Raw genomic sequence first — 57,671 nt, forward strand, 5'->3', positions numbered from 1 at the left:
GACCCAGGTCTCGACGCCCTCGACCACCGGAAGGACCACCGGCGGACCACCGACACCCGCACGACGCGCAGACGGACGTCACGAGAGACAGGCAGGGCGATCGTGAGCAAGATCTTCCACCCGGACTCACCGCTCCTGCGGTTCCTGGACAAGGTCGCGGACGTGATGATCCTCAACCTCGTCTTCATCGCGACGGCGCTCCCCGTGGTCACGCTCGGCGCCGCGCTCACCGCCCTGAACTACACCGCCATGAAGATCGTGTCCGGCGAGAGCACGTCGGTGGCGGGTGACTACCTCAGGTCGTTCCGGACGAACTTCAAGCAGGCGACCCTCCTGGGGCTCGCCGTAGTCGGCCTCGCCCTGGTCCTCGCGGCCTGGTACGTGGTCGTCGACAACCTCGACGTCCCGTTCGTCGTGCGGATCGTCCTGCTGGTGGTGCTCTACCTCGTCGCGTTCCGGTTCGTGCTGGCGACCCTGTACGTCTTCCCCTACAACGCGAGGTTCGAGAACACCGTCCTGGAGGTGCTGAACAACTCGCGTCTGATGTCGCTCCGGCACCTCTTCGGCTCCCTGGCCGTCGCCGCGGTCACCGCGCTTCCCGTCGTCGTCACCGTCTTCTACCCGGCGGTGGCGGTGTACGGGCTGCTCTGGTTCCTCATCGGGTTCGCGGGGGTCGCCGTCGTGAACGCGGTCCTGTTCACGAGGATCTTCAGCACGTACATCACCGAGCCCAGCACCGGGTCCAGCACCGGACCCACCATCGAACCCCCAGAGAGCGAAGGTACGAGATGACGACGCAGACGGACACGCCCGCGCAGCGGGGTGCGGTCGGGCTGCGCCCCTCCGGGCTCGTGCTCGACGGCGCGGAGCAGGTGCACCTGTGTGCCTCGTTGTTCTACTTCAGGGTGCCGCGCGAGGCCTGGGCGGACCGCCTGGCCAAGGTGGCGGCGTCCGGCTACACGCTCGTGGACGTCTACGTCCCGTGGAACTTCCACGAGACCGCGCCCGGCAGGTGGGACTTCACCGGACGTCGCGACGTCGGCGAGTTCCTCGACCTGGCCCGCGACGCCGGGCTCGGCGTCATCGCGCGGCCCGGACCGTACATCTGCTCCGAGTGGGACGGCGGCGCGCTGCCCGCGTGGCTGACCCTCGAGGACGGCCTGGCGCTGCGGCAGGCCGAGCCGCGCTACCTGCGGCACGTCGAGGCCTGGTTCGACCAGGTGATGCCGCTGCTCGCGGCCCGGCAGCGCGACCGGGGCGGCGCCGTCGTCGCGATCCAGGTGGAGAACGAGCTCGACTTCTTCGACACCGCCGACCGGCCCGAGTACCTGGCCCGGCTGCACGGCCTGACGCTCGGCCACGGCATCACCGTGCCCGTCGTCGCCTGTGCCGGACAGGGCGACCTCGCGGGAGCCACCGGGGGAGTCGACGGCATCACGCCCGCGTTCAACTTCTACCCGGACGACCGCTCGCCGTTCGTCGAGGCCGAGGCGCGGCAGTACGCCGACCTCGTCGCGGGCCGCGGCGAGCCGCTGCTGGTCATGGAGACCAACCGCAGGCACGCGACGCTGCGCCGGCTGCTGGTCAGCGGCGCGAAGGTCATCGCGCCCTACCTCCAGGCCTCCGGTTTCGACTTCGGCTACACGCCCTCGGTGGGCAACTGGGGCGACCCGGGTGGGTTCATGTCCCACGACTACGACTTCGGCGGGTACCTCGACCCGGTCGGCGCGCCCCGCCCCGAGATGGCCGAGGCCCGCGTCCTCGCGCGCGTGCTGCGCACCCTCGGGCCCGCGCTCGCGCGGTCGACCACGGCGTCCGCCGACGGCGCCTTCCGCGTCGACGTCGCCACCAGCGCCTCGCCGTCCAGGCTGGTGCTCGACGGCGGGGGTGAGCTGACCGGCATCCCCAACCTGACCGACGACGCCGGGACCGCCGCGTTCCCGGCGTGGTTCGGCGGACCGGAGGTGGTGGTGCCGCTGCCCGCCGCGTCGTGCCTGCTGGTGCTGCGGGACCTGCCGCTGGACCGGTTCGGGCTGCCCGGGACCCTGCGTCTGGCGACCGCCGACCTCGTCGGCGCGGGCCCGGACGGGATAGAGCTGGCGACGGCGGGTGCGAGCGTCGTCGTGCTGGAGGTCTCGGGCGGGCGGCCGGTGCTGGTCGAGCTGGACGCACCCGCGCCCGCCGCTCCGGTCCGGGCGCGGATCGAGGCAGAGACCGACGGCGTGGCGTGGGCGGTCGTCGTGCGCCACCCCGTGGACGTGGACGGCAACGTGGATGCGGACGTGGACGCGCCGTCGGACGACGGAGCCGCCGCGGCGTCGGACGGCAAGGCCGCCGCGGCGGAGGCGACGGCCGAGCACCCGCCGCTCACGGCCCTGACCGGGCTCGGCCTCGCCGCCCGCACCGGACGCACCACGCGGTACGAGGACGCGCCGTCGTCGGAGGACGTGGGCGTTTACCGGGGGCGTACGCACTACTCGACAGGCCTCGACGGCGCGGACGAGCTGCTGGTCGAGGGCGCGTCGGACATCGTCGACCTCGCGCTCGACGGGGTGGCGCTGCCCACCGTCGCGGGCTTCGGGGCCACCTTCCTGCTGCCGGTGGCCGGGGCGGGACGCCTCGACGCGACGGTCGAGACCTGGGGGCACGCGAACTTCGACGACGTCCGCCTCCCGGCGCTGCGGCTGGGATCGCTGCGCGGGCTCGGCAGGGTGTGGTCCGTGGTCGGCCGGTCCGACGTGTCCGCGCTGTGGCGGGTCAGCGCCACGGGCGGCTGGCCGGGCGAGCCGGCGCCGCTGCGCACGCTCGGCGGGTGGAGCAGCACCCGGGTCGGGGAGCCGACGACCTACTCGCGCGACCTCGATGTCGACGGTGCGCACCACCACGCGTTGCGCCTGGCCGGGGTCGCGGGTTCGGTCCAGGTGACCGTGGACGGCGTGACGCACACCGTGACGGAGGACGATCCCTGGCTGCACCTGGTCCCCGGTGCGGGAAGCGCGGTAGCGATCACCGTGCCGCACCGGCCGGGAGCCGGACTGGCCGCCGAGCTGTTCCGGCTGGAGCCGGTCACCGGCTGGGACGTGGAGGCCCAGCCCGACGAGGCGATCCTCGACCTGTCACGTGCCGACGCCGCTGGAGAGACGGTCGCGCTGCCGCTGGAGCTCGCACCCGGCGAGGAGCGATGGCTCGAGGCGGCGGTGCCGCCGGGCGGGCTCTCGCTCGGGTTCGAGGGCACCCAGGTGCGGGTCAGTGCGTTCGCCGGCGGGGAGCTGCTGGGCCGGGTGTGGCTCGACGACCCCGCCCGGCCGCGGTTCACGGGCGGCGACGCCGGCCGGCTGTGGCTGCCTTCCGCGTGGAACGACGGGACGGTCCGGCTCCTGGTCCGTGGCACGCGCGGGGTCGAGGCCCCGCTGCTCGGGGGAGTGCGCCTCACCGCGACCCCAGGTTGAGCGCGGTGTACCGCCGAGCCGGAGGGCCTGGTCCGCGAGGCCGGGCACGCCTGCCCCCGGTCCGGCACCGGCCGGACACCCCGGCGGCAAGGTAGACCCGGTGGGAGGGTGCCAGGTTTCCTGATCTGTGTTCGCCTCAGCCCTGCCAGGTTCAGACAGGCTGAACAATTCAGCCCAGCCCGCATATCCGGTGCTCAGCCGGATACGGTTCAGCCCAGCCGGCACCCACCACCTGGGTAGGCCTTGCCCGCCGCGCCCGCAGCCCGCCGTGCCCGCATGCGGGGTTGACCCTGACGCAGGGTCAACCCCGCATCCTCATCGCATGAACAGTCGCATGAACACACGAACGGACATCGGAACGAGTCCCGGAGCCGGCGCGGGGGCACCCGCGATCCGCGTGCGCGGGCTGCAGAAGTCGTACAAGGACCTGCAGGTGCTCAAGGGCGTCGACCTCGAGGTCGCGCGCGGCAGCATCTTCGCCCTGCTCGGCTCCAACGGCGCGGGCAAGACCACGGCCATCAAGATCCTGTCCACCCTGCTCAAGGCCGACGGCGGCACCGCGAGCGTGCACGGGTACGACGTCGCCACACAGGCCGCCGAGGTGCGCGAGTCGATCAGCCTGACCGGTCAGTTCGCCGCCGTCGACGAGATCCTCACCGGCCGGGAGAACCTCGTCCTGGTCGCCAGGCTGCGCCACATCGCAGATCCGGGGAAGATCGCCGACGACCTGCTCGCCCGCTTCTCCCTGACCGAGGCCGGCAGCCGCAGGGCCGCCACCTACTCCGGCGGCATGCGCCGCCGCCTCGACATCGCGATGAGCCTGATCGGCGACCCGTCGGTCATCTTCCTCGACGAGCCGACGACGGGCCTCGACCCCGAGGCCCGCGTCGAGGTGTGGCGCACCGTCAAGAGGCTGGCCGACGGCGGAACGACGGTCCTGCTCACGACCCAGCACCTCGACGAGGCCGAGCAGCTCGCCGACCGGATAGCGATCCTGCACCAGGGCCGCATCATCGTCGACGGCACCCTCGCCGAGCTCAAGGCGCTGCTGCCGCCCGCCGAGGTCGAGTACGTCGAGAAGCAGCCAACCCTCGAGGACGTCTTCTTCGCCATAGTCGGCGGCGACAAGAGCAGCGAGGACCAGCGATGACCAACCACTTCCTCAGCGACACCCGCGCCCTGACCGGACGCTCCCTCACCCACATCACGCGCAGCATGGACACGATCATCACCACCGCCGTCACCCCGATCGCGATGATGCTGATGTTCGTCTACGTCTTCGGCGGCGCGATCGAGACCGGCACGGACAACTACGTCGACTACCTGTTGCCCGGCATCCTGCTGATCACCGTCGCCTCCGGTATCGCCTACACCGCGTTCCGGCTGTTCATGGACATGCAGGGCGGCATCTTCGAGCGGTTCCAGTCCATGCCCATCGCCCGGTCGTCGGTCCTGTGGGCGCACGTGCTCACGTCGCTGGTCGCGAACCTCGTCTCGATCGCCGTCGTCGTGCTGGTCGCTCTCCTGATGGGCTTCCGCTCCGGCGCGGGCCTTCCGGCCTGGCTGGCCGTTGCAGGCATCCTTGTCCTCTTCACGCTCGCGCTGACCTGGCTCGCGGTCATCCCCGGGCTCACCGCGAAGTCCGTCGACGGCGCGAGCGCGTTCTCGTACCCGCTGATCTTCCTGCCGTTCCTCAGCTCGGCCTTCGTGCCGACCGAGACCATGCCCGGTCCGCTGCGCTGGTTCGCCGAGAACCAGCCGGTCACCTCGATCGTCGACACGATCCGTGCCCTCCTGGCCCAGCAGCCGGTCGGCACCGACATCTGGGTCGCGCTGGGCTGGTGCGTCGGCATCCTCGTGGTCACGTACTTCTTCGCGATGGCCGCCTACCGCCGCAAGATCTCGTAGGGCACGCTGAACAGCATGCTGACGATCGGCCAGGTGGCGTCGTACGCCGGGGTGACGGTGCGCGCGGTGCGGCACTATCACCAGATCGGGCTGCTTCCGGAGCCGGAGCGGGACCGCTCCGGCTACCGGTCGTACGACGCCGCCACGCTGGTCCGGCTGATCCGCATCCGCACCCTCGCCGAGGCCGGCGTACCCCTGGCGAGGGTGCAGATGCTGCTGGACGCCACCCCCGAGGAGTTCGCCCGCGCCGTCGAGGAGATCGACCGGGGGCTGCGCGCCGAGATGCGGCGGCTGCGGGAGAACCGCAGGCGGATCGCGAGGCTGGCGGCGGGAGAGAGCCTGGCGCTCCCGCAGAGCGTCCTCGACTATCTCGACCGGCTGCGTGGCCTCGGGGTCGACGAGCAGTACATAGTGCTCGAGCGGGACGCCTGGATCATGATGGCCGCCCGCATACCGGACGAGATCGACGCCGTGATGGCCATGAAGCACAGGGAGCTGGACGACCCCGACGCGGTGCGGCTCTACACGCTGATCACCGAGGCCCTCCACTGGCCGGCCGACGACTCCCGGATCGTCGAGATCGTCGACGTCATGGAGCGGCTCGCCCGCCGGGCCGTTGAGGCCGGCGAGGTGGTCGGGTCCGACGACGACGGCCTCGACCAGCCGTTCGTGGACCTGCTGGACGCGCTGCCGGCCGAGTCACCGGGCGGCAGGCGGATCATCGAGCTCCTGGAGGAGCGTGGTTGGAAGGGCTGGACGCGGATCGAACGGGTGCCGCCGAGGTAGCCCGTGGCAGAATCGCCCGGTGCAGATCGGGATGATCGGGCCGCTCGAGCTCCGGCTGGACGACGGCGTCCTCGCCGATGTGCCGGGCTCGCGGCTGCGGGCGCTGCTTGTCGCCCTTGCGCTCGACGCCGGCCGCACGGTCCACAAGGCGACGCTCGTCGACTGGATCTGGGGCGAGCAGCCGCCGTCCGACGCGACGAACGCCCTGCAGCGCCTGGTCTCCCGGCTGCGGAAGGTGCTGCCGGACGGCTCGGTCGAGGGGCAGCCGAGCGGCTACCGCCTGCTGGTGGAGCCCGACGCCGTCGACGCGCTGCGGTTCGAGCGGCTCGTGGACACCGCGCGCGCCGCCGACGGTCCACGGCGGGTGCAGCTCTTGCGCGAGGCGCTGCGGCTGTGGCGCGGGAAGGCCATGCAGGACGTCGGCCTGGAGGGCAGCGCGGCGTTCGACGCGGCGGTCACCCGGCTCGAAGGGCTGCACCTGACGGCCAGGGAGGACCGGTTCGACGCGGAGATCGCCCTCGGCCACGGCGCCGACCTGGTCCCGGAGCTGACGGACCTGGTCGCAGCCCACCCGCTGCGCGAACGGCTCGTCGCCGCCCTGATGCGGGGGCTCGCCGCCGCCGGCCGCGACACGGACGCGCTGCTCGTCTACGAGCGCACGCGAGCGGCCCTCGCCGACGGGCTCGGCGTCGACCCCTCGCCGGAGCTGTCCGGGCTCCACGTCGCGTTGCTGCGCGGCGAGGTCGGACGGCGGGACGAGCGTCCCAAGACCAACCTTCGCGCCGAGCTGACCAGCTACGTCGGCAAGGACGCCGATGTCGCGGCGGTCCGCGCCATGGTCGGCGAGCACCGGCTGACCACGCTGACCGGGCCGGGCGGTGCGGGGAAGACCAGGCTCGCCACGGAGGCCGCCCGCACGCTGGTCGACGACCTGCCGGACGGCGTCTGGCTGGTGGAGCTTGCGGTCATCGGCATCGACGGCGACGTCGCGCAGGCGGCGCTCGCCGCCCTCGGCCTGCGGGACACGCTGCTCGGCGAGGCGACGGAGACGGAACCGGCCGAACGGCTCGTCGCCGCGCTCCGCGAGCGGGAGATGGTCCTGGTCCTGGACAACTGCGAGCACGTGGTCGAGCAGGCGGCGGCGTTCGCCCACCGCCTCCTCGGCGAGTGCCGGCGGCTGCGGATCCTGGCGACGAGCAGGGAGCCGCTCGGCATCACCGGTGAGGCACTGTGGCCGGTCCTGCCGCTCGGCCTGCCGTCGCCGGACGCCGACCTCGACGAGGTCGCCGCGGCGCCGGCCGTCCGCCTGCTGCGGGAACGAGCGAGCGCCGCGCGCCAGGACCTCGCTGCCGACGCGTCCACGCTGTCGACGATGGCCCGCATCTGCCGGGCCCTGGACGGGATGCCGCTGGCGATCGAGCTGGCGGCGACCCGGCTGCGCACCCTGTCCGTCGAGCAGCTGGCAGACCGGCTCGATGACCGGTTCCGGCTGCTGACGGGCGGCAGCCGCACCGCGCTGCCGCGCCACCGGACGCTTCGCGCGATGGTCGACTGGAGCTGGGAGCTGCTGACGGACGCCGAGCGGACGGTCCTGCGCAGGCTGTCGGTCTTCGCCGGCGGGGCGAGCCTGGACGCGGCCGAACGGGTCTGCGCCGACATCGCCGAACAGGGGGAGGTGCTGGATCTGCTCACCGCGCTGACCGAGAAGTCGCTGCTGGTCGCCGACGCCGATGCCGGCGGCAGCCCGCGCTACCGGATGCTCGGCACCATCAAGGAGTACGCCGCCGGGCGTCTGGCGGAGGCGGGGGAGGCCGACCTGGCCCGCCGGACGCACCTCGCCTGTTTCACGGAGCTCGCCGAGGCCGCCGAGCCGCGCCTTCGCCGGGCCGAACAGCTGACCTGGCTTGCCACGCTCGCCGCAGAACACGACAACATCAGCGCCGCGATGCGCGGTGCGCTCGCGGCCGGTGACGCGCCCGCCGCGATGCGCCTCGCGGCCGGCGCCGGCTGGTACTGGTGGCTCGGCGGGCACAAGACCGAGGGCCTGGAGCTGATCACCGCTGCCGCCGAGCTGCTCGGCACCGGCACCGGCGCCGGCGCCGTCGAGGGGGCAGTCGAGCGTGAGGGAACGGTCGAGCGCGAGGTCGGCGACGAGACCCGGGCCGCCGTGTACGCGCTCATCGTGATGTTCGCCAGCTCCGGGCGGGCCGCGGACGAGCGTCAGGCGGCGGACTGGATCCACCGGGCGTACGAGCTCAGCCGGCGCGAGGGGCCCCACAGCCCGCTGCTCGGGCTGGTCGGACCCCTGGAGCACATGCTCCAGGGGTCCGATCCCCTGCGCGCGTGGGAGTCCGTGCTGGACAACGAGGACCCCTGGGCGCGCGCCCTGGCCAGGCTGCAGCTCGGCAAGATGCGGGTCATGCTCGGCCACGCCGGGCGGGACGCCGACGCGCACCTCGAGCGGGCGCTGACCGAGTTCCGGGCGCTGGGGGAGCGGTTCGGGATCTCCTTCGCCCTGACGGAGCTCGCGGATCGCATCACCACCCGCGGGGAGTTCGCTACGGCGGCCGAGTACTACGAGCAGGCGACGGCGGCCGTGGCCGAGGTCGGGGCGGTCGAGGACGTCATCCGGATGCGGTCGCAGCAGGCACGGCTGTACTGGCTGCTCGGCGACGGGGACGCGAGTTCGACCACGATGGCGGAGGCGGACCGGCTCGTGGAGCGGGTCACGTGGCCGGACGCGCTGGCGGAGGTGGCGCTGGCGAAGGCTGAGCTCGCGCGCTGGGGCGGCGACGCCGAGGAGGCCCGCCGGCAGCTCGGCCTCGCGACGACCTCGCTGGGCGACAAGGCGGCGAACATCGACTCGGTGCTGCACCACCAGCTCGGCTACCTCGCCGACGATCTCGACGAGGTGCGTGAGCACCGCGCCGCGGCCTGCCGGGCGGCGGCCGAAGCGGGGTACGCGCCCATGATCGCGCAGGTGCTCGTCGGGGTCGCGGACCTGGCGCTGCGCAGCGACCGGCACGAGCAGGCCGCGCGGCTGCTCGCGGCGAGCACCGGCGTGCGCGGGCTGGCCGACCGTTCCGACCCTGACCTGGCCCGGATCGAGGAGGCAACGCGGAGCCGCCTCGGCGACGCCGGGTTCGCCGAGGCGGCTGCGGAGGGCACGGGGACGAGCTGGGATCAGCTTGTCGCGGTCACGCTCGCCTCGTGAGGGTGGACGGCGCCCCGGCCCGCAGCGGGTGCCGGCTACATGAGACCCATCGACAGGGCGACGAGGCCGCCGGTGGTCGCGAGGAGCGCCGACCCGGGGTGCATCCAGATCGATGCCCGGATGTCGTGCTTGCGCCAGACGAACCAGACCCCGGGAAGCAGGAAGACGATCTTTGACAGGACGGTCCAGGGCGCCCAGAAGTGGTACACCGAGAACAGGACCGTGTTGAACAGCGGCGCCCACCTGCCGAGCTGGGGCAGGCGGGGCAGCAGGAACCCGCGGAAGTAGTACTCCTCGATGAGCGGCAGCGTGAAGCCGGTGAACGGGAGGCAGATCGCCAGGGTGGTGATCAGCAGCTGCTGGGAGTACCCGTCGAGGTAGGTGGTGGCGGAGGCGCCGGCGCCGTCGTACTGGATCCACGTGAAGGCCGCGTCGTAGACGACGTTGTCCAACGGGACGAGCGAGAACGACACCACGGTCATGTAGATCAGGAGGCCGATGCCGATCAGGGTGATCTTGCCGCGCGAGAACGGCTTGTCCAGGTAGTGCAGCACCCCGCGCAGCGAGTAGCGGCCCGTGCGCCGACGGCCAAGCCACAGCAGGCCGAAGTGGACCGGGAAGAGCACGACGGTCAGGGCGATGGCCCAGGCGAGGAAGGGCGGGTAGCCGATCGCCCGGGTGAACGGTGCGGCGATGAAGGCGTAGACGGCGACGATCAGCGCGCCGGGGACGAGGTGGAGCGCGATCGACAGCGGCACGGAGTGCCGGTCTGCGAGCAGCCGCTCGACCAGTCGGTTGGTTGGTGTGCGTTCCGCCTCGGCGGTGAAGCTCTGTGTGTTGTCCATGCCGGAGATGTTTGCCCGACCCGCGGACACGGCCCTGACACGGCGCTGACACGGCTGCCGTCACCGCCCCTGAGCCGAAGTTGAAATCGATAATGGTTATCACTACTGTCGCGGCGTGACGACACGCGCACCCGCCTCCGTGGCGCCGGCCTCGGGCAGCCCGCCAGGTGCCGCGTACTCGCTCCGACGTCGCCTCGACCGGCGGACCGGCTGGTCCTGCGCGGTCCTCGCCGTCGCGCTGCTGACCCTCGTGGTCGTCTCCGGCTCGGTCGGCTCGGTGGACGTGAGCCTGACCGAGGCGGCCCAGATCACCACCGGACACCTGCTCCCCGGCATGCCGTGGATGTCCGACGGAACCCTGACCCCGCTGCAGGACCAGGCCGTATGGCAGTTCCGGCTGCCGCGGACGCTGCTGGCGGGGCTGGCCGGCGCGGGCCTGGCGCTCGCCGGTGCCCTGATGCAGGTCACCGTCCGCAACCCGCTGGCAGAGCCGTACATCCTCGGGGTGTCCTCTGGTGCCAGCGTGGGTGCCGTACTCGTGATCGTCTTCGGCACGGGCGTGCTGGGCGGGCTCTCGCTGAACGTCGCGGCGTTCGTCGGCGCGCTGGCGGCGTGCGCCTGCGTGGCGGTCATGGCGCGCAAGGGCGGCGAGCTGTTGCCGACCCGGATGATCCTCGCGGGCGTGGCCCTCGGCACGCTGTTCAGTGCGGTGACGAGCTACCTGACGATCTCGACGGACGCGCAGAACGTCGTCAGCATCATGTTCTTCCTGCTGGGCAGCGTGTCGGCGGCGACGATGCAGAGCCTGATCGGGCCGGCCGTCGCCCTCGTGGTCGCCTGGCTCCTCGCCGCCGGGACGGCACGCTCGCTCAACGCCCTGATGACGGGCGACGAGTCGGCGACGTCGCTGGGCGTGGACGCGACCCGGCTGCGCGGGCTGCTCCTCGTCGTGGCCTCGCTGCTGACGGGCACCGTCGTATCGGTGGCGGGCGGCATCGGCTTCGTCGGCCTCGTGATCCCGCACGTCGCACGCATCGTGGTGGGCGCGGACCACCGGCGGATGCTGCCGGTCACCGTGCTGGCGGGCGCGGTGTTCCTGATGATCGCGGACCTCCTGGCGCGCACGGTGGCGATGCCCACCGAGATCCCGCTCGGCATCCTGACGGCCTTCGTCGGGGCGCCGTTCTTTCTCTGGCTGATGCGCCGTGACGGCGCCGACCGAGCGGGGTTCGGGCGGTGAAGGCAGAGATGAGGGTCGAGTTCGACGACGTCACGGTGGTGCTCGGCGGGACCGAGGTGGTGCACGGCGCCTCGCTGACCGTCGAGCCAGGGACCGTGGTCGGCCTGGTCGGCCCCAACGGCAGCGGCAAGTCGTCGCTGCTCCGCACGCTCTACCGCGCCGTCCGGCCGAGCCGAGGCACCGTGCGGGTCGGCGGCGCCGACGTGCGCAGCCTCTCCGGGCGGCAGCACGCGCGGCAGGTCGCCGTGATGCTGCAGGACTCGCACACGGACTTCGACCTCAGCGTGCACGAGGTGGTGCTCCTCGGCCGGGCCCCGCACCACGCCTCCTTCGGGAGGGACACCGCCGAGGACCACCGGATCGCCGACGACGCCATGCGGCGCACCGGGATCGACGACCTCGCCGGGCGCATGGTGGGGACCCTGTCCGGCGGCCAGCGGCAGCGGGTCATGCTCGCACGCGCCCTGACGCAGCAGAGCCCGGTCCTCGTGCTCGACGAGCCGAGCAACCACCTCGACATCAGGCATCAGCTCGAGCTGATGAGCACGGTGCGCGGGCTCGGCCGCACGGTGATCGCCGCGCTCCACGACCTGAATCTCGCGGCGCAGTACTGCGACCGCGTGGTGGTGCTCGACGCCGGGACCGTCGTCGCCGACGGGCCACCGGCCACGACCTTCACCCCGGAGCTGATCCACGCCGTCTTCGGCGTCCGCGCGCGTCTGCTCGAGGACGGGCGCGACCGCGTCCTCGCGTTCCGGCAGCCCCACCCCGACTCCGCCGAGGACCGGGCCGCCCTGGTCCGAGGACCCGTCCACACCGAAAGCGAGATCTCGCCATGACCCGTCACCCCAGGCGCGCGGCCACCACCGGCGCCGTCGCCTCCCTTGCTGCCGCCACCCTGCTCCTGTCCGCCTGCGGGACCGGCGTCACCCCCGCGGCAGGGGACGCGGACAGCGCGGAACCGGTCACGGTGAGCAACTGCGGCCGGGACGTCGTGGTCGACGGCGCGCCGGAGGCCGTGGTGGGGATGCACCCCTCCCAGACCGAGCTGCTGCTGCGCCTGGGCCTGGCCGACCGCCTGGCCGGACAGGCCCAGGCCACCAAGCAGGCGCTGCCCGACGACGTCGCCTCCCTCGCCGCGGACGTCCCGGTGATCGGTGGCGACACACCGCCCGGCCGCGAGGACCTCCTGGCCGTGCAGCCCGACTTCGTCTACTCGCCGACCACCTACGAGTTCACCGCCGAGCAGGGCTTCGCGAGCATCGAGCAGCTCGAGGACGCCGGCGCCGCCGTCTACGTCGCGACCGGCGGATGCGCGGACCGCCGGATGACCGGCGAGGTCACCGACCTCTTCACCGACCTGGAGGACCTCGGCACGATCTTCGGCGTCGAGGACGCCGCCGCCGACCTGATCGCCGAGAGCCAGGCCGACCTGGACGAGATCGCCGCCGCCGTGGCGGACGTCGACAGGCTGCGGGTCGCGCAGGTGTACGTCGACGGGACCTCGCTCTCCGCGATCGGGGCCGGCGTCGAGTACGACATCCTGCGGCTGGCCGGGTCGGACAACGTCTACACACCCGACCAGCCCGCCTTCGCCGACTTCTTCGCCGCCGAGATCACCCCCGAGTCGCTGGCCGCCGAGGCACCCGAGGCACTCGTCTTCTCGGTGTCGGACGCCGAGCACGAGGCCGCGGCCCGCGAGTACCTCACCAGCACGTTCCCCGACATGCCAGCGGTGCGGGAGGACAGGCTGATCGCCATCTCGGCCGCCGACGTGTTCCCCGGCACGCTCGGTAACGTCGCGGCGGTCCGCCAGATCGCGGAGGCGCTCTACCCCCAGGAGCTCTGACCGGTGATCCACCGCAGGCTCCTGCAGCTCGCCGGGGCCGTGCGGGGTGCGATCCTCGCCCTGGCCGCCGTCGGCCTGGTGCTGTCCGCCCTGCACGTGGCCTTCGCCGTCCTCGTCGGCCTGGTCGTCGCGGCGCTCGTTCGTGACGCCGGCGCCGTCGGGGCCGGCGACGTCGGCGGACCGCTGACGGCGCTGGCCGCGGTCGCGCTCGTCCGCGCGGTGGTGATCTGGGCGCGGGAGTCACTGACCACCCGCGTCGGCGTGTCGGTGCGCCTCCGGCTGCGGAGCCGCCTGCTGGACCAGGTCGCCGCGGTCCCCGAGGCCGGACGCCGGGCCGGGCGGACCGCCGCGACGGTGATCGACGGCGTCGACGGGCTGGACGCCTACTACACGCGCTACCTGCCGCAGCTCGTCGTCGTGCTCCTGGTCCCGGCGGCGATCGTCGTCGTCGTGGCGGCGCTCGCACCGGCGGCGGGCGCCGCCCTCGCGATCGCCGCCGCCGTCGCGGTGCTCGCCCCGCGGCTGTGGGACGCCCGCCTGCTGCGCAACGGGCGCGACCGGTGGGACGCCTTCGCGCGGCTCTCCGGCGACTACGTCGAGGCGCTGCAGTCGATCCCGCTGCTGCGCAGCTTCGGCGCCGCTGAGCGGGTCGGGGCGGAGCTCGACGAGCGTGCGGAGAACCTGCGCGCGCGGACCATGTCCCAGCTTCGGATGTCGCTGGTCGAGAGCGCGCTGAGCGGCCTGGCCGTGCACGTCGGTGTGGTCGCCGCGGTGCTCGCCGCCCTCGCCGCGGTGGTCACCGGCAGTGCGACGGCGACCACCGCCGTGCTCGTGCTGATGCTCGCCCGCGAGTGCTTCCGACCGGTGTCGGAGCTCGGCCAGTACTGGCACGCCGGCTACCAGGGGCTCACCGCCGTCGACGGGCTCGACGCTCTCCTGTCCGCCGAGCCGGCGGTGCGCGGAGAGGGTGCGCGTACCGCACCCGCGCCGGACGGGGCGGCGGTGGAGCTCAGCGACGTCACCTACCGGTACCCCGGCACCGGGACGGGGGTGAGCGGGATCGACCTCCGGATCGAGCCGGGGGAGACCGTGGCCGTCCTCGGGCCGTCGGGAGCGGGCAAGAGCACGCTCGCCCGGCTGCTCGAACGCGGCGCCGACCCGGACCAGGGCGCCGTCCGCGTCGACGGGACGGACCTGCGCGACTACACCCTGAGCGCGCTGCGCCGGAGCGTCGTCGTCGTGCCGCAGGACCCCGTGCTGTTCGCCTGGAGCGTGCGCGAGAACCTGCGCCTCTACCGGCCCGACGCCGACGACGCCGAGGTCCGGGCCGCCGCGGCAGCCGCCGACGCCCACGACCTGATCAGCGCCCTGCCCGAGGGCTACGACACGGTGCTCACCGAGGACGGGCAGCAGCTCTCCGGCGGGCAGCGGCAGCGGATCGCGATCGCCCGCGCCCTGCTCGCCCGCGCCCCGGTGCTCGTGCTGGACGAGGTCACCTCGGCGCTCGACGCCGACACCGAACGCCGCGTCGTCGAGGGCATCTTCGACCACGCCACCGAGCGCACGACCATCGTCGTCGCGCACCGGCTCAGCGCGGCCGAACGGTGCACCCGCTGGGTCCGCATCGAACGAGGACGAGTCACCGCGAGCGGTGAAGGACCACCGACGAAGCTCGCCCGAGCGGCAGGAGCACCACGATGACGCCCGTCCTGCGGCTCCTGCCCGTCATCGCCGTCCGCTGGCGGCTGTTCGTCGAGACCGTCGTGTGGAGCATCGTCACGCAGGCCGCCGTGCTGACCGTCGCCCTCGGGCTGGCCCTCGTGGTCGGGCAGGTGGCGGCGGGCGCGCCCGTCTCGCTGCCCGTTGTCACGGTCGTCCTGGTCGCCGTCGCGGTCCTGGCGGCCGCGGCCGCCACCCGGGAGTCCTGGGTCTCCCACGGGCTCGCCTACGCGCTCATCGGCGTCCTGCGCGGCCGGGTCTTCGCGGCGCTCCGGCGGGCGCTGCCGTCCCGGCGGCAGTACCACCGCACGGGCGAGCTCGTGACCACCGTGATGGGGGACATCGAGACGCTCGAATGGCTGTACGCCCACACCGTCGCCCAGACGCTCAGCGCGGCGCTGATCCTGTCGGTCAGTACCGTCGTGTCGGTCGCGATCACCCCGCTGCTCCTGCTGGTCTGGCTGCCGCTGCTCGTCGTCGGCGTGGTCGTGCCCCTGGTCACCGCCCGGCTCGCACGCCGCAACGCCCAGGCGCTGTCGGACGGCGCGGCGCGGGTCCGCTCCGAGCTGCTCGACACGATCCGCGGTATCCGCGAGCTGACCGGCGCCGACGCGCTGGGCGCACAGCTCGGGCGCATCACCGACGACACCCGCGCCCACGGCCGCGTCCAGCAGCGCGAGGCGACCCGGCTCGGCGTCGAGCGTGGTATCGCCGACGCCGTGTTCGCCCTCGCGGCGGTCGGGGCCATCGCCGTCGCCCTGCGGGCGGGCGATGGTATCGAGGCAGCCGCGATCCCGCTCGCGGTCACCGTCGCGGTGGCGGGGCTCGGCCCGGCCGCGCAGATCGCCGAGCTGCTGCGCAACGTGGGCACCCTGCGGGAGTCCGCCGCCCGGATCCTCCGCGCGCTGGACGCCGCCCCCGCTATCGGTCCCGCCGGCGCGGCTCCGGTGGCCGAGCGCCCCGGCGAGGCCGGCCTCGTCCTCGACGGCGTCGGCTTCGCCTACGACGAGACCCGGCCGGTGCTCGACCGGTTCGACCTGCACGTGCGCCCGGGCGAGATCGTCGCGCTGACCGGACCGTCGGGGGCGGGCAAGACGACCGCCGCCAGGCTCGCCCTCCGGCTCTGGGACCCGGACGACGGCAGCATCCGCATCGACGGCGTCGACCTGCGCGCGATGCCGGAGGACCGGCTGCGCGAGCTGGTCGCCGTCGTCCCGCAGTCGTCCCAGCTCCTGCACGGGACCATCCGGAGCAACCTGGTCCTCGGCCGGCCGGACGCCCCGGCAGCAGACGTCCTGCGCGCCGCGAAGGCCGCGGGGCTCGACGATCCTGGCGTCGGTCTGCCGCTCGGGCTGGACACGCCGGTCGGTGAGCACGGCACGGGCCTGTCCGGGGGGCAGCGGGCCCGCGTCGCGATCGCCAGGGCGCTCCTGCGCGAGCCGCGGGTCCTCGTGCTCGACGAGGCGACCGCCTCCCTGGACCACGAGGCGGACACGGCGATCCTCGACCTGCTGAACCGTTCGCGTGACCGTGCGGTCCTGCTCGTCGCGCACCGGCCGGCCACCATCGCGCGGGCCGACCGCCAGGTCGCGCTGCGCGCGTGGTCTTCGGCGGCGCGCGTCTGACCCTTACGTCGGCCGGGCCGCGGCTACGTCAGGCGCGAGCTGGACGGTCAGGCCCGCGATGGTGTTCTCGACGACGAACCGGTAGTACGCCTCGCGTCGGCGGTCGGCGTCGGGGCCGCCCTCGGCGAACGGACGCATGAGCGAGCCGGTGAGCACGGCGACGCCCGGACTCGACGCGCCGGCGGCCTGGAACTCGCTCATCATCGTCGCGTGGTCGCGCGGGCCGTCGACCTCGTGCAGTACTCGGTCGTCGCCGACGGTGATCGTGAGCAGGGCGTTGTTGAGCAGGGCCGCGTAGGCCACACCCGTGCGCTCGCCGAAGCCCGCGCGCTGCAGAGCGGCGACGCCCGCGTCGATGACAGGGATGATCGCCGGGAACGCGGGCCCGTGCATGAGCAGCCACTTGGCGACGCCGGGACACCGCGTCACCAGCGGCCTGATCGACAGGAGCAGGGTGCGGAACCACTCGCGCCACTCCAGGTCGGCAGGCGGCGGGGCGAGGTCGGCCAGGACGCGCTCCACGACGTGCCTGGCGAGCAGGTCCCGGCCGCCGACGTGGTGGTAGACCACCGATGGTGCGACTCCGAGCCGCTTGGCCAGGTCCCGTACGGACCAGCCGAGGAGATGAGACTCCTCGGTCAGCTCCAGGGCGGCGTCCACCACTCGCCGGGCGGTGAGCCCCACGTGGAACGCTCCGGCCGAGTCCTGTGCCACTCGTCTCCTCCTCGCACCTTGTCCGCTACGCGCCATGTCCGCCTCGCACCATGTACAACGTGCGCGCCGCGGGCAAACGACTGCGCACCCCGCAAGCCTGCCGCATCGCCGCGCGCGCTCTGGGCACGGACTTGATTAGAACGCCGTTCTAGATACGATAAGCGTTCTCAATAAGATGCGCCCGCCCTCGGTCCGACGGGCGGGCGAGCCGGATGCCGGGAGGCGAAGTGCGCGAGCAAGTCGATCTGTTCGGGGCGGTGCGGGGCCGGATCGGCGTCATCGTGGCGCTGAGCCTGCTCGGCGCGGTCACGAGCGTGCTCCCGCTGATCGCGGTCGTCGAGCTGGCCCGGACGCTGTGGCCCGCGGCATCGGGCGGCCAGGTGGACACCGGGCGCGCCTGGGCGATCGTCGCGGCCGCCGCCGCGGCCCTCGTCGTGAGCTTCGTGGCGGCCGGCGCCTCCGGCATCGTGAGCCACCTGGCCGACGGCGACCTGCAGCTCGACCTGCGCACCAGGATCGTGCGCCACCTGCGGTCGTTGCCCCTTGGCTGGTTCGACGCACGGTCCTCCGGGGCGGTGCGCAAGGCCGCCGAGAACGACGTCTCGGCGCTGCACCAGCTCGTCGCCCACGCGATCCAGGACCTCGTCACGGCGGTCGCCGTGCCCGTCCTGTCGCTGGTCTACCTGTTCGCCGTCGAGTGGCGCACGGCGCTCGCGTCGGTGCTGCCCGTCGTCGTCACGGTGGTCCTGTACTCCCTGATGATGCGCGGAGGCGCGGAGAAGTACGCCGAGTACGACGCGTCGGTGGTGCGGCTCAACTCCGCCACCGTCGAGTACGTGCACGGGATCTCGGTCGTCAAGGCGTTCGGCCAGGCCGGACGCAGCCACGGGCGGTACCGCGAGGAGACCGCCGGATTCGTGCGTTTCTACGCCGGCTGGATGCGCGAGACCTCTGTCCTCTCGACGGTCATCGAGATGGTCACCTCGCCGGTGGTCGTCCTGGTCTACCTGTGCGGCGTCGGCACGTGGCTCGTCGGGGTCGGGCAGGCGGCGCCCATGGACGTGCTGCCCGCGCTGCTGCTCGGCCTCGGGCTCACCGCGCCGCTGCTGCAGCTCGGCTTCACCGCGCAGTTCATGCGCAACGCGACCAAGGCCCGCGAGTCGCTCACCGCGTTCCTCGGCACCGCGTCCATGGCGCAGCCCGAGGTCCCCGCTTCGCCGGACGGCAGCCGGGTGGACGTGGCCGGCGTGTCGTTCGCCTACGCGGACGGCCACGACGTGCTGCACGACATCGTCGCCTCCTGCGCCCCGGGCACCGTGACGGCCCTGGTCGGCCCGTCCGGGTCCGGCAAGTCGACGCTCGCGCGGCTCGTGCCGCGCTTCTACGACGCGTCCGGCGGTTCGGTGTCGGTCGGCGGAGCCGACGTCCGGCACCTCGTGGCCGCCGAGCTGTACGCGCAGGTCGGCTTCGTGTTCCAGGACGCCCACCTGTTGCGGACCACCGTCCGGGACAACATCCGGCTCACCCGGCCCGACGCTCTCCAGGCCGACGTCGAACGCGTCGCCCGCGCTGCCCAGATCCATGAGCGGGTCCTGCGGCTGCCGCGGGGTTACGACTCCGTGATCGGTGACGACGCGCACCTGTCCGGCGGCGAGGCGCAGCGGCTGACGATCGCCCGCGCCCTGCTCACCGACGCGCCGATCCTCGTGCTCGACGAGGCGACGGCGTTCGCCGACCCGGACTCCGAGGCCGCCATCCAGAAGGCGCTCTCCGCGCTGGCCGCGGAGCGGACCCTGCTCGTGATCGCGCACCGGCTGCACACCATCACCGGCGCGGACCAGCTCCTCGTGCTCGACGGCGGCCGGATCGTCGAGCGCGGGACCCACGCCGAGCTGGCGATGTCGGGCGGCCTGTACCAGGGAATGTGGGAACGCTACGAAGCCGGCCGGACCGCCGCTCCTACCAGCGCGCCGGAGGTGTCGCGATGATCCGCAAGCTCCTCGTCCTGTCCAACGAACCCGGCCGGAAGCTGCTGCGCCGCATGCTCGTCTGGGTGGTGGCCACGGCCGTCCTGCAGGGTGCGGCGTTCGTCGCGCTGGCGCCGTTCCTCGCCGCGCTGCTGGGTGGCGACGCCTCGGCGGCCGGACAGTGGCTGATCGTGCTCACGGGGCTCGGCGTCGCGTATGCGGCGGCCTTCTGGGTGGGTGGCCAGGCGGGCAACGGCGCGGCCACCGAGGTGCTGAGGTCGCTGCTGGACCGCCTGGGGGACCGGCTGGTCGAGCTGCCGGTCGGCTGGTTCGCCGCCGACCGGTCCGGGGAGCTGGCCGACGTCGCCACGCGCGGCATCGTCTTCGCGTCGACCGCGCCGTACGCGATCCTGCGGCCGATCATCACCGCGTTCGTGACGCCCGCGACGGTGCTCGTCGGGGCGCTGCTCATCGACTGGCGCATCGCGCTGACCATGGCGTGCGCCGCCCCGGTGATGTGGTTCGTCTACCGCTGGCTGTCGCGCCGCCTGGCCGAGGCCGACCGGGAGCACGTCACGGCGGTCGCCCACGCCTCCTCGCGGCTCATCGAGCTCGCCCGGGTGCAGCCGGCGCTCCGGGCCGCGGGTGACAACACGATCGCGCAGCGACTGGTCGACGACGCGCTGCGCGACCAGCATGCCGCGAACCGGAGGGTGCACGTCACCGGCGGCGCGGGCATCGGGCTCTTCGGGGGCGTCGTCCAGCTCGCCGTGATCGCGGTGGTGGTCGTCGGGGTGTGGCTCGCGCTGGGCGGCGAGCTCGCGGTCGCGAGCCTCGTGCCGCTGCTCGTGCTCGGCGTGCGGTTCGTCGAACCCATCACGCACTCGGGAGCGCTCGGCGGCGGGATCAGCATCGCGAACAACACGCTCGACCGGGTCCAGGCGATCCTCGACGAGCCGACCCTGCCCGAGCCGACCCTGCCCGAACCGGGCGCGCCTGCCCCGCTGCTCGACCATGCCGTCCGCTTCGACCACGTCACCTTCGGCTACGGCGCCGAACCGGTGCTGCGCGACCTGTCGTTCGAGGCCCCGGCGGGCGCGATGACGGCGGTCGTCGGACCGTCCGGGTCGGGCAAGACCACCATCACCCGCCTCGTGGCGCGGTTCTACGACCCCGAGCGCGGCACGGTGTCCATCGGGGGCGTCCCCCTGACCGAGCTGGGCAGCGACCGGGTGGCCGCCGCCGTCGCGCCGGTCTTCCAGGACGTCTACCTCTTCGACGGCACGATCCTGGACAACATCTGGCTCGGCAGCCCCGGCGCGACGCGGGAGCAGGCGGTCCGCGCGGGCGAGCAGGCGCGGGTCGACGAGATAGCGGCCCGGGTGCCCGGCGGCTGGGACGCACGCGTCGGGGAAGGCGGAACCAACCTCTCCGGCGGGGAACGCCAGCGGGTCTCCATCGCGCGGGCCCTGCTCAAGGACGCGCCGATCGTCCTGCTCGACGAGGCGACCGCGGCACTCGACGTGGGCAACGAGCAGGCGATCGGCGACGCGTTCACCGCCGTCCGCGAGAACCGCACCCTGATCGTGGTCGCCCACCGGCTCCAGACCATCGCCACCGCGGACCGGATCATCATGCTCGACGGCGCCGGCGGGATCGCCGAGCAGGGCACCCACGCCGAGCTCGTCGCCGCCGGTGGGGCGTACGCCAGGTACTGGCACGAGCGCGTCGACGCCGCGGGCTGGCGGCTCACCGGCACCGCCATCGAGACCGCAGCCGCACGCCCCGCCCAGCAACCTGCTCCGTGAACCGCAGCCGCCGTCCAGAACCGAGGAGAACCATGTCCACCATCACCCCACGCCCGACGGCGCCCCGGAGCGTGAGTCTCCGGATGTCCCCGCGCGACCTGATCAGCATCGGTATCTTCGCCGCGCTGTACATCGTCGTCGTGATGGGTATCAGCATGTTCGGCTTCGTCAGCCCGGCCGTGATGCTGGTGGCGCTCGCCGCCGCCATCGTGGCGGGTGGCGTCCCGTTCATGCTGTTCCTGACCCGGGTGAGCCACGCGGGGATGATCACCGTCTTCGCGGTCATCACCTCCGGCGTCCTGCTGCTCTCGGGGCACCCGCCGGTCAGCTTCGTGCTCACCGTCGCCCTGGCCCTGGTGGCCGAGGTGATCGTCCGGGCCGGCGGCTACCGGTCCCGGCGGCTGAGCGTGCTCGCCCACACGGTGTACGCCGCGTGGTTCGTCGGCCCGATGCTGCCGATCTTCTACGCCCCCGACGACTACTACGGCGGACCCTCGATGCGGCAGATGGGCGAGGCGTACACCGAGCAGATGCAGGCCCTGCTGTCGCCGGGCGTGCTCCTGGCGTTCTGCGCCTCCACGGTGGTGTTCGGGTTCCTCGGCGGGGTGCTCGGGGCGCGCCTGCTGCGCAAGCACTTCGAGAAGGCAGGCCTGGCGTGACCCGGCACGTGGCATGAGCACGAAGGAAGCGGTGGCCGTCGTCCCGACCATGGCCGGGGTCGGGCGGCCGGCGCGGCTCGACCCACGGACCAAGTCGCTCCTGGTCCTGGTGACCAGCTTGGTGGTGATGGCTCCCGGCGGGCAGTCGTTCGTCCCGGCAGCCCTGGCCCTGGGCGTCCTGCTGGCGGCATGGGAGGGCGCGTCGCGGCGCGCCCTCCTCCTGCCGCTGGCCGCCGGCGCGCTGGCCGCTGCCGCCTACCTGCTCCCCGTCGCGGCGCCGTACCCGGTCGTCGGCGTGGTCGCGGTCGCGGCGACGTACTTCCTGCGGTTCACCGCGATCGCCGGCGTCGCCCTGCATCTTCTGGCGACGACGTCGCCCACCGAGCTGACGGCGGCGCTCCGGGCGGCGCGCGTACCGCGTGCGGTCACGGTCCCGGCCGCGGTCATGCTCCGGTTCTTCCCGGTGATCGTCACCGAGGCGCGTGCCGTGCACGACGCCATGCGCCTGCGGGGCATCGGCGGCTGGGCGGGGCTGCTGCGTCACCCGGTGCTGGCCGTGGAGCGCTTCACCGTCCCGCTGATCGCGTCGAGCCTGCGGGTCGGCGAGGACCTCGCGGCCTCCGCGCTGCTGCGCGGGCTGGGTTCCGCCGTCCGCCCGACGGCGATGGACCCGCCCCGCTTCGGCCGGGCCGACGCCGGGTGCGCGCTCGTCGTCGTGCTGCTCGCGGCGGCGACGAGCTGGGTGCGGTCGTCATGATCGCCATCGACGACGTCCGGTGGACCTACGCCGGCGCGACCACCCCGAGCCTGGACGGCTTCACGCTGCACGTGCGGCCGGGCGAGACGGTGGTGCTGTGCGGAGCGAGCGGCTCGGGCAAGAGCACCGCCCTGCGGCTGATGAACGGGCTCGTCCCGCACTTCCACGACGGCGTCCTCACGGGCACGGTGCACGTGGCCGGGCTGCCGGTGGCGGACACCCCGCTGGAACAGCTCGGGCGGCGCACCGGGACCGTGCTCCAGCATCCGCGGCGGCAGTTCTTCACCGACCAGGTGGTGCCGGAGGTCGCCTTCGCCCTGGAGAACTTCGGCGAGGACCCGGCACGCATCCGCGACCGGGTCGCGGCCGTCCGCGCGGAGCACCACCTCGCGGAGCTGGCCGGCCGGCCGCTCGGAGTGCTCTCCGGCGGGCAGCAGCAACGGGTCGCGTGCGCCGCCGCCGTCGCGCACGAGCCCGCTCTCGTCCTCTTCGACGAGCCCACCTCCAACCTCTCGCCCGACGCGACGCGGCGCCTGGTGGAGACCCTGCGCGGGCTGCGTGAGGCCGGCACGACGGTGGTGATCGCCGAGCACCGCCTGCATCTCGTGCGCGAGATCGCCGACCGGGTGGTCGTCCTGCGCGACGGCCGCGTCCACGCGGACTGGACCGCCGCCGAGCTCTCCCGGCTCGACGACGCGACCCTCGAGGCGGAGGGCCTGCGCGGCGCCCGGGCGACCCAGGCACGCGTCCTGCCCGCGGTGCGCGCGAGCGGCGCGAGCATCGTCCGGCGATCGGACGCGGCCACGGGTCCGGTGGGGGAGGAGAATCCGGGCCTGACCCTGGAGAACGTCCGGTGCGGGTTCCGCGGTCGGGTGGTGCTGGACGTCGAGCGCGCCCACCTGGCCGCAGGCACCGTCACCGCCGTCCGCGGGCCCAACGGCGCGGGCAAGACCACCCTCGCCCGCGTCGTCGCGGGGCTGCAACGGCATCAGGGTGTCGTCCGGCTCGACGGCCGGCCGCTCAGCCGGGCACGACGCCAGCGGTCGACCAGCATCGTCATGCAGGACGTGCAGCGGCAGCTGTTCACCGACTCCGTCACGGCGGAGGTGCGCCTGGACCCACTGGCGGACGCCGGGTCGGCAGGTCGTGCGCAGGCCCTGCTCCGCGACCTCGGCCTGGAGACGCTCGGGGAGCGCCACCCGTTGGCGCTCTCCGGCGGCCAGCAGCAGCGGCTGGTCGTCGCAACGGCTCGCCTGGCGCGGCGGCCGGTCGTCGTCCTCGACGAGCCGAGCTCCGGCGTCGACCGACGGCACCTCGCCTCGATCACCCGCGTGATCCGGGAGATCGCCGATGACGGCGCCGTGGTGCTGCTGGTCAGCCACGACGAGGAGCTGATCGGCCTCGCCGCGGATCACGAGCTCGTGCTGGGGGCACCGGAAGGGGCGGCGACCCGATGACCCACGGGAGCGCTCGCCCGCGACAGCCACGGCCGGGGCTGCGGCCGGGGCAGGGTCAGGACTCGCCCCGCAGGATCCCGCGGCGGTGCAGCACCACGGTCGCCGTCGTGCCGACGGCGCCGATCGCGACGCACAGGGCGGCCGGCAGCCAGGGCAGCCGCCCGTCGGCGACGCCGGCGGCCCAGCCCAGGGCCGCGTTGGCCACCGCGGCGGCGGTCCCGGAAGCCAGGTAGAACACGCCGAAGTAGGTTCCCTCCAGCCCGTTCCGGCCGAACCCCGAGACCAGCTCGTAGACGAACGGCTTCGCGATCATCAGGCCAGCGGCCAGGAGAGCCGTGGTCACCAGGACGGGCACGAGCCGCCATGCCGTCTCCCAGGGCGAGGCGGGCGCCCCTGGGGAAGGGCTCAGGGCGGCCCCGAGTGCCGTGGCGCCGAACCCGCCGCCCAGCAGGGCGATCCCCACGGCGATCGACCGCCCGCGTGCCCGTCGCTGCTGCAGCGCCGTCGTGACCGGGATCTGGAACACGAGCGTCAGCACCGTCGAGACGAGGAAGAGCACGGCGATGGACGACGGCGAACCGGTCTGCCGTTGCGCCTCCCACGGCAGCACGAGGTAGAGCTGGCTCTCGAGCGCGAACATGCCGGAGGTCGCCGCCGTGAACGCGAGGAACCGCCGGTCGGCGAAGACCTCGCGCCAGTCCGCCCACACGCTCGTGCTCGCGGGCCGCACGCGACGGACCGGCAGCACGACGACCTGCCACACCGTGAGCGCCGCGAAGATCGCCGCAGCGGCGACCGCCGACACCCGGAACCCGGCCAGCAGCAGCACGCTGCCCAGCAGGGGGCCTGCCAGCGCTCCGGCGTTGGCGAACAGGGTGAACAGCGCGAAGGCCTCCGCCCGGCGTCCCGCCGCCTCGACCGCGATGTACGCGCGCGCCGCGGGACCGAACAGCGCACCGGCGACGCCCGTGAGGACGGCGGCGACCAGCACGACGGGGAACGTCTCGCCGAGCGCGAAGAGCGCGAACCCCACCGTGCGCAGCGTGCATCCCGCGATGATCGCGCCACGGGCCCCGAACCGGTCCGAGACGGAGCCGCCCAGCAGGTACAGCCCCTGCTGACTGAGCGTGCGGACGCCGAGCACGACGCCGACGAGGGTCGCCGACATCCCCAGGTCGCCCAGGTGCGCGGTCAGGAACGGGATCAGCAGGTAGAAGCCGATGCTCACGCCGAGCGTGTTGAGCAGGAGGACCTGGACGGCTACGGGGAAGCTGCGGGTCAGCCGCCAGAGGCTCACGGAGCCGCGGGTACGTCGAATCTCGCCGTGGCCGTCAGCAGGCCGCTGACGTCCCCCCGCACCTCGGAGGCAGCAGCCCCACGGGTGAACACGACGGCCGGACCCGGCGCCGTCCGGCCGACGGCGGTTCCGCCGATACGCGCGGCGCCGTCCTCGACCTGGAGCCAGGTCCCTTCGCGCAGGCCGAGCACCGTCACGTCGTTGACCTCGAGGAACTCGGTCAGGCGCTGCTCGCGGGTCTCGCCGGCATGGGTGCTGGCGGGGTCCGCGTCGACGAAGTGCGCGTTGAGCTGGAACGGCACCAGGCCCAGTGCGTCGAACGACGCCGGCTGGGTGATCGGCATGTCGTTCGTCGTGCGGATGGTCGGGCTCGCGACGGCCGTCCCGGCGCTCGCGCCCAGGTAGGGCAGCCCTTCGCGGACGCGCGTCGCGAGCGGGCCGAGCAGGCCGAGGCGTTGCAGCGTGTCCAGCAGGCGGAAGGTGTTCCCGCCGCCGACGAACACGGCCGCGGCCTGCTCGACGGCGGCCCGGGGGTCGGCGGCGGCGTGCAGCCCGCTCACCCGGACGCCACGGGGTGCGAGGACCGCCGCGACCTTCGCGGTGTAGGCGTCGTGGTCGGCCAGCGCGTAGGGGACGAACGTGACGGTCGCGCCTTCGAGGAAGCCGAGGACGGTGTCGAGGGCGTGCTCCAGATAGCCACTGCCGTGATTGGTGGAGTTGGACAGGAGCAGCAGCCGCATCGTTCCTACTTTCTGACGAGGGGAACCGCAGGGACCGTATCAGAAGTGCGAATCGTTCTCATCAACGCTCTGTCGGCACCCCGTGCACCGGCCCCAGAGCTCGACGCGGGGCTCGATGTCGCTGAAGCCCTGCCGTGCCGCGACGGCGCGGAACCAGGGGGCGAGATCGACGGCCGGAACGGTGGCCGCCGTGCCGCATCCCCGGCAGACGAGGTACGGTCCGGCCGCCTTCGAGGGGCGCAGGCGGTAGGCCTGTCCGGTCGTCGGCAGGTGGACGACCTCGACCGACCCGGACTCCGCCAGTGCCGTCAGCGTCCGGTACACGGTCGACAGGCTCACTCGCTGCTTCCGGTCCGCCAGGGCGAGATGGATCGCGTTCGCCGTGCGGAACCGGTCGCTCATCGTCAGCTCTCGCTCGACCAGCGAGCGTGGCGAGGATCGGCGGGTGCGCGCCGGCTCGCTCATCGCGCCGCGACGCTCGGTGTGCCGAGGGGCGCGCGAGGCCTCGTCGCACAAATGGTTCGCATCCTGCGTAGTGAACCAGGGATGAGAACGGTTCTCAATACCGGGCGACGATCGCCCGCACCCCGCCGACCCCTCCGTCGGGACCCGGTGCGGGTGAACTTGCGCAACCCCCTCTTGATAATCATTCTCACTACTGCTTCACTCCTCGCGTGCATGAGAATCGTTCTCATTTGTCCGGGTTCGGGCGTGCACCGAGATGGAGGAACACGATGATGATCGAGCGAAAGAGCGGGCGCCGGATCGCGACCGTGCTGGTCACGATGGGTGCGACCGCTGCGATGGCGGGGGCCCTTGCGGCACCGGCGGCCGCTGCCGACCGGACCTCTGGTCATTTCGACGTCGCCGCCGAGGTCGAGTGCGACGCGTTCGGCGGGGTGACCGACGTCGCGGTGCACGTGCACGAGCACGTCGGTGGCACCGAGGTGGAGCTGCCCGCGGGCGACTGGCTGACCTTCACCAGCACGACCGGCCCCGAGGTCGGCTTCACGGTCGAGCCCGGTGCCTCGTGCGGCGGCCTTGATGTCCGGTTCGAGCCGAACGTGCTCGCCGGTTCGAGCACGGGCGGGCGGGTCTCGGGGACGGGCGCCGCCGGCAGCTTCACGGCCACCAAGACGGCCGCCTCGGGCGCTCTGGTGCTGGACGGTTCCGGCCACGAGGACCTCGCGTGGTCCTTCAGCCGCACCGGTACCTACCGGCTGTCGTTCGACGTGAGCGTCAACGGCGGTGCGCCCGTGCTGTCCGAGACGGTTCCGCTCAAGCGCTCCTGACCTGGGCGGGGAGGGCGGCCGTACCGCCCTCCCCGCGCTACCCGGGCCTTGCTGGACAGGTCCGCACCCAGACAGCCCCACCGAGAGGAACGCCCTTCGTGGTCAGAACGTCCGTACCGGGTCGCCGTGCCGCTGCTGCCGCGCTCGCCGTAGGGCTCGTCGCGGTAGGTATGCCTGTCGCGGCATCCGCCACGGCATGGTCGGCGATGGCCGGCACCGAAGGCGAACCGCCCGCCCGCACCGTCCTCGACGAGGGCAACGCGTTCGTGAACGCCCTGCTCGTGGACGGCGAGCCGGTGATCGACGTCGGCTGGTCCGCCGAGGCCGGCCCCACCACGATCTCCGACCGGTACGCCCCCGACCACGTGGTCGTCTCGGTGCCGCGGCCCATCGCGCTCACGACCCCGGACGACCCCGGCCTGGCGCCGCTCGGCCCGCCGGGCACGCCGCTGTGGGCAACGAGCCAGGACTTCCCGACGCTCGACTACACGGGGACCGACGTCGTGCCGCGCCTGAACAACTACGGCCTGCCGCGCGACCAGGTCGCCCGGAACGGCGTCGCCTGGGAGATCACCGGGGTGCGCGGGGGCGGGCTGGTCACGATCGGCGGCCCCGTCCCGATGCCGGACGTGCCCATGAGCCGCGTCTGGTACGCCGGGTACGGGCTGCGCTCCGACGTCACCTGGACGCCGAGCACGACGAGCATCTCGCCCCCGCAGGCCCAGGGCTGGCTGTTCTCGGAGCTGGGCCTGCACTGCCTGGACCTGCGGGTCTCGGTGACGGGTGCGGACGGACGGGTTCGGACCTCGCCGACGGTGACGGTGCGCGTGGCCGTCGGGAACGTGCCCGACGCCGCGACCGCCGAGTGCGGCGCGCCCGTCGACCCCGACCTCCCGGTGCTCCCGCCCGACGACCCCAGTGACCCGGGCGATCCCGACCCCGGCGCGCCGGACCCCGACGACCTGACCGACCCGCGGAACAACGTGCTGCTGCCCGCCACGCACTCCGACCTGTCCCTGCGCCCCGGCGCCGACGACCTGCGCCTGCTGGTGCGCGAGTCCCACGGCAGCACGCTCAGGTGGTACGACCCGGCGACCCTCGTGGTCCACGTGCCCGACGCCGCACGGGTCACCGTGCCCGAGCCCACGGCGTCCGCCGACTCGACGTTCCTCGCTCCGGCGGGCTCGGTGATCCACCGGCTGCCCAAGGTGCCGAAGCCCGGCCTGCCGTGGCTCGGCGTCTCCTCCGAGACGTTCGGCGCACAGGACTACGAGAGCCTGCCGATGCTGCGGCTGGAGAGCGTGACCGGCGCGGACGGCGGACCGCCGCCCGGCGAGTTCTTCCTCGGTGCCGACGAGGACCACGTCCGCTCCGGGGCGGCCCCCTGGTTCTCGACGCGGCAGGGTCTGCCCCAGGCTCACCCGGCGCTCGCGCCCGCACTGGCCCACCAGCACCTGAGCTGGGATTTCACCGCCCCCGGCACGTACTGCGTGCGGCTCACGTCCACGGCGGCGGCCGCCGAGGGCGGCGCGCGTGACGACGACGCCGTGCTCACCTTCGTGGTCGGCGGCTCGGCCTACGACCCGACGTCGGCGCCCACCTGCATGCAGCGCGACGCCGACCGGGCGCGCAGCCACGACGACACCCCCGAGCAGGCGGTTCCCGGCGAGGTGACGCGGGTTCCCGCCCCGGAGGCGCGGGGGCGGGCGTCCTTCGCGGCGCTCGCACCGCGCCTGGCGGACGGCGACCTGCGTGCCGACCTGGTGACCGGAGACCTGCGCGGGCACGGCGTGCGCCACGACCCGGCGGACGTGGTGCTCGCGACGGGTACCACCTCGCGCGGCCTGCACGTCGAGCGTCTGCTCGAGAACTGGCGCGACGCCGAGCAGGAGTACGTGGACGGGTACCAGCTCGGGCCGGGTTCGGGCCTGCTCAACGCTGTCGACCTCGACCTGGCGCACCTGGACCGCAGCGCGTGGCGCGGGGACCTGACCTGGACGCTCGACCGGGCGACGGGACCCGGCGGTTTCCTCGTGGTCGACGACCAGCAGGCCCTCGTGGCCGGGCACAAGGGGGCGCTGCTCTCCACGGTTCCCGGCTACGAGGCATCGGGCTCGACGGTCGGCCCGGGCGGGCTGCACCTGTTGCGGTGGGTCTTCACGGCGCCCGGCCGGTACTGCGTGACGACCACGCTCGCGGGCACCATGGCCGACGGTGGCGCCGTGGCGGCGACCACGACGCTGACCGTCGCGGCGGGCGTCGACCCGGCGAGGGTCGAGCCGTGCCCGCCCGGCGGCGAACCGGGCCCTGGCGACCCCGGCGGTCCAGGCGGCCCTGGCGACCCTGGCGATCCGAGCGGGTGGCCCGTCACGGACCGCACGGTCCTGCGCAGCGGTCACGTCGACCTCCTGGCCCGCATCACCGGAGCCGGCCTCACCACGGTGGTGCGCGACGACGCGGCTGTCCCGCCCGAGGAGCACGACCCGTCCGAGGTCGCGTTCGCGGTGCCGGACGGCGCGGGCGTCGTCGTACCCGACGACGAGCGGTACGCCTTCCTCGGCGACCCCGGCGACCGGATCTGGGTGCTGCCGGAGAGCCCTACCCCGGACCTCGTCTGGCCGGGCTGGAACCTCGACGTGGCGGACGGCGCCACGGCGGACGCCGTCCGCTGGCGGCTGCTCTCCGTCGACGGCCCCGGCGAGTTCGTGCTCTTCGACTCCGGCGGTGGCGGCTTCGGTGCGCCCCGCGTGCTGCTCGGTTCGGGCGCGGACCGGCTCGACTATGCGCAGCACGCGCACGGGTCCTGGGCGTTCGACGCCGCCGGGGTGTACTGCCTCGACGTGTCGCAGACGGCTCTCGACGGGGGTGCTCCGGCTACCGCGACCGCCACGACGGCCGACACGATCGCCGACACCATGACCGACAGGGCGACCCTGCTCTTCGCCGTCGGCGTGGACGCCCGGCGCGTGACGGAGGAGCACTGCGGCCTCACCGCCGAGGAGTTCGACGCCGGTCCGGGCGACCCCGGGCCGAGTCCCAGCCCGAGTCCAAGCCCCAGCCAGGACCGTCCAGGCGGGGACGACGGCCCGGCGTCCCCGCCCAATACCTCGCCGGTCGGGAACGACGGAACACGCCCGACCGGCGAGGCGCCGGACGGCGGGCGCCTCGCGGCGACCGGGTTCGGCGCAGGCGCGGTCGCGCTGCTCGCGGTGGCCCTGGTCGGAGCCGGCCTCGTGCTGGTCGGGCTCCGGCGCTGGTCGCGAGCGCGGCACCGCCCGCTCGCCGGGTGAAATGCCACATTCGTTCTTGATAACCATTCTCAGTGCTGGTTCACTTCGACCCGTGACTGAGAATCGTTCTCACAAAATCGGAGCCCTGGCGGCAGCCGCCGCGCTGCTCAGCGCGCTGGTCGTGCCGGCGCTCGGCCCGGCGGCGCTCGCCGCGGGGCCGGCGTCCGCCGCGGTGCCCGACCGCCAGTTCGTCCTCGACCGTGGGCACGTCGACGGTTTCGAGACGACGTACGACGCCGGTACCGGCAAGCTCGTGCTGTCGGTCCGGGACGACACGCGGATCTACGACGGCGGGCCCGTCTTCCGGGCCCCCGGGTCGACGACGTTCGCCTACGAGGACGGGCAGAGCCAGGTCACGCTTCCGGCCGCCGAGGGCGGCTGGGCCTTCCTCGGCGAGTACGGCGGAGCCACGGCATGGCTCGGCTCGCAGACGGGCGAGGACCAGGCGTACAGCCCCTGGGTCGGCTGGAGCACCGAGCGGCTCCTGGACTCGCTGGCCGGGACCGGGATCACTCCCGCCGCTGGCCAGCCGGTGTCGCTCGACGTCGCCGTCGACGGGCCGGGCGACGTGTTCACCTTCCAGAACGACTCGTTCGGCCAGCCGGTCAACCGGTACGTGGACACGACGACGTCGGACGGCGGGACCATCCCCGTGGCGGCGAACGCGCACGTGCACACCAACTGGGTATTCACCGCAGAGGGTGACTACACGCTCACCGTGACGCCGTCGCTCGCGACGTCGGACGGGGCGACGGTGACCGGGGACGCCGCGACCTACCACGTGCGGGTCGGCGAGCGGCCGGAGCCGACGCCCACCCCGACGCCCACGCCAACACCCACACCCACGCCCAGCGCGACCCCCACGCCGACGCCCAGCCCGACGCCGACCCCCACACCGACGTCGAAGCCCACGCCGAAGCCCACGCCGAGCCCGACGCCGACCGGCCCGGGCACCGCCCCGGCACCGGACCAGGACCGCCGGTTCGTGCTGGACCACGGGCATGCCGACGCGTTCGAGACCAGGTACGACGCCGCAAGCGGGCGCCTGGCCCTGTCGGTCAAGGACGACACCCGCATCCACGCCGACCGCACCGTCCACCGCTCGCCGTCGAAGGTGACGCTGGCCTACGAGGACCCACGCGGCCAGGTGGAGCTGCCCGAGGCGACGGGCGCCTGGGCGTTCCTCGGCGAGCACGGCGGCAGGACCGCCTGGCTCGGTTCCCAGACGGGCGGCGACCAGGAGTACCTGCCGTGGGCCGGCTGGAGCACCGAACGGCTGCTTCCGTCGCTCGCGGGAACGGGGATCACGCCCGCCGCGGGCAGCCCCGTGTCCCTGGTCGTGAAGGTCACGGGCCCTGGTGACGTGTTCACGTTCCAGAACGACTCGTTCGGCCGGCCGGTCAACCGGTACATCGACACCAGGAGGTCCGACGGCGGGAAGATCCCCGTGGCCGCGAACGCGCACGTGCACACCAACTGGGTGTTCACCGCGGCGGGCGACTACCACCTGAAGGTGACGCCGCGCCTGCGGACGTCCGACGGCCGCACGATCACCGGGCCCACCGTCGACTACCACTTCCGCGCGGGGGCGGAGCAGGCCGACGACCCGGACGGCGACGGCCCGGACAAGAACCCGGGCAAGAACCCGAGCACCGGTCCGGACGACGACCCGGGCACGGATCCGGACAAGGGCCCGAGCGACGACAGCGACCCGAGCCACGACCCGGGAGCCGGCCGAACCGGTCAGGACGGTCCGCAGTGCGTCGCCCAGCCGGTCACCAGCGAGGTACGTATCCCCGAGGTGGGCGGCATCTCCTCCGGTCACTTCGACTTCGGTTCGATGGTGGAGGACGGCGACCTCGTCGCCCGCGTGAAGGACGACCGCGAGCAGCCCTCGTCCTGGGTCGACCCGGCGTCGCTCACCTTCCGGCTGGGCGAGGCGGCCGAGGACAAGGTCCCGGCGGGCAGCGAGTTCGCGTTCCTGGGCACGGCCGGCTCGACCATCTGGTCGGTCGGTCAGGTCCAGGAGTCGGGCGTGCCGTGGATCGGCTGGAACACGCAGCACCCGACCCTGATCGAGGCAGCGGACGGACCCGTCACCTTCACGCTCGACGGCGTCGACGGGCCCGGCGAGCTCGGGGTGTACGCGACGGGCACGTTCGGGGGAGTAGGCCCCAAGAGCTTCGGCACCCTGCGGGGGTTCCCGAGGTCCATGTCCGTTCCGCTCAACCAGCACGTGCACGCCAACTGGGCGTTCACGAAGCCCGGCGTCTACTCGGTGACCCTGACGCAGTCGGTCCCGCTCAAGAGCGGCGGCACGGCCTCGGACACGGCGACGCTGAAGTTCTCCGTCGGCGACACCGCGGGGACCACCACGAGGACGACATACGTGGGGCGGACGGCGTCGGGCGAGGAGTGCGAGCTCAGCGCGGCGCAGCGCGCCGCACTGGCGAGCACCGGGGCGAGCGTGCTCCAGCCGCTCGCGACGGCCGGTCTCCTGGTGCTTCTCGGTGTGGCGCTCCTCGTCGTCGCGCGGCGGCGTCGCCTGGCATGACCACGACCTCACGCAGGCGGGCCGCCGCGGTCGGCATGATCGCGGCGGGCTCGCTGGTCCTCGCCGGCTGCGCGGGTGACACCGGTGCGGCAGACGACGGCCGGCTCCACGTGGTGACCACCACCGCGATCCTTGCCGACCTGGTGCGCAACGTGGCCGGCGACGGCGTCGAGGTCACCTCGATCGTGCCGCCCACCGGCGACCCGCACTCCTACGACCCGACGCTGCGGGACGTGCGCGACGTCGTCTACGCCGACGTGGCCTTCAGCAACTATCTGCTGCTGGAGGACCACTCGGTGGTCACGACGCTCGACGCGAACCTGCCGGACGGTGCCCCGAATATCTCCCTGGCGGAGTCGGCCACGAAGTACGCCGCCGAGGTGATCCCGCTGGTCGAGAACGTCAACCTGGACACCATCTGGCTCGGCCTGCGGGTCAGCGGGACGGGCGCGGAGCACGGAGCGACACGCGCGTCGGAGGCGCGGCTCCGGGTGACGCGCGTGGAGGGGCCGGGGCGGCTGGCGGGATACCTGACCGAGACGTTCGGCCAGCCGCGGGTCTACTTCGACTCCGGTGACGGGTTCGACGCCACGGACGGGTACACGCGCGACACCGCGACCCTCCCCACGGACGCGCATACGCACATGAGCTGGGCGTTCACCGAACCGGGCGTCTACCGCGTCGCGCTGGGGTCCGACCTGGTGGTCGAGCCCGGCGGGAACCCGGTGCCGCTGGCGGAGACGACCGTGACCTTCGCCGTCGGGGTGGACCCGTACTCGGTACCCGGCATGGCGGGCGCTCGGGTGCTCGACGGCGGCCATGCGGACGTCACGGTGGACCTCGACGACGGTGCCATCGTGCTGCAGGCCGACCCGCCGGCGGGCGAGGAACCCGCGGCTGGCTCGGACGAGGGCCCGGACGAGCACGACCCGCGGCACGCCCACGTCGAGAGGCTCGACCCGGCCGACACGGTGGTCTCGGTGCCGAACAAGGCACTCGCCCCGGTGCCCGCCCAGCCTGGGTTCGGGTTCCTGGGCAGGCCGGGGGAGCAGATCTACCTGTTGCCGCAGGCCGTGCTGGGCAAGCACGTGCACGGTGAGATCGACCCCCACCTGTGGCAGGACGTCCGGAACGCCCAGGCCTACGTGGAGGTCATCCGGGACACCCTGGCCGCGGCCGCACCGGACCAGGCGGACCAGTTCCGCGCGAACGCCGAGACCTACCTGGCCGAGCTGCGGGAGACCGACGCGTACGTCGAGCGCACCATCGCGCAGATCCCGCGCTCCCGCAGGCACCTGGTGACCACGCACGACGCGTTCGCCTACCTCGGCAGGGCCTACGACGTCGACATCGCCGGCTTCGTCACGCCGAACCCCGCCGCCGAACCCAGCGTGACCGACCGGATCAAGCTCACCCGGACGGTCCAGGCCCTGGACGTCCCGGCGGTGTTCCTGGAGCCCAACCTCGCGGCCCGGTCCACCGTGCTCACCGAGGTGGCGCAGGAGAACGACCTACGGGTCTGCGAGATCTACTCCGACGCGTTCGACGACCGCGTCACGACCTACGTCGAGCTGATGCGCGCCAACGCGGACAGCCTCCGGCGGTGCCTGAGATGAAGAAGGAGCACCCATGACATCCCGAACCGCGCGGAGCCGCACGGCGACCGCGTGCACGGCCCTGCTGCTCGGTGCGGCCCTGGCCACGGGCGCCGCGCCGGCCGCCCTGGCGGACGCCCCGGACGACGCCGGTCTTCAGCAGACGGTCGAGCCGGACGAGGAAGTGGTCACCGCTGACGAGGTGGTGACCGACGGGCACGTCGACGTCGGGCCACGGTTCCTCGACGGCGAGTGGACGATGCTCGCGCGCGACGACCGCGAGGTCCCGTCCGTCTGGCGCGACCCCGAGCGCACGGTCCTGCACCTCGGCGACGAGGCGGTACTGCCGGCACCCGACGGCCCGGACTACGAGTTCCTCGGCGTCGAACCGGGCACCCCGCTGCACGTGGTGCCGCAGACGCAGGCGCCCGACGTCGTCTGGCTGGGCTGGAACACCCAGGACCCCGAGGTCGTGGACGCGATCGAGCAGGGGGCGACGCTGCGGCTCGACGGCGTGGACGGCCCCGGCGACGTGTTCGTGTTCCTGCAGGAGGGCGTCACCGGACCGCCCAACGTGCTGTGGAACTCCGGCGAACCCCTCCCGCAGGAGCTCTGGATGGAGGTCAACACCCACGTCCACGCCAACTGGGTCTTCACCGAGCCGGGCACCTACCGGCTCGACGTCACGATGCTCGCCGACCTGACCGACGGGACCCGGGCCGAGGACACGAGCACCCTCGTGTTCGCCGTCGGCGAGGACACCGATCCGGCGGAGGCGCTCGCGGCGGTGGCCGGCGACGCCGACCCCGCGGCGGACGAGCCGAGCGCGGGCGGATCGCCGGACGCCGCGCCGTCGTCCGACACGGACGCGGGGGTGCCGGACGTGCCGGGGGCGAGCGCGCCCTCGGACGACGCCGGCCTCGCGACGCCGGTCCGGTGGGCCGCGGCGGCCGGGCTGGTGCTGCTCCTGGTCCTGATCGCTCGCCTGGTGCGTGCCCGCAGGGCGCGGGCCGCCGCCGACCAGGACGCGGGGGACGAGACATGACGGCGACGGTCGCGGGCGACGCGACGTCGGTCGCGCCGGCGTCCGCCGCGGTGCTGGAGGTGCGGGACCTGGCGGTCGCGCTCGGCGGTCGGCCCGTGCTGGAGGACGTCCGGCTCGAGGTCGCCGAGGGTGAGCTGCTCGGCCTGGTCGGCCCGAACGGTGCGGGCAAGACGACGCTGCTGCGGGCCGTGCTGGGACTGGTGCCGTCGTCCGGCCGGATCAGCGTCGCGGGCGAGGACGTTCGCCCGGGCCGGGCACGCGTCCGGTCGGCGCGTGGTCGGTCGGCCCGCGCGACCCGGTCGATCGGCTACGTGCCGCAGCGGCACGAGTTCGCCTGGGACTTTCCCGTCACCGTCGAGGAGGCGGTGCTGACCGGGCGGGTCGCGCGGATCGGCTGGCTGCGCGGCGCCGGTACCGACGACTACCGGGCGGTCCGTCGTGCGCTGGAGCGCGTGGAGATGACGCACCTGCGGACCCGGCCGGTCGGCGAGCTCTCGGGCGGGCAGCGGCAACGGGTCCTGGTGGCCCGGGCCCTCGCACTCGACCCGCGGATCCTCCTGCTGGACGAGCCGTTCACCGGCCTGGACGTGCCGACGCAGGAACACCTGACCGAGCTGTTCCGCGAGCTCGCGGACGAGGAACGAGCAGTGATCATGACGAACCACGACCTGGTGGGCGCGGTCCACGCGTGCGACCGGCTGTGCCTGCTGAACCGGACGGTGGTCGCGTCGGGCACGCCGGCCGAGCTGGCCGGGCCCGAGCCGTGGATGGCGGCGTTCGGCGTCTCGGCCGGGTCACCGCTGCTCACGGCCATCGCGCAGGTCGCGCAGGGCCGGCCGGACGGCTCGCCTGCACCGGTGCCGGACGGGGGTGGCCGCGCGTGATCTCGCCGGTCGACTTCGTGGGTGACCTGCTCAACCCCGACCTCGCGTTCCTGCCCAAGGCGCTGCTCATGGCGGTGCTCTCCAGCGTGGTGTGCGGCGTCGTCGGCACCCATGTGGTGCTGCGGGGCATGGCCTTCATCGGCGACGCCGTGGCGCACGCCGTGTTCCCCGGCCTCGCGATCGCCTTCGTGCTGCAGGGTTCGCTCGTGCTCGGCGGCGCCGTCGCGGGCATCACGACGGCGCTGCTCGTCGCGCTGTTCGCGCAGAACCGCCGGCTGCGCGAGGACTCGGTGATCGGCGTCTTCTTCGTCGCCGCGTTCGCACTCGGGATAGTGATCATCTCGGCCGCACCGGGGTACGCGGGGTCGCTGCAGGACTTCCTGTTCGGGTCCATCGTCGGCATCCCGGACGAGAACGTGCTCATCGCGCTGGTGGTCGGGCTGGTGCTGATGGCGGTGCTGTTCGCGTTCCACAAGGAGCTGGTCGCCGTCAGTCTCGACCGCGAGACGGCGCGCGCCCTCGGGCTGCCCGTGCTCCGGCTCGACCTGCTGCTCTACGTCGTGGTCGCTGCCGCCATCGTGATCTCGGTGCAGACCATCGGCAACGTGCTGGTCCTGGCGCTGCTGGTCACGCCGGCCGCCGCGGCCCGGCTCCTGACCGACCGGCTCGGCCCCATGATGCTGCTCGGCCCGACCATCGGCGGGGGATCGGCGCTGGTCGGCCTGTACCTGTCGTGGAGCCTCGACCTGCCGGTGGGCGGCACGATAGTGCTCGTCGCGACGGCGTTGTTCCTGCTGGCCTGGCTGCTAGCCCCCCGACACGGAGTACTCACCCGCCCCGAGCCCCGTTGAGTGCTGGGTATTTGCGCCTTCCGGCCGCCCTGGAGCGCAAAAACCCAGCACTCAACGAGGCTCGGGTGAGTTGTTCGCGATGATCTCGTCGAGCTTGGCCTTGAGGGTCCTGGCGGCCTGGAGAAGGCGGCGCGCCGACTCGTCGAGCGTCGGGCCGGTCTCGTGGCTGGTGGTGTCGGCGCGGTGCCGCAGGTCCTCGCACTCCACGCCCAGCGGGTGCCGTCCCGGGGCGGCCAGGATGACGGGCATCAGGGCCGCCATGCGGAGCGAGGCCCGCAGGATCTTGATGCTCCGGGCGGTCGGCTCGGCGGTCAGCTCCTCGATCGCCTCGCCCAGCCCGTCCGACGTCGCGCGCAGCCCCATCAGGACGTCTCCCTGGCGGGCCTTCGCGTCGGCGACCGCGCCGATCACCTCGACATAGGCGAGGCGGTGCGCCGGGCTGACCGTACGGGTGAGGAAGCCGACCATCCCGGCGGCGTCCAGGCAGAGCGTCGCGGGCTGCCACTGCCGGGCGTCGATGTACCCCTCGCTGATCGTCCGGAGCCGGTTCATCAGGCCGGGGGCCTGTTCCAGCTCGGCGTCGGAGATCTGCGCCAGCGTCTCGGCCGCGCCGAGCTGCGACATCATGCCGCCCAGGCGGAGCTGCACACCCTGGACGGCGACGCCGATCGCGCTGCGCAGCTCGGCCTGGTCGACCAGCGGGACCCCGGCGCCGTCGTCGCCGTCCCCGCCGCCGTCCGCGAGCAGCACGTAGGCCTCGGTGAGCCGTGCCGCGGCCTCGACGAACGACGACCCGACCAGGGCGGTCTGCCCGGCCGACGCCAGCGCCCAGACCCGCACCGGGTCGAGCGCGGGGCGGTCGAGCGTCTCGAACCGCACCGTCCGGAGCGCTGCCTCGGCCCGGGGTGCGCCGTCGCCTCCCGTGAGGGCCACCGACTCGGCCTCGTACAGCTCGCCCACCGCGTGCCGGAGCGCGGGGGAGGAACCGGCCAGCTTCCAGACGGCCTCCAGGCCTCGTCCGGTGGACACGGGAGTCCGGGTGAGGCCGTCGGCGGTGTGGGCGGCCGGCCGGGAACGGGCAGCGGCGACGGGCCGCCACGGTGCCCAAGGCGTGCCGTCGAGGTACGGCCACTCGTCCAGCGCGAGCGCCGAACGCAGCGACTTCCGCAGCAGCACCAGGAGCGACGGGAGCGCCGGCAGCGTGTCGGCGCGCTCCAGGTCGGCGGCGAGCGGCCAGTCGTCCATCGCCTGGAGCTGGGCGTGGGCGGTGTTGTGCATCATGCCTTCGAGCAGGCTGACCCCGCGCCCGACGTCGTCGAAGCTGACCTCGTAGGCGACCTGGTTCTGCCAGGTCCCCCGCTTCAGCTTCTTGAGCCAGGCCCGCGCGTCCTCGTTCGAGGCCCAGGTGATCTCGCGGGGGCGCTCGCGGCCGGGTTCGATCTCGACCAGGACGCCGTGCGCCCGCCGAGCGCGCCGGAAGACGTACAGCACCGCCTGCTCGGCCGGGTCCAGGCGGCCGACCAGGCCGATGACGCGCCGCAGCTCGATCGGTGCCGTGGCGTCGCGCAGCCAGGGCGGGTCGGCGAGACCGGGGAGCATCGACCGGGCCGCGGCGCCCGCGAGCCGTTCGAGCTCGCCGTCGTTGGCGGCGGCCATCGCGTACAGGACCGCGCGGGCCTCGGGCGTGCCCTGCGCGGTCAGCTCCCGGACGACGGCGTCGCGACCCGGCCCGTCGCAGAGGTCGGCCGCGAGGTGCAGGGGGATGCTCGCGACGGCGCCGAGGTGCTCGGCCAGCACGGCGTCCGACTGCTGCAGGAGGTCGGCGCCGCGGAGGAGCGCGTGGCGGACGGCGTGCTCGACGTCGACGGACCGGTGCATGCGTCCCATGATCCCGTAGGTCGTCGGCGGATACCATGACCTGCGAACATGCTCACGCTGATCGAGGAGCCACGGTGTCGACGAGCTACTACCTGTACATCTCGGACTCCAAGGTCGACATGTTGCTGCAGCAGATCGACCCCGGCTCGACGAGGAGTCACCAGACCGAGCTGTCGATCGGCCTCAAGATGTTCGGTGGCAGGCAGACTTCCGTGGCGGCTCAGGGCTCTGACCAGATCGCCCGGCTCGAACGGGTGGTCCGGCACCTCAGCGACACCCGGTCGGTCGGGTCGCTCGACGCCCCGGAGAGCTTCTTCTGGGGGCTGATGCCCATGCGCTGGCGGGTGATCCAGACCGAGTTCGGCGGACCGCTCGCGTTCTTCGGCGGCACCTGGGAGGGCAAGTCGGTGGGGCTCGGTGGGTCGGGCCGGCATCTCCTCGCCCCGGGGGCGCCGGAGAGCGGGTTCGGCATGGGGTCGATGATGCCGGCGCTGCTGGACGGGATCGCCGCGTCGTCCGAGCTGGAGGACGAGCTGGTCGTGGACGCCGTCGAGGACGAGATCGACGGGGATCTCGGCGCGCTGGAGACCGTCCGGAAGGCGGTGGCGGGCCTGCGCGGGCCGACCCAGAACGTCGAGTTCGTCGCCAAGCGCCTGCTGCACGGCGAGGCCGGCGGCCCGGACGCCCCGCACCCGGTGCTGCTCGGCACGCCCCTGTACGTGGCCCTCGTGGACTGATCCGGTATGCCCGCTGCCGAACGGACCTCCGACTGGCGGCCCGGCGAGGTGATCCTGGACCTCTACGAGGTGCTCGGGAAGACCAAGGGCGGCATGGGGGTGGTCTACCGCGTGCGCCACCGGGACTGGGGGATCGACCTGGCGGTCAAGGTGCCGCGCATGGCTCTCCTGCGGCACTCGCCGGAGTCTGTGCGCAACTTCGAGACCGAGGCGGAGACCTGGGCCGGCCTTGGTGTGCACCCCCACATCGTGAACTGCGCGTACGTGCGCCGCATCGAGGACAGCCCCGGCGTCTTCGCCGAGTGGGCCGACGGCGGCAGCGTCGCCGAGGCCGTCGGCTCCCGCCGGCTCTACGCGGATGACCCGCTCGGCTCGGTCCTCGACGCGGCGATCCAGTCCGCCTGGGGCCTGGCCTTCGCCCATGCGCAGGGTGTGGTGCACCAGGACGTCAAGCCCGCCAACCTCATGCTCGCCGCTGACGGGACCGTCAAGGTGACCGACTTCGGCCTGGCCAGGGCGCGCTGGTCGGCGGGCGAACCGCCGGGCGGTGCGGCCGACCTGGCGGTCAGCCTCGGCGGGCTCACCGCCGCGTACTGCTCGCCCGAGCAGGCCGAGGCCGCGGCGAGTCGGACGGCGGACGGCGCCGCGCCCGCCCTGACCGCGCCCGCCCTGACCGCGCCCGCCCTGACCGCCGCGACCGACGTGTGGTCGTGGGCGGTGACCGTCGTCGAGCTGTTCCTGGGCCGGCGCCCGAGCGAGTACGGCCACTTGGCCGGCGCGGCCTTCGCGGACCTGCGCCGGAGCGGCGGCATCGAAGGCCCCGCGCGGCTGCCCGACCAGGTGGCGGACCTGCTGGCCGAATGCCTCCGCACCGACCCCGCCGAACGCCCCTCGGACATCGGCGCGCTGGCCGAACGGCTGATCGCCCTGCACACCGAGCTGCTGGGCCGTCCCTACCCGCGCACGCTCCCGGCCCAGGCGCGGCTGCTCGCCGACGGGCTCTCCAACCGGGCGCTGTCCATGCTCGACCTCGGACGGCCCGACGAGTCCGAACGGCTCTGGGAGCGGGCGCTCGAGGCCGACCCACGCCATCCGCACACCGTGTACAACCGCGGGCTCCACCGCTGGCGACACGGCAGGGCCACCGATGCGGAGCTCGTCCAGGAGCTGACGGGCCTCGCCCGGAGCCATGTCGCCCGGAGCGATGACGCCGACTGGGTGGACGAGTACCTGCACGGCCTGGTCCAGCGGGAACGCGGTGACGTGGCGAGCGCCGTGCACCTGTTCGAGAGCGCGGTCCGGGCCGCCCCCGGGGAGGCGGTGGCCGCGGCGGCGCTCGCCGAGGCCCGGGCGGCGACCACCACGGCGGCGCCGCTCGACCTCGAAGGGCACGATTCCAACATCGTCTCGGTAGCCGTCAGCGCGGACGGCGCCGTCGGCGCCGGCCTCGACGAGGGTGGCGTGCTGCGCGTCTGGGACCTGGACACGGGCGCCCGTCGTACCGCGGTCCCGGTCACCGAGAACGGCGGCGGAACGGTGGCGCTCGCCCCGGACGGCTCCTTCGCCGTGATCCTCGACGGCATCGGCTACCCGACGGTCTGGCACCTCTCCGCCTCCCCACCCGCCCCGCTACGGCTCGGCTCGCGGTTCCAGCGCGCCCACGACGTCGTCGTCACCCCGGACGGGCTGCGGATCGTCACACTCGGGACGGACGGGCGGGTCAGCGGCTGGGACCCGGCCACCGGCTCGCTCCAGGACACGTGGGAGCCGCCGGACGCCGTCCGCGACGCCCGGCCCCTCGCGGTCGACCCGACCGGCACGTGGCGCGCCGACCTGCACGACGGCGCCCGCCTGACCCTCTCCGCCATCGCCGACCCCGCCGTTGCCGACCCCGCCGTTGCCGATCGGAGAGGGAGCCAGGCGCTGGACGGCTGGAATACCGACCTGACGTTCGCCTCGGCGGGTGGCACCGCGCTCACGGTCGCCGACGACGGGACGGTCCGCGTCCTCGCCCGGGCCGGGGACGCCCCGCACCCGGACGAGGGGGACGACGTCGAAGGCCCGTGGCGGCTCACGGGCGAGCTCCGTGGCGCGCGCTGGCCGGTCCGGCCGAGCGGTGACGGCCGGTTCGCCTTCGACGGCCGCGCATGGTGGGACCTCGCCGGACGGCGGTGCCTGCACACCGGGACGGACGGCGGCGAGCTGGTGGCGCTCGATCGGGCAGGCACTGTCGCCCTGGCCGCTCTGGGACACCGGGCGACGGTGCACCGCAGGCCCGACTCGTCGTTCGTGGCGCCGTGGAGCTACACGCGTCCGCGTGACGCGATACTGCTCTCCACCGAGTCCGACGCGGCGAGCCTCGCCCTCGACCGTTCGGTGCGCCTCGCCGCCGCCGGGCAGCTCCAGGAAGCCGCGCGGGTGGTCCGCGCCGCACGCGACCTCCCCGGCCTGCGCCGCGACCCTCGGCTCACGGAGCGGTGGCGCGCCCTCGGCGCCCGGGCCCGGAGGCTGCGCCTGGAGGACGCCTGGCCGGTGCGGGAACTGCGGGCGCCGTCCGACCAGGACTGGGCACTGAGCATCGCGCCGGCGAGCCGGGTGGCGCTCGCCCACGGCCCGCGGCACCGGACGCCCTGGATCGTCGACAGGTGGGCGCCCCGGGCGGCCCGCCCGCTGCGCTACCACTCGGGCCCCGTCACCGCGGCGGCGATCAGCCCGGACGGCGCCGTCGCCGTGACCGCCGCCGCCGACGCGCGCGTCGTCGTGTGGGACGCCGCACGCGGGTCGGTGCGGCACCTGGTCGAGGTCCACCGGAGCCCACCACTGGTCATCGCCGTGGACGGGCACTCGGCCATGACCGGCTCGGGCGCCGGCGAGGTGGGCATCGTCGACCTCGCCGGGGGCGGACTGCGCGGTTTCCGCGACGCGCACACCGGTTCCGTACGGGCCCTCGCGATCGCCACCGGCGGCGAGATCGGGCTCTCCAGCGCCGAGGACGGCACCGTCTGCTCCTGGGACCTCAGGTCCGGCGCCCTCCTGCACGTCCTGCGGCTCGACGACGGCTGGGCGCACCGGGTGGCGCTCAGCAGCACCGGGCACCGCGCGGTGCTCTGGACCACCGACGACGAGCTGCGCCTGTGGAGCCCGCGCAACGGCGCCACCCTCGCCGTGCTGAGCGAACCCCGCGGCGGACGGCCCACGACCGCCGCCCCGCATTCGAGGTACGTCACCACCTCCGAGGCCGTTGGCGCGGAGATGTGGGACCTCGACCGGCAGGGCGGCAGGGTGGCGGTGAGCGCCGACGGACGGTGGGCGCTCACCTTCGACCGCGCACGGGTCCCACGGATCTGGGACCTCGACTCCGGCCAGTGCACGACGACGCTGCGGGAGAAGGAGCTCGGCGTCACCACTCTGGCCGTCACCCCCGACTTCGGTCTGGCCGCGCTCGCGGGCCCCGACGGCATCGACCTGTGGGACCTGACCACCGGGACGCTGGTCCGCTCGATCGACCCGGGGCCGGTGCCGGTGACGGACCTCGCCATCGCGCCCGACGCCGGCACGATGATCGTCTCGGACAGCAGCGGCCGGCTGCGGGAGTGGGCGCTGGACTGGGAGCTCGACCTCCCGGAACAGGGCGAGCCGCTCGACGTCGGCTCGCAGGAACCTGCCGTGCCCGCCGAGACCGGCGTCGACCCGGAGTCCTGGACCGACCTGCGGCTCGGTGACGAGGAGGAGCACCTCGGGACGCCGTGGCTGCGGCTGCTGGACACCGAGCTCGCCCGGCGAGAGCTGCGCAGGCAGGTGGAACGGACGCTGGTCCGCGCGGCAGACCCGGCGGTGGGGAGCGGCTGGTCGTCCGACGCCGCGGCGATCGCCAGGGCGGTCGCCCTGCTCGACCTCCGCGACTCCGGGGTCACCGCCGAGGAGCGGTCGCACCTCGCCGAGTTCCGGGAGCGGGTCCGGGACGAGCTGACGGCGCTCGCCGAGACCGCCCGTTCGGCCGAGCGCGCCGGACGCCACGGCGAGGCCGAGCCGCTGTGGCGGCTCGCGCTGGGCATCAGGTCCAACCTCTACGGCGTCGAGGCCCCGGACACGCGGGCCGCCGTCGTCGACCTGGCCGCGTGCTGGTCCGCGCTGGGGCGCGACGACGAGGCGGCGGCGCTGCTCGACGCCGCCACCACCGCACCCCCCGAGGTGGACGGCGGACCCGCCGATCCGGCCCCGCTCGAAGCGGACGTCAAGCGCATGACGGACCGGCTCCAGGCCCTCCAGGCCGAGTCGAGGCGGCTGCTCGAGAACCAGGACCAGGACCGCCGCCTGCGAGCGGCCATGGTCCCGGCGGAGACGGCGCTGGCGGTCGCCCGGGTCGGCGCCGCCCAGGACCGGTTCGGCGCGCCCAACCTGGCCCTCGCCCTCACGATCCTCGGCGACCTGAACAGGGCGGCCCAGCTGCCGTTCGCCGCCGTCCGCTACCTGGCGGAGGCGCTCGTGGTCTCGGCCCGGGCGGAGCAGGACGTGCGGCTGGTGATCCCGCTCGACAAGGTGGCCGGCCTGGTCGTGGCCGCGGCCGGCACGATCGACCTGCCCTACGGCGCATGGTTCCGGTCCGGTGACACGGCGGCGGTGCGCGAGGCGATCGAGCCCGGTGAGCGCGGTCTGCTCCGCGAGCTGATGCGCTGGTGCGACGAGGCGGGCCGGGTGTTCCGCGAGGAGGGCGCGCCGAACTGGGCCTTCTTCTGCCACAGCGCGTCGATGGTCGTCGGCGAGGTGATGCGTGAGGACGATCCCGCCTTCACGGGCCCGCTGTGCGAGACGCTGCTGACCACCGCCGACCTCAAGTGTGCGGTCGGCGACCCGGCGGGCGCGAGCCACCTGCTGCGCCGCGCCATCGGCCTGGCGTACAACGACTGCCTGGCGGACGAGGAGGACGTCGCGCGGCATCGGACCCTTGTCGCGACGCTCCGCGGTAGTGTGCCCGTGCTGGAGCGGCTGGGCGAGCCTGCGAGAGCCCGGGCGGCCGAGGAGGCGGCGGCGTACGTGAGTGCGGACCTGGTCGGGGTGACGCGCGCGTGGCGCGTTCCGGACGAGGCGGTGGATCGCATCCAGGACGTCGTCGCGGCCGAGGGCTGGCGCGCCTGACCGACGTCGGGCTCGGGCCGTTCTACTCTGCCCGGCATGCCCCACGCCGCTCTCCCTGGCCTGTCGTTCACGGCGATCGACTTCGAGACCGCCAACCCGAAGCGGGCCTCGGTCTGCGCCGTCGGGGTCGTCAAGGTGCGGGACGGCGTCGTCGTGGACACGCTGGAGACGCTGGTCCAGCCGCCGCCCGGCTTCGAGTCGTTCGGCAGCTTCAACGTGGCGGTCCACGGGATCACCGCCTGGGACGTGCTGGGCGCGCCCACCTGGGACGTCGTCTACCCGAAGGTCGCGGAGTTCGCCGGCGGTGACGCGCTCGTCGCGCACAACGCGTCCTTCGACCGCTCGGTGCTGACCCAGGCGAGCGCGGCGCACGGGATCTCGGTGCCGCCGTCGCAGTGGTTGTGCACCCGCGACACGGCGCGGTCCGTGCTGGACCTCCCGTCCTACAAGCTGCCCGACGTCTCGCGGGCGCTGGACATCGCCGCGCATTCCCACCACGACGCCGGGGCGGACGCGCGGCAGTGCGCGCTGGTGCTCGTCGAGCTGTGCCGACGGCTCGGCCCGGACTGGATGAGCCAGGTGGGGCGGCACCTCAGGACGCGGTGAGCCGGCGAGCGATCTCGACGGGCGGGGCAACCTTCGGCCCACCCTCCCCGTAGTGGAAGGTATGAGGCAGGAGAGCGGGGCGACCGTGAGCGACTTCGGGACGAGCAGGCCGCCGGACGACGGCGGGGCGCACGACGTGCGGGTCGAGGTGTCGCGCAACCGCGACGCGGAGTTCACCGCCTTCGTCCGCGACTCCGGTGCGTACCTCCACCGCACCGCGTACCTGCTGTGTGGTGACTCCCACCGTGCGGAGGAGCTGGTCCAGTCGACGTTCGAGCGGGTCTACCGCACCTGGGCCAAGGTGCGTCCGGGGACGCAGCTCGCCTATGCCCGCCGGATTCTCGTCAACCTGCGGATCGACGGCTGGCGGCACGGCCGGCGGGAGTCCTTCCCGGGCGATGACCAGCTTCCCGTCGGCGCCGCTCCGGACCATGTCGGTCGCCTCGCGCTGCGGGACGAGCTGGTCCGCGGACTCGCCCAGCTCCCCGACCGGCAGCGCAGGGTCGTCGTGCTGCGGCATCTGCTGGACCTGCCCGAGGCGGACGTCGCCCGCGAGCTCGGCATCGCCGTCGGCACGGTGAAGGCGGCGAACTCCCGCGGGCTCGCCCGGCTGCGCGACGTGCTCAGGGCGGGCGCGGAAGCCATCGAGCCGCCCGAGCTGGACGAGAGCGTCGTGCTCGACCGGAGCCGCGCCGCACTGCGGCGACGCCGGACCGGGCAGGCGGTGGGCGCGGCATGCGCGGCCCTGCTGCTGGCGCTCGGGGTGCTGACCCGCGGCCCGGTAGAGCTGCCCTGGGTAGGCCCCGTGGTGCTGCCGGGCGGCCAGCTCATCACGTCCCTCTTCGACGATGGCCCCACCGACGGGCCGGGACCCGACCTCGGGGCGGGGTACACACCGGTGGAGTGCCCCGACGAGCTGCCCGGGCCGACGCCGACCCGAGCCGCGGAACCCGGCGACGACGTCGGCCCGCTCGACGACCCGGTCATGGTCGCCGCAGCCGATGCACGGTCCCTGACCTGCCACGACGTCGATGTCGCGGCAGTAACGGGCGGCATCCTCGATGGTGTGGGGCTGCCGGTCACGGCCAACGGAGAACCGCTGCCCGAGCCCCACGGGATCGCGCACACGGGCAAGATCTGGCACTTCAGCTACGCGGAGCTCCTCGACGACGACGAGGAGACCGACGCCGCCCACATCCAGATGAGGACCTGGGCGGGCGACGCGTCAAGCTCCGCGAGCAGCCTGACGCACTACCAGGGCAGGAGGGCATTCCCGACCGGGCTCGCGGTCACCGGGGACCGTGTGGTCTGGAGTGAGCGCGCGGCGGAGGGCACGTCGCCCCGCAGGAGCTTCCTCCGGACGGAGAGCGTCTCCGGCGAGGGTGTCACCACCCTGATCGATCCGCTGGTCAGCACCGAGGAACGGCTGTGGCTGCTCGCCACCACCGAGGACCGCGCCCTGTGGACGGCCGGTGCCACCAAGGACGACACCCGCTTGTTCGCCATCACGCACGACGGCGACGGCACCCCGACGGAGCTCGCGGCCGGAGTCACGGCGCTCGCGGCGGACGACGACGAGGCGGTCGCCGCCGTCCTCGTCCCTGGTACCGGCCCGGTCCGCGTGACGACGATCCGGCTGTTCGACGACCTGGCGGGCGGGGACAGCGTCGGCACCGATCTCCTCGAGATCGATCATGACGCGTCGGCCGAGGTCACCCAGCTCGCCGTCTCGGACGACGTCATCGCGTGGACGGTCGAGCGCAGCGGCGGCGGACCCGGTGCCCTCTACGTCCTCGACCGGGACGGCGACGACGACAGCCTCGTCCAGCTTCCCGACGGCGTCGTCTCCGACCTTCGCGCGTCGGGCGGCCTGGTCTGGTGGACCAGCACTGATACCGCCGCCCAGAACCCGGCGGACGCGTCCTACCTGTACCGGGCGACGGCGTCGGCCTCTGGATACGACGGTCCCGACCTCGCACGCTTCCCCGGCGGGTCGGTGACGGCGGCCGTGGCGGGCGACCGTACCGCCTGGCTCGAGGAAGCCGGTGCGCGCCGGTGGCTCGTCGAAGGGGCGATCGTCCGGGACCTGGAGCGTGGCTGAGCCGGCGCCCATGGAACCGGAGCCCGAGCCCCAGCCCGGGTCCGGTTCCAGCCCGAGTCCGGGCCCAGCCCCGGATCCGGGTCCCGACCCGAGTGAGAACCCAGGCCTCTACCCTGAGCGGAGCCTACGCCGGATGCCCGGGTCTCGGCCCGTCCGGAGCAGGTGAAGTCCGGACCGGCCTCAGCCCGGATCGGCCTCAGGGGACGCGCAGCGTGGGGCCCTCGACGTCCACCGGCCCGTGCGCGACGGGATGCTCGATCTGCAGGTTCGCGGTGCTGCGCGACGTCGGCAGGACGGCGAGCTGGGCCTCGTCGCCGCTGGTGTTGATGGCGCGCACGTGCAGGTGCCCGTCCTTGAGCTTGAGCGCGAACTGGTGGGCCCCGGAGACGAAGCGCACCTCGCTGTCGTCGGTGATCACGGTGGGGCCAGAGGGCAAGGTCTTCGGCATGCGTACAGCATGCCTCGCGTGGCAAGGAGCGCTCGCCGACGCCCACGGATGGGCGCCGTGGGACCGAGGCCCTCACTGCCTGAGCGATCTAGTCGCCGTCGCCGGTTGCTGCTCGGCGCCCGGCGAGCGCCCTGACAGCAGCCCTGACTAATTCCGTCGCCATCGATCCAGCCAACCCTAGGAGTACGCCCGCACCAAGTAGCGCAATCTCGCGATAGTCATCGAACGACCTATCACGAAACACCATCGTTGGCTGTCCACTATATTGGAACGGCGCCTTCGACTCATCGACGGACGCCCACGTGTGGTTCTCCGGTGACACGCCCCACCTGCCATCCTCCACGTCTGGTGGCGGGTACGCCTCAACCAAAACGGTGTCACCATCGCGATCAATCCACGCGTGCGTCAGCAATTCGGCCGGTCCTCGCCTCCCGACCTTGATCTCGGTCGCGTTGATCTGAGGAAGTAGAAGTGACCGTTGCAGCTCCTTGATCGGGCGTGGGGAATCCTCAGCAATGAACCATACTGATTCCGGTGGGATCGTGCAGCTTTCCTTGTGCAAGAATTCCGTGCCGGTCTCGTTCGTCACCACCCAGCGTCCGTTCGGAATTTCCGAATCGGACCACGGCAGCCACATCTCTGCCCGATGTACGTAGTAGTCGGCCTCGAGATAGCTTTTCGACGATCCGGTCGTGCTCGAAGCCTCATGTGCGATGGCCGAGGCTGGACCCCCAAGCGCGTCGACCTCGATGGCATACCGGGCCCCCGTTGCAAGCTCAGCGAACTCAACCGGCTCGACGACTGTGCTTTCGCCACATGTCACGCGAGAATCCGCAGGCAGGCCCGCAAACGTTATCCGCACGTCAAGTTTGTCGAGCGACTTGTTCTTCTTGTAGTCGACATCATCCGCTGTCACGTAAAAGAACATCTCCATCGAGCTTTCTGTGACATCGCTTATCACATGGACCGCCGCGTTTTTCGGCGCCCCGCCGACCGAAACTACCACCAAAGGTCGGCGCCCTTCAGCAATCGCAGAACCTGAGGTTGTCAGGAGTCCTCGAAACGTCCATAACAGGCTCAATATTGCGACGAGGCCGATGGCAGCTACCCAAGTCCAGATCGCAGAGGCCGTGCTGCGTGTGGGCATGGCGCTCCAGTCGTCAGGTCATCCGAGATGATCATGACCCAGAATGCGCCGGATGTCAGGGATGAAGTATTCGTGCATCTCGGAGCGCTATTCATGGTGGTGGAGCGGCCCGTGCTCTCCCCGACGACACGGTGGCGCGCCTGGCACGGCAAGGGCCGCCGGACCATCACCAGGTGGTCCGACGGCCCTTTTGTTGTGCCCTCATCCTCGCCGGTGTCACCGGTCCCGCCTACCATCATGGGAACGGGTCACGCCGGGAGGGCCTGCCACGACGGGCTACGCGCCGCTGTTCCAGCCCTACTGGCAGTTGACGGCAGCGCCCTCCGAAAGCATCCGCCCGCCGGTGCTGGTGCCGCCGACCGCCCGCCAATAGATGTAGGCGGAGACCCGGAACACGTTGTCGCAGCCGCCCCCACTCGTCACTGCACGGTCCCACTCCACCTGCCAACCCGCGTCGCCGCTGGCTTGGCGAATAGTCTCCCAGTACCCGCCGCGCCAGACCTGCAGCTCGACCTCAGAGACCGTCACGTCGTAGTTCCAGCTGTCACTCTGGTCATCCGTGACGCTCGCGATCGCAACGGCGCCCGCGCCCGTAACGTCCAGGCGCACGCAGCGGATCACTCGATCGCCCTCGCACTTGGGGGAGAACGGCTCAGCCGCTGCGGCTGGTGACGCGACCAGGAACGATGCCGCAAGACCCGCGACAGTGGCTAGAACAGCAAGACGACTTCTCGTTCTCATCTGATTCCTTCGCCTCTCAGCGCCGACGGTCGACGCGCTGGGCTGGACCATAGACGACAGCTAGGCGAATGCATAGGAAAACATGTGACTTGGTCACGCTCTGACCAGCATCGTCACTGGTCAGCGGCAAGCTCCGACAGGTAGCGCACAGGCACGAGGGTCAACTGTCGCGTGCGTGATGCGGTGGACCCGAGCCGAAGTGCCAAGGTTCCTGGTCAGTAATAGCGTGCCAAGCGTCTTCGTGATCGCGATGGATGCCCGCAGCGGCGGGCGAGGCTGTGCTCTCGCCCACCGCGCGGCCCGGCGTCAGGCAGGCATCACGAAGTCCTGATCGTCCAGACCTGGTGGGCGCTGCCGGCGTTGCAGGTGATCTGCTTCAGGCGGGCGCTGTTGGCGGTGGACGCGCCCGGGACCTCGATGCACTTGCCCGAGTTCCGGTTCTTGAACTGGTGGTCGCTGCCCACGCTGATCCGCTCCCACTGCTGGTTGGCGCCCGCGTTGCAGGTGTACTGCGTGATGCTCGCGCCGTCGGCCGTGGACCCGCCCGGGACCTCGATGCACTTGCCGGAGTGCTGGGCGACGAGGTGGTAGTAGCCGTTGCCGAGGTCGTTCAGCGCGATGCGCTGGTTCGTCCCGGTGCCGCACGTGTACTGGGCGACCTCGGCCGAGTTCGACATCGAGGCGGCGATGACGTCCATGCACTTGCCGGAGTGTCTGGCCGCGATCGTGCCGACGCGGGACCCGGAGCCGGTGCCCCCACTGGGGTTCACGGCGTCGCCCATGGCGTACCGGTACTGGTTGGCGCCCGAGTAGTTGCGGATCGTCATGTCTAGCGCGGTGCCGCTGCCGCTCTTGATGTACATGGAGTACCAGTCGTAGCCGATGGTGCCCTGCTTGCCACCGGTGGCCGGCCAGTACGTTCCACCCATGGAGTTGTCGCGCATGACCTGTGCGACCGCGCGCAGGTACCGGACCATGTTGTGGGTGCTGCCGCTGTCGTTGTAGTTCAGACCGCTGTTCATCGCGGAACCGAACTCGGTCATGATGGCGCGCGACGCGCAGTTGCCCAGGCGGGTCGTGATGTTCGACCGCCACGCGTCGTAGGTCATCTCGCCGTACATGAACGTGTACGTGTGGAACGACAGCAGCGTGTTGTTGAAGCGTGAGTCGCTGCAGAGGTCGCGCAGGTCCTGGCTGAAGCCGGTTCCGCCGATCAGGACCCGGCCGTGCGGAGCGTTGCCGTGCGAGCTGAGCCAGGCCGCTGCCGTGTCCCGCCAGGCCGACGACGAGTAGCCGTGCGGCTCGTTCATCGGCTCGAAGTAGACGAGACCGTTCGAGGCGTACTGCGACAGGACCGTGTTCCACATGGAGTGCCAGGCGGCGGTGTTGGTGACCCGCCCGCCGGAGGCGGCGCCGTCCTCCCAGTACGCGAGGATGACCTTCCACCCGCGGGCCGTGGCCGCGTCGATCGTGCCGCGGTACGCGCCCCACCAGGCGGTGCCGACCGTGTGGGTGTTGACGGGCAGGCGGACGGTGTTGACGCCGAGCGTCGCCTCCAGGTCGCCGTAGATCGCGTTGGCCTTGGCCCGCACGGTGTCGTAGCTGTCCGACGACGAGAGCCCGTCGAGCACCAGCGGGCTCGTCGAGAAGTTGTCACCGGCGACCGCCCAGTTCATGCCACGGAACTGGGAGGTGGCCGCGGTGGCGGGGGCGCTGCCCACGACGGCGGTGAAGGGGAGCAGGGTCAGGGCCAGCAGGGCGGCAGCCAGCCGGGCCCGGGGCCGTCGGGGGCGTGGAGAGGTTCTGCGAAGTGTCGTCACGGTTCAACCCATCTCGCGCTTCGTTGCGCGTGTTCGTCGGTGAACTGGCAGAGGGCTTCGATGCTGATCGTTTCCGGAGCAGCATCGCCGTAAGAGTCCCACCCGAACAGTAGATGGTCAAGAGTAGGTGGTAAACGATCAGAAACGATCACGCGCGAGGTGATCGCCGTAGCCAGTACCACCCGATGACGACGCACACGAGACCGTTGAGCAGCCCGACGACGACGTCGCTCGGGTAGTGCATCCCCCGGTACAGCCGCGAGTAGACGACGAGCAGGGGCACCACGAACAGCACGACGGTCACGCTCACGCGCAGCCACGTGCGCTCGATCCGCTGGGCCATCAGCGCCAGCGACAGGTAGAGCGCGATCGAGGCGCCGGTGTGGCCGCTCGGGAAGCTCGACGTCGGTGGCGCCTCGTCGAGCTGTTCCACCTCGGGGCGTTCGGCGCTCACGACAAGCGCCGCCAGCATGAACACCGCCGCCTGGACGGCGACCGCGATCGCGGGGACCGCCGCGTACCACCACTGCCCGGTACGCCACCAGACGACGCCGGACACGACGAGGCAGATCCCGATGATCGTCTCGGTGGTCCCCAGCACGCCCCACACCTCCGTGAGCATGTTGAGGGTCGCCGTGCGCTGCTCGACGAACCATTCGTTGACCGCGTTCTCGCTCTCCTTGAGCCCCACCAGCGGGCCGGCGAGCAGAAGACCGAGCCCGACGACGATCACCCACCACACCGCCGCCGGGACGCCGACCCGCAGGCCGAGGTCCCGCCGCGCCTCGGGCCCGCTGGGTGCCGACGTGTCGTCCGCCCACCGCTCGACGTCGACCATCAGGACCCCGTACCGGGCTCGGCGCGCGGCGTCGGCCAGTGCCGGTAGGCGAGGTACGACGCCAGCACGAGACCGACCCCGAAGAGGATGCCGGCCGCCACGTCGGAGGGGTAGTGGACGCCGAGCATGACCCGGTCCACCGCCGTCGCGACCGTGAGCACCGCCGCGCCCGCCACTGCCGCGATCCGCAAGGCGCGCGACCTGAGCGACGGCCACACGAGCACCACCAGCGCTGTCGTCATCGCAGCGGTGTTCGCGGCGTGTCCCGACGGGAACGAGTAGCCGGCCGCGCTCTCCACCGGCTGGTCCAGCACGGGCCGCGCGCGGCGCGCGACCTCCTTCAGCAGGTTGGACAGCCCCCAGGCGACGAGGATCGTCGAGAGCGCCCACCACGTGCGCGTCACGTTGCCGGTGCGCCACCAGTACGCCAGACAGATCGCGGCGACTGGCACGAGCAGGTGCACCGCGAGGAACGCCCACTGCCAGAAAAGGAGCGCGCGGAGCAGCTCGGGATGCTGCGCGGCGAGCGTCGTGCCCGCGAGCACGGCGCGCTCGTCGAGCTGCACGAGCGGCGGCCACTGCTCGCGCACGAGCAGGGCGATGATCACGACGGCGACGCCGGTCGCCACGCCGGCCAGCGCGGCGCGGAGGAGGCGGCGTGCGCGGCCCGCTGGCACTCGGGGCGGCGTGGCGGTCTGCGGGTCGCGGCCGGGACTTCGGTGCACAACGGGCCTCATGCCGACACGTTGCCACAGGGTGGCGTCACTAGCCCGTGCGTGCGGCGACGGAGCCTCGCGAACGCAGGGGCATGGGCAGGCGGTGGACGAGGGTGCTCGGACCGGCCGGCCTCGACCCCTCCGCGTGACCGACCAGCTCCAGCAGCAGCTCCACCGCCCGCCGGCCGAGTGCGCGATGGGGGAGGGCGAACGTCGTCAGCCCTGGGCGCAGCCACCCGGCGACGGACGCGTCGTCGAAGGAGACGACGGAGACGTCGTCGGGGATGGTCAGGCCCGCTTCCTGGACCGCCTGGTAGGCGCCGAACGCGAGGCGGTCGTTGAAGCACAGGAGGGCGAACGGGGTGGCGGCGCCGCGCGCGAGGATCCGTTGCGTCGCCTCCCACCCGTGCTCGGGGAGCCAGGACGGGTCCGCGAACCCGGAGGCGGGCTCGACGCCTGCTTCCTCGAGGGCGCTCAGGATGCCGCTGAGCCGCTGGCGCGCGGCGACCGAGACCGAGGACCAGTCGTCCGGTCCCGGCCCGGCTCCGATGAGATGGATCTCTCGGTGGCCCGCCTCGAGGAGAAGCCGCGCGGCCTCACGTCCCGCGCGCTCCTCGTCCGGCAGGACGCTCGGGATCTTCGCGCCCGGCGGGGCGACCAGGTTGAGGAGGACCGCGGGGGTGCGCTCGACGTCGTCGGGCAGCGGTCGCGACCTGGTGAACATCGAGGCGAGGATGATGCCGTCGACCTGCCGGTCGAGCATGGCCTCGACGAGCTTGGCCTCCTCGGCGGGCTTGCCGCCGGTCTCGCCGATGAAGAGCATGAAGCCACGTTCGCGGGCCGCCTCGATCGCGCCCTTGATCATGTCCCCCGCGAGGCGTGAGGACGCCACGCTGTCGGACACGAAGCCGAGCGTCCGGGTCGTGCCCTTGCGCAGGCCGACCGACACCGCGTTGGGCCGGTACCCCAGCTCCTGGGCCACGTCACGCACGCGGGTCTGGACGGCCTCGGAGATCCGCAGCTCCTGCCCGCGCCCCGTCATGACGAGCGATGCGGTCGACGACGACACGCCTGCGGCCTTGGCGACATCGGCAAGGGTGACTCTCTTGGCTCCCACGGGCCTCCTCTCCTCGCGTGAATCCTAGTCAGCGGGTGATTCCGGGACGGCGCGCGCCGCTCGTCGCCTGCCGGGTACTTGACATGCCTCGCGGACGGAGCCCATATTGACCGTGCTAAGTCGGTTTAGCAACCCTGGTGACGAAGCCAGGCCCCGACGAAAAAGGAGATGACGGTGTCTCGTCGACGAGGAACCACCCGCACACGCCTGGCCACCACGGCTGCCCTCGGCCTGAGCGCCACGCTCGCGCTGGCAGCATGCTCGCCGCCGGGAGCCGGCACGTCCGACCAGCCGAGTGGACCCGCCGCGGCCACCTCGGACGGCTCCGCACCCACCTGCGGCTCGGCGGACGTCACCCTGAGCTCCTACATCGAGACGGGCTTCCCCCTGTTCAAGGCGCTGAGCGACGAGTTCACCGCCCAGCACCCCAACGTCACGTTCGACATCCGTGAGGACCAGTTCGCGGTCATCACGCAGAACGCGCCCCGGGTCCTGGTCGACGACCCGCCGGACCTGATGCGGCTGCCGCAGGTGTCCGAGCTCGCGGCGGACGGCTTGCTGCTGGACCTCGACGGTTATGCCGAGGCGTTCGGGTGGGACGAGTGGCCGTCGTCGCAGCTCGAGCAGATGCGCGTCGACGAAGAGGGCCGCCGTGGCGACGGCCCGCTGTACGCCATGGGGCTCAACTTTTCCATGACCGGCGTCTTCTACAACAAGGAGCTCGCCGCGCAGATCGGGATGGACGAGCCGCCCGCCACGCTGGACGAGTTCGACGCCCTCCTGCGGGAGGCCAAGGCCGCCGACCTCACGCCCATCACGCAGTTCAACGGTGGTGCGACCGGAGGGCTCGCCTTCCCGCTCCAGGGACTCATGGCGTCGTACGGCGACCCGGCCGAGATCAACTCCTGGATCTACCAGCAGCCCGACGCGACGATCGACTCGCCGGCGAACCTCGAGGGTGCGGAGCACCTCCAGCGCTGGATCGACGCCGGCTACTTCGCCGAGGACGTCAACTCGCTGGACTACGCGGCGATGATGAGCCGGTTCATCGAGGGCCGCGGAGTCTTCATGTTCAACGGCGACTGGGAGTCGGGGAACCTCGACGAGCAGATGGCCGGGAACGTCGGGTTCTTCCTCATGCCGCCCGTGGAGGCGGACGGCGGGATCGGTGCCATGTCCGCCCCGCTCACGTACGGCATCTCCGCCCAGGCGGAGAACCCGGACTGCGCGGCCTACTTCCTGGACTGGATCGCGACGAACGACGAGGCCCGCACCATCGCCGTCGAGGTCGGCGGGTCGCACCCCATGGGCCCGTCCGACGCCTTCATGCCCGAGGTCGACGCGGACACCGTCACCGCCCAGACGCTCGAGGCCGGTGCAGCGGTGGGGGAGAACAACGGAGCGATGGACTTCATCGCGAACGCGACCGGCTCGATCTACGCCAAGAGCTGGACGCCGAACCTGCAGAAGATGGTCGCCGGCGAACAGGATCCGGCGGGCCTGCTGGACGCCGTCCAGTCCGACTACGAGAGCCAGATCGGAGGCTAGGGCGACCTCATGGCCGAACTACGGCAGACCCTCGTCACACCCGTACGCGGCAGGACGGGCGCTGACACGGGCCCGGCCCAGGCCGTCAGGCGCCGCGCCTCCCGGGCGCGGCGCCTGCGGCAGGGCGGCGCGGCGCTGCTGCTCGTCGCGCCCGCCGCGGTCGCGTACGCGGTGTTCGTGCTGCGCCCCATCTCCTCCACGATCCAGTACTCCTTCTACGACTGGGACGGCATCACGGAGTCGACCTGGGTCGGGCTGCAGAATTACGCCCGCATCCTCACCGACCCCGAGCTGTTCGGGCCGATCCTGCACGCGTTCGAGCTCATCGTGTACTTCAGCCTCGTGCCCGTCTCGCTGGGGCTTGTCGCCGCGGCGACGATCCGCAAGTTCGCGGCGAGCCGGGTCGCCGTCGTGGCGCGCGTCGTCCTGTTCCTGCCCCAGGTCATCCCGCTCGTGGCCGCCGGCATCATGTGGACCTGGCTGCTGTCCACCGACGGGGTCGTCAACCAGTTCCTGCGCCTCCTCGGGCTCGGGTCCGTGACCCGCGCCTGGCTCGGGGACTTCGACACGGCGCTGCCCGCCGTCGGTCTCATCGGCGCCTGGGTGTCCCTCGGGCTGTGCATGGTCCTCCTGCTCGCCGGCATGACGAAGATCGACCCGGCGCTCTACGAGGCCGCACGGCTCGACGGCGCGGGGGCCGTGCGCGAGTTCTTCGCGATCACCCTGCCCAGCGTGCGGCAGGAGCTCGGCGTCTGCCTGACCGTCACCGTGATCAGCGCGCTGGCCAGCTTCGACATCATCTACATCTCCACCCAGGGCGGGCCGGGCAACAGCACCCTCGTTCCCGGCCTGGAGATCTACTACCTCGCCTTCTTCGAACGCGAGGTCGGCCAGGCCTCCGCCCTGGCGGTCGTCCTCATGCTCGTCGTCCTGGCGGTCGTCCTGCCGCTCCAGCGCATCACCCGGGGGAGGGAGTCTTGATCACCTCGTCGCGCGAGACGTGGCTCGGCCGCGTCCTGCTCGTCCTGCTCATGGCGTTCACGATCGTGCCGTTCGTGACCCTGTTCATCACCGCGCTGCACCCGCCCGGCACCTACCCCGGGGGCCTCTCGCTTCCCGAGACCCCGCACTGGTCGAACTTCGTCACGGCGTTCCAGTCGGCGAACATGGCCGAGATGCTGGGCTCCAGCGTGCTCATCGAGCTCGGTGTGGTCCCCGTGGCCCTCTTCATCAGCACGCTGGCCGGGTTCTCGCTGGGCCATCTGCGACCGCCGTGGCACAAGGCGATCTTCA

The 57,671-nt window shown here is 72.8% G+C and carries 43 protein-coding genes (1 of these 43 running past the window's edge); 30 read left to right on the plus strand and 13 right to left on the minus strand.

Going from position 1 to position 57,671, the window contains the following annotated elements; genetic code table 11:
- The 6 genes from ACFWE2_RS03195 to ACFWE2_RS03220 form a co-directional block, all read left to right on the plus strand.
- The coding region (locus tag ACFWE2_RS03195; protein WP_377222759.1) for a YesL family protein at positions 1-792 on the plus strand (792 nt) is incomplete at its 5' end.
- A complete protein-coding gene (locus ACFWE2_RS03200; protein WP_377222760.1) occupies positions 789-3,449 on the plus strand; it encodes a beta-galactosidase in 2,661 nt (886 codons plus the stop codon). The genes ACFWE2_RS03195 and ACFWE2_RS03200, both read left to right, overlap by 4 nt.
- 334 nt (positions 3,450-3,783) lie before the next feature.
- Entirely contained in the window at positions 3,784-4,599 is an 816-nt protein-coding gene (locus ACFWE2_RS03205; RefSeq protein ID WP_377222761.1) for an ABC transporter ATP-binding protein, read from the plus strand.
- On the plus strand, positions 4,596-5,357 hold the full coding sequence (locus ACFWE2_RS03210) for an ABC transporter permease (RefSeq protein ID WP_377222762.1): 762 nt from the start codon (positions 4,596-4,598) through the stop codon (positions 5,355-5,357). The genes ACFWE2_RS03205 and ACFWE2_RS03210 overlap by 4 nt, the downstream gene beginning before the upstream one ends.
- A gap of 15 nt (positions 5,358-5,372) precedes the next feature.
- Positions 5,373-6,143 carry a MerR family transcriptional regulator gene (locus ACFWE2_RS03215; RefSeq protein WP_377222763.1) on the plus strand — a complete coding sequence of 257 codons (771 nt, stop codon included), beginning with the start codon at positions 5,373-5,375 and terminating at the stop codon, positions 6,141-6,143.
- Positions 6,144-6,162: 19 nt separating this feature from the next.
- Complete coding sequence (locus ACFWE2_RS03220; protein ID WP_377222764.1) at positions 6,163-9,357, plus strand: BTAD domain-containing putative transcriptional regulator; 3,195 nt, start codon at positions 6,163-6,165, stop codon at positions 9,355-9,357.
- Between the two features lie 35 nt (positions 9,358-9,392).
- Here the strand turns inward: ACFWE2_RS03220 and ACFWE2_RS03225 are convergent, their stop codons facing one another.
- The gene (locus ACFWE2_RS03225; protein WP_377222765.1) at positions 9,393-10,202 is read right to left on the minus strand and encodes a type II CAAX prenyl endopeptidase Rce1 family protein; all 810 of its coding nucleotides are present in this window, start codon (positions 10,200-10,202) and stop codon (positions 9,393-9,395) included.
- Positions 10,203-10,317: 115 nt separating this feature from the next.
- Here ACFWE2_RS03225 and ACFWE2_RS03230 point away from each other — a divergent pair, with 115 nt between their 5' ends.
- The 5 genes from ACFWE2_RS03230 to ACFWE2_RS03250 are packed head-to-tail and all read left to right on the plus strand — an operon-like array spanning position 10,318 to position 16,635.
- Complete coding sequence (locus ACFWE2_RS03230; protein WP_377222766.1) at positions 10,318-11,442, plus strand: FecCD family ABC transporter permease; 1,125 nt, start codon at positions 10,318-10,320, stop codon at positions 11,440-11,442.
- A gap of 8 nt (positions 11,443-11,450) precedes the next feature.
- Entirely contained in the window at positions 11,451-12,281 is an 831-nt protein-coding gene (locus ACFWE2_RS03235; RefSeq protein ID WP_377222767.1) for an ABC transporter ATP-binding protein, read from the plus strand.
- Positions 12,278-13,291 (plus strand): ABC transporter substrate-binding protein, encoded by a 1,014-nt coding sequence (locus tag ACFWE2_RS03240; RefSeq protein ID WP_377222768.1) that lies wholly within the window; start codon positions 12,278-12,280, stop codon positions 13,289-13,291. The genes ACFWE2_RS03235 and ACFWE2_RS03240 overlap by 4 nt, the downstream gene beginning before the upstream one ends.
- Before the next feature lie 3 nt (positions 13,292-13,294).
- Entirely contained in the window at positions 13,295-14,992 is a 1,698-nt protein-coding gene (locus tag ACFWE2_RS03245; protein WP_377222769.1) for an ATP-binding cassette domain-containing protein, read from the plus strand.
- Complete coding sequence (locus tag ACFWE2_RS03250; RefSeq protein ID WP_377222770.1) at positions 14,989-16,635, plus strand: ABC transporter ATP-binding protein; 1,647 nt, start codon at positions 14,989-14,991, stop codon at positions 16,633-16,635. Before ACFWE2_RS03245 ends, ACFWE2_RS03250 begins: the two co-directional genes overlap by 4 nt.
- A gap of 3 nt (positions 16,636-16,638) precedes the next feature.
- Here the strand turns inward: ACFWE2_RS03250 and ACFWE2_RS03255 are convergent, their stop codons facing one another.
- Complete coding sequence (locus ACFWE2_RS03255; RefSeq protein WP_377222771.1) at positions 16,639-17,349, minus strand: TetR/AcrR family transcriptional regulator; 711 nt, start codon at positions 17,347-17,349, stop codon at positions 16,639-16,641.
- Positions 17,350-17,576: 227 nt separating this feature from the next.
- Between ACFWE2_RS03255 and ACFWE2_RS03260 the strand changes: the two genes are divergently transcribed.
- From ACFWE2_RS03260 to ACFWE2_RS03280, 5 genes are read left to right on the plus strand one after another with little or no spacing between them, the layout of a single operon-like run.
- Complete coding sequence (locus tag ACFWE2_RS03260) at positions 17,577-19,337, plus strand: ABC transporter ATP-binding protein (protein WP_377222772.1); 1,761 nt, start codon at positions 17,577-17,579, stop codon at positions 19,335-19,337.
- Positions 19,334-21,124 (plus strand): ABC transporter ATP-binding protein, encoded by a 1,791-nt coding sequence (locus ACFWE2_RS03265; RefSeq protein ID WP_377222773.1) that lies wholly within the window; start codon positions 19,334-19,336, stop codon positions 21,122-21,124. Before ACFWE2_RS03260 ends, ACFWE2_RS03265 begins: the two co-directional genes overlap by 4 nt.
- Positions 21,125-21,156: 32 nt before the next feature.
- A complete protein-coding gene (locus tag ACFWE2_RS03270; protein WP_377222774.1) occupies positions 21,157-21,783 on the plus strand; it encodes an MptD family putative ECF transporter S component in 627 nt (208 codons plus the stop codon).
- Positions 21,784-21,796: 13 nt separating this feature from the next.
- On the plus strand, positions 21,797-22,540 hold the full coding sequence (locus ACFWE2_RS03275) for an energy-coupling factor transporter transmembrane component T family protein (RefSeq protein WP_377222775.1): 744 nt from the start codon (positions 21,797-21,799) through the stop codon (positions 22,538-22,540).
- Entirely contained in the window at positions 22,537-23,997 is a 1,461-nt protein-coding gene (locus ACFWE2_RS03280; protein ID WP_377222776.1) for an ABC transporter ATP-binding protein, read from the plus strand. The genes ACFWE2_RS03275 and ACFWE2_RS03280 overlap by 4 nt, the downstream gene beginning before the upstream one ends.
- 55 nt (positions 23,998-24,052) lie before the next feature.
- Here the strand turns inward: ACFWE2_RS03280 and ACFWE2_RS03285 are convergent, their stop codons facing one another.
- Genes ACFWE2_RS03285 through ACFWE2_RS03295 form a run of 3 tightly spaced genes read right to left on the minus strand, consistent with a single transcriptional unit; the run spans position 24,053 to position 26,499 of the window.
- Complete coding sequence (locus ACFWE2_RS03285) at positions 24,053-25,294, minus strand: MFS transporter (protein WP_377222777.1); 1,242 nt, start codon at positions 25,292-25,294, stop codon at positions 24,053-24,055.
- A complete protein-coding gene (gene pepE / locus ACFWE2_RS03290) occupies positions 25,291-26,034 on the minus strand; it encodes a dipeptidase PepE (RefSeq protein ID WP_377222778.1) in 744 nt (247 codons plus the stop codon). The genes ACFWE2_RS03285 and pepE overlap by 4 nt, the downstream gene beginning before the upstream one ends.
- Positions 26,035-26,073: 39 nt before the next feature.
- Positions 26,074-26,499, minus strand: a complete 426-nt coding sequence (locus tag ACFWE2_RS03295) for a Fur family transcriptional regulator (RefSeq protein ID WP_377222779.1) — start codon at positions 26,497-26,499, stop codon at positions 26,074-26,076.
- A gap of 269 nt (positions 26,500-26,768) precedes the next feature.
- Between ACFWE2_RS03295 and ACFWE2_RS03300 the strand changes: the two genes are divergently transcribed.
- The 7 genes from ACFWE2_RS03300 to ACFWE2_RS03330 all read left to right on the plus strand — a co-directional run bounded on the left by ACFWE2_RS03300 (position 26,769) and on the right by ACFWE2_RS03330 (position 37,545).
- Entirely contained in the window at positions 26,769-27,326 is a 558-nt protein-coding gene (locus ACFWE2_RS03300) for a hypothetical protein (RefSeq protein WP_377222780.1), read from the plus strand.
- Between the two features lie 98 nt (positions 27,327-27,424).
- Entirely contained in the window at positions 27,425-30,616 is a 3,192-nt protein-coding gene (locus tag ACFWE2_RS03305; RefSeq protein WP_377222781.1) for a choice-of-anchor M domain-containing protein, read from the plus strand.
- A gap of 52 nt (positions 30,617-30,668) precedes the next feature.
- Positions 30,669-33,170, plus strand: a complete 2,502-nt coding sequence (locus tag ACFWE2_RS03310; RefSeq protein WP_377222782.1) for a TIGR03773 family transporter-associated surface protein — start codon at positions 30,669-30,671, stop codon at positions 33,168-33,170.
- Positions 33,167-34,786 carry an anchored repeat ABC transporter, substrate-binding protein gene (locus ACFWE2_RS03315; protein WP_377222783.1) on the plus strand — a complete coding sequence of 540 codons (1,620 nt, stop codon included), beginning with the start codon at positions 33,167-33,169 and terminating at the stop codon, positions 34,784-34,786. The genes ACFWE2_RS03310 and ACFWE2_RS03315 overlap by 4 nt, the downstream gene beginning before the upstream one ends.
- Positions 34,787-34,799: 13 nt before the next feature.
- Positions 34,800-35,810 (plus strand): choice-of-anchor M domain-containing protein, encoded by a 1,011-nt coding sequence (locus tag ACFWE2_RS03320; RefSeq protein ID WP_377222784.1) that lies wholly within the window; start codon positions 34,800-34,802, stop codon positions 35,808-35,810.
- Entirely contained in the window at positions 35,807-36,694 is an 888-nt protein-coding gene (locus tag ACFWE2_RS03325) for an anchored repeat-type ABC transporter ATP-binding subunit (protein ID WP_377222785.1), read from the plus strand. The genes ACFWE2_RS03320 and ACFWE2_RS03325 overlap by 4 nt, the downstream gene beginning before the upstream one ends.
- Positions 36,691-37,545 carry an anchored repeat-type ABC transporter permease subunit gene (locus ACFWE2_RS03330; RefSeq protein WP_377222786.1) on the plus strand — a complete coding sequence of 285 codons (855 nt, stop codon included), beginning with the start codon at positions 36,691-36,693 and terminating at the stop codon, positions 37,543-37,545. Before ACFWE2_RS03325 ends, ACFWE2_RS03330 begins: the two co-directional genes overlap by 4 nt.
- A gap of 51 nt (positions 37,546-37,596) precedes the next feature.
- On the opposite strand, the gene ACFWE2_RS03335 is transcribed toward ACFWE2_RS03330, so the two are convergent.
- A complete protein-coding gene (locus ACFWE2_RS03335; protein ID WP_377222787.1) occupies positions 37,597-39,423 on the minus strand; it encodes a hypothetical protein in 1,827 nt (608 codons plus the stop codon).
- Positions 39,424-39,497: 74 nt separating this feature from the next.
- Here ACFWE2_RS03335 and ACFWE2_RS03340 point away from each other — a divergent pair, with 74 nt between their 5' ends.
- The 4 genes from ACFWE2_RS03340 to ACFWE2_RS03355 all read left to right on the plus strand — a co-directional run bounded on the left by ACFWE2_RS03340 (position 39,498) and on the right by ACFWE2_RS03355 (position 48,003).
- Positions 39,498-40,160, plus strand: coding sequence for a DUF7019 family protein (locus ACFWE2_RS03340; RefSeq protein ID WP_377222788.1), 663 nt, complete (start codon positions 39,498-39,500; stop codon positions 40,158-40,160).
- 6 nt (positions 40,161-40,166) lie between these two features.
- Positions 40,167-45,296, plus strand: a complete 5,130-nt coding sequence (locus ACFWE2_RS03345; RefSeq protein ID WP_377222789.1) for a protein kinase — start codon at positions 40,167-40,169, stop codon at positions 45,294-45,296.
- A gap of 36 nt (positions 45,297-45,332) precedes the next feature.
- The gene (locus ACFWE2_RS03350) at positions 45,333-45,902 is read left to right on the plus strand and encodes an exonuclease domain-containing protein (protein ID WP_377222790.1); all 570 of its coding nucleotides are present in this window, start codon (positions 45,333-45,335) and stop codon (positions 45,900-45,902) included.
- A gap of 61 nt (positions 45,903-45,963) precedes the next feature.
- Positions 45,964-48,003: a SigE family RNA polymerase sigma factor gene (locus tag ACFWE2_RS03355; protein ID WP_377222791.1), complete on the plus strand. Its 2,040-nt coding sequence runs from the start codon at positions 45,964-45,966 to the stop codon at positions 48,001-48,003.
- A gap of 196 nt (positions 48,004-48,199) precedes the next feature.
- Here the strand turns inward: ACFWE2_RS03355 and ACFWE2_RS03360 are convergent, their stop codons facing one another.
- The 7 genes from ACFWE2_RS03360 to ACFWE2_RS03390 form a co-directional block, all read right to left on the minus strand.
- Positions 48,200-48,451: a hypothetical protein gene (locus ACFWE2_RS03360; protein WP_377222792.1), complete on the minus strand. Its 252-nt coding sequence runs from the start codon at positions 48,449-48,451 to the stop codon at positions 48,200-48,202.
- Between the two features lie 88 nt (positions 48,452-48,539).
- Positions 48,540-49,598 carry a hypothetical protein gene (locus tag ACFWE2_RS03365; RefSeq protein ID WP_377222793.1) on the minus strand — a complete coding sequence of 353 codons (1,059 nt, stop codon included), beginning with the start codon at positions 49,596-49,598 and terminating at the stop codon, positions 48,540-48,542.
- Positions 49,599-49,895: 297 nt separating this feature from the next.
- Positions 49,896-50,339, minus strand: a complete 444-nt coding sequence (locus ACFWE2_RS03370) for a hypothetical protein (RefSeq protein ID WP_377222794.1) — start codon at positions 50,337-50,339, stop codon at positions 49,896-49,898.
- A 317-nt stretch (positions 50,340-50,656) separates the two neighbouring features.
- Positions 50,657-52,159, minus strand: coding sequence for an RICIN domain-containing protein (locus tag ACFWE2_RS03375; protein ID WP_377222795.1), 1,503 nt, complete (start codon positions 52,157-52,159; stop codon positions 50,657-50,659).
- Between the two features lie 148 nt (positions 52,160-52,307).
- Positions 52,308-52,997, minus strand: a complete 690-nt coding sequence (locus tag ACFWE2_RS03380; RefSeq protein WP_377222796.1) for a phosphatase PAP2 family protein — start codon at positions 52,995-52,997, stop codon at positions 52,308-52,310.
- Positions 52,997-53,734 carry a phosphatase PAP2 family protein gene (locus ACFWE2_RS03385; RefSeq protein ID WP_377222797.1) on the minus strand — a complete coding sequence of 246 codons (738 nt, stop codon included), beginning with the start codon at positions 53,732-53,734 and terminating at the stop codon, positions 52,997-52,999. Before ACFWE2_RS03385 ends, ACFWE2_RS03380 begins: the two co-directional genes overlap by 1 nt.
- A gap of 28 nt (positions 53,735-53,762) precedes the next feature.
- Entirely contained in the window at positions 53,763-54,830 is a 1,068-nt protein-coding gene (locus tag ACFWE2_RS03390; protein ID WP_377222798.1) for a LacI family DNA-binding transcriptional regulator, read from the minus strand.
- Between the two features lie 174 nt (positions 54,831-55,004).
- On the opposite strand from ACFWE2_RS03390, the gene ACFWE2_RS03395 reads away from it, so the two are divergent.
- The 3 genes in view from ACFWE2_RS03395 to ACFWE2_RS03405 are tightly spaced (at most 9 nt apart) and all read left to right on the plus strand, a layout consistent with a single transcriptional unit that may run on beyond the window.
- Positions 55,005-56,378 (plus strand): ABC transporter substrate-binding protein, encoded by a 1,374-nt coding sequence (locus tag ACFWE2_RS03395; RefSeq protein WP_377222799.1) that lies wholly within the window; start codon positions 55,005-55,007, stop codon positions 56,376-56,378.
- 9 nt (positions 56,379-56,387) lie between these two features.
- Complete coding sequence (locus ACFWE2_RS03400; RefSeq protein WP_377222800.1) at positions 56,388-57,359, plus strand: carbohydrate ABC transporter permease; 972 nt, start codon at positions 56,388-56,390, stop codon at positions 57,357-57,359.
- Positions 57,356-57,671: the beginning of a carbohydrate ABC transporter permease gene (locus tag ACFWE2_RS03405; RefSeq protein ID WP_377222801.1), read on the plus strand. The gene runs 509 nt beyond the window's last position; 316 of the gene's 825 nt are visible here — the first part of the coding sequence; the start codon lies at positions 57,356-57,358; its stop codon lies beyond the right edge, outside the window. Before ACFWE2_RS03400 ends, ACFWE2_RS03405 begins: the two co-directional genes overlap by 4 nt.

The sequence above is a fragment of the Promicromonospora sp. NPDC060271 genome (assembly GCF_042726755.1).
Classification (GTDB): domain Bacteria; phylum Actinomycetota; class Actinomycetes; order Actinomycetales; family Cellulomonadaceae; genus Promicromonospora.

Coding starts and splice junctions, on each gene's coding strand:
- ACFWE2_RS03200 (WP_377222760.1), top strand. CDS start 789: ATGACGACGCAGACGGACACGCCCGCGCAGCGGGGTGCGGTCGGGCTG.
- ACFWE2_RS03205 (WP_377222761.1), top strand. CDS start 3,784: ATGAACACACGAACGGACATCGGAACGAGTCCCGGAGCCGGCGCGGGG.
- ACFWE2_RS03210 (WP_377222762.1), top strand. CDS start 4,596: ATGACCAACCACTTCCTCAGCGACACCCGCGCCCTGACCGGACGCTCC.
- ACFWE2_RS03215 (WP_377222763.1), top strand. CDS start 5,373: ATGCTGACGATCGGCCAGGTGGCGTCGTACGCCGGGGTGACGGTGCGC.
- ACFWE2_RS03225 (WP_377222765.1), bottom strand. CDS start 10,202: ATGGACAACACACAGAGCTTCACCGCCGAGGCGGAACGCACACCAACC.
- ACFWE2_RS03235 (WP_377222767.1), top strand. CDS start 11,451: ATGAGGGTCGAGTTCGACGACGTCACGGTGGTGCTCGGCGGGACCGAG.
- ACFWE2_RS03240 (WP_377222768.1), top strand. CDS start 12,278: ATGACCCGTCACCCCAGGCGCGCGGCCACCACCGGCGCCGTCGCCTCC.
- ACFWE2_RS03250 (WP_377222770.1), top strand. CDS start 14,989: ATGACGCCCGTCCTGCGGCTCCTGCCCGTCATCGCCGTCCGCTGGCGG.
- ACFWE2_RS03265 (WP_377222773.1), top strand. CDS start 19,334: ATGATCCGCAAGCTCCTCGTCCTGTCCAACGAACCCGGCCGGAAGCTG.
- ACFWE2_RS03270 (WP_377222774.1), top strand. CDS start 21,157: ATGTCCACCATCACCCCACGCCCGACGGCGCCCCGGAGCGTGAGTCTC.
- ACFWE2_RS03275 (WP_377222775.1), top strand. CDS start 21,797: ATGAGCACGAAGGAAGCGGTGGCCGTCGTCCCGACCATGGCCGGGGTC.
- ACFWE2_RS03280 (WP_377222776.1), top strand. CDS start 22,537: ATGATCGCCATCGACGACGTCCGGTGGACCTACGCCGGCGCGACCACC.
- pepE (WP_377222778.1), bottom strand. CDS start 26,034: ATGCGGCTGCTGCTCCTGTCCAACTCCACCAATCACGGCAGTGGCTAT.
- ACFWE2_RS03295 (WP_377222779.1), bottom strand. CDS start 26,499: ATGAGCGAGCCGGCGCGCACCCGCCGATCCTCGCCACGCTCGCTGGTC.
- ACFWE2_RS03300 (WP_377222780.1), top strand. CDS start 26,769: ATGATGATCGAGCGAAAGAGCGGGCGCCGGATCGCGACCGTGCTGGTC.
- ACFWE2_RS03315 (WP_377222783.1), top strand. CDS start 33,167: ATGACCACGACCTCACGCAGGCGGGCCGCCGCGGTCGGCATGATCGCG.
- ACFWE2_RS03320 (WP_377222784.1), top strand. CDS start 34,800: ATGACATCCCGAACCGCGCGGAGCCGCACGGCGACCGCGTGCACGGCC.
- ACFWE2_RS03325 (WP_377222785.1), top strand. CDS start 35,807: ATGACGGCGACGGTCGCGGGCGACGCGACGTCGGTCGCGCCGGCGTCC.
- ACFWE2_RS03335 (WP_377222787.1), bottom strand. CDS start 39,423: ATGCACCGGTCCGTCGACGTCGAGCACGCCGTCCGCCACGCGCTCCTC.
- ACFWE2_RS03345 (WP_377222789.1), top strand. CDS start 40,167: ATGCCCGCTGCCGAACGGACCTCCGACTGGCGGCCCGGCGAGGTGATC.
- ACFWE2_RS03350 (WP_377222790.1), top strand. CDS start 45,333: ATGCCCCACGCCGCTCTCCCTGGCCTGTCGTTCACGGCGATCGACTTC.
- ACFWE2_RS03355 (WP_377222791.1), top strand. CDS start 45,964: ATGAGGCAGGAGAGCGGGGCGACCGTGAGCGACTTCGGGACGAGCAGG.
- ACFWE2_RS03360 (WP_377222792.1), bottom strand. CDS start 48,451: ATGCCGAAGACCTTGCCCTCTGGCCCCACCGTGATCACCGACGACAGC.
- ACFWE2_RS03365 (WP_377222793.1), bottom strand. CDS start 49,598: ATGCCCACACGCAGCACGGCCTCTGCGATCTGGACTTGGGTAGCTGCC.
- ACFWE2_RS03370 (WP_377222794.1), bottom strand. CDS start 50,339: ATGAGAACGAGAAGTCGTCTTGCTGTTCTAGCCACTGTCGCGGGTCTT.
- ACFWE2_RS03380 (WP_377222796.1), bottom strand. CDS start 52,997: ATGGTCGACGTCGAGCGGTGGGCGGACGACACGTCGGCACCCAGCGGG.
- ACFWE2_RS03385 (WP_377222797.1), bottom strand. CDS start 53,734: ATGAGGCCCGTTGTGCACCGAAGTCCCGGCCGCGACCCGCAGACCGCC.
- ACFWE2_RS03400 (WP_377222800.1), top strand. CDS start 56,388: ATGGCCGAACTACGGCAGACCCTCGTCACACCCGTACGCGGCAGGACG.